The following is a 57,671-nucleotide window of genomic DNA, read 5'->3' on the forward strand; positions in this document are numbered from 1 at the left end:
AATCCTACACGACCCACCATTTTCGCTCTTGCTGTTCAAGAGTCGAATCTTAGGGAGCGATAACACGATTATCGCAACCGGTTAAAGAAAGCGCCTCAGGGCGCTTTTTTTATGCCTGCGATTTGTGTTGCAGGCCGCCATCCGCGTGCAAAAAGCTGTGATGCTGGCAGGCCATACGCCGTTAAGCGCACGGCCCACCGTATTTCTCTGTCAGTGTAGCTTGAGTCGCGGCTCTGTGCTGCGGCCGATCAGGTCGCTGAGCATCAGCAGGGCGGTGCGCGTTACGCCGTACAGCGCCATCTGGTGCATCCGATACAGCGAGATGTAGAACATGCGCGCCAGCCAGCCTTCCAGCATGACGCTGCCGGTCAAATTGCCCATCAGATTGCCGACAGCCGAAAAACTCGCCAGCGAAATCAGCGAGCCGTAATCGCGATAGCGATATTCCGGCAATGCCTGGCCTGCATCCTCGATGCGCAGCTTTAAACTCTTGGCTAATAATGAAGCCTGTTGGTGTGCAGCCTGGGCGCGGGGCGGCACATTAGCGCCGACAGTGCCAGGCTCGGTGCCGGGTTGCGGGCACGCGGCGCAGTCGCCAAAGGCAAAAATATTTTCATCGCGCGTGGTTTGCAGGGTAGGGCGCACAACCAGCTGATTGATCCGGTTGGTTTCCAGGCCGGCAATGTCTTTGAGAAAGTCAGGAGCACGAATACCGGCCGCCCAGACTTTAAGCGAGGCGATAATGGTGTTGCCGTCCTTGGTTTTCAGCGCATCGCCGGTGACTTCGCTGACAGCGGAATTGGTCAGTACGGTCACGCCGAGCTTTTCCAGCGTTTCATGCACCGGCTGGCCAATGCGTTCGGGCAGTGCCGGTAATACGCGCGGGCCTGCTTCAATCAAGGTAATGCGCATGTTTTCCGGGCGAATCCGGTCAAGGCCGTAGGCCGATAGCTCATGCGCCGCGTGGTGCAGCTCGGCAGCCAGCTCAACGCCGGTTGCGCCTGCGCCAACAATCGCCACGCAAATCTGTTCAGTGGTTACGTCCTGATTGGCGTGCGCGCGCAGGTAATGGCTGAGCAACTGGCGGTGAAAGCGTTCGGCTTGCTCACGGGTATCCAGAAACAGGCAGTTTTCAGCCGCGCCGGGGGTGCCAAAATCGTTGGTGGTGCTGCCGACGGAAATTACCAGGCTGTCGTAACTGAGTTCGCGCTGCGGCACCAGAACCGCACCGTTTTCATCCAGCGTGGCCGTCAGCGTGATGGTCTTGCTTTCGCGGTCCAGCGCGCTCATCCGGCCGAGCTGGAACTGGAAGTGGTTCCATTTGGCTTGCGCGACATAATTCAGTTCATCTTCCGATGAGTTGAGTGAGCCTGCTGCCACTTCATGCAGAAGCGGTTTCCAGATATGCGTGAGGTTGCTGTCGACGAGGGTGATCTGCGCCTTGCCGCGTTTGCCCAGTTTTCTACCCAGGCGGGTAGCAAGCTCCAGGCCGCCGGCGCCGCCGCCAACGATCACTATTCGATGGGTCATTTAGAGTTCTCATAATGTTTTGAATAAAACAGGCAGAGATCGCGTGGGCGAGCGCAAGGCAGCTCATAGCACCAGTTGACCTAAAAGACGGCTGAGAATGCCGAGGGCGATGGTGATCGAGACAAGAATCAGTACCAGCCGCCAGCCGCGAAACGGCTTGCGTTCAACTTGGTGCTGCGGCGCGCTGAGGTATTGATCAACACGCTTTTGGTCTTCGGGGCTCAATCTACTCGACATGTGCACCTCTTGGCAGTGGGCGAATGAGCACGGAGTGCATCTACGCCCTTCTCTTATAGGGGTATTCTAGCTGTGTGCTTCATAGCGGCTCAACGACCAGTTTGGCATCCAGGCGAATAACCCCGCCTTGCAGCACGCGAGCGGTAATGCCGCCATGCCCGCGCATGGCTTGAAAAGTCCCGAGCCCGAGGTTCTGCTCAAGGCGTGCGCAGGGCTGGCACCAACCGGTGGTTTCGAAAATGGCCGAGCCAATACGAAAGCGCCGGCCTTTGAGGCTGAACAGATTGATACCGCTAATGGCTATGTTGCGGCGCAAATCGTGCGGGCGAATCGGGTTGTCTGGCGCGCGATCAAGCAGGGCGCTCACCACAGGCAGATGTTCCCACTGAATAAAAGTCACCTGGCGTGCGTTGCGGGCGCTGGCCCGGCTGTGGTCGCCGGTAAGGCCGGCATCAAGCCTGGCTTCTACTGCGTCCAGCTCAATCATCGGTGCGCGCGAGGCCGGGCGCACGCCAATCCAGCGCACACGGCCTTGTTGCGGCACTGCCGCGAGTAATTCTTGTAAAGGGCTCATTGCACTCCAGCGTAGCGCAGAACAAAGGGGTCTAGTGTTTTAGAAGGCGGCATTCTCAGCATGTGCTCACAGGCCGACGCCTGCATCAAACAATACTGTGCGACCACAGTTGCTGCGCAGAAAGTCTGGGGCATCGGAGTGGGCAAATAACACCCGGGCAAACGTTGGGCCTACCAAAGACAGCGAACGCCAGCCTTGGCGCAGGTATTCGGTGGGCGGTGGGAAATGACTGTTGAAATCCGGCACTGCGCGTTTAAGGCTGACGAATGCCAGCAAGTCCAGCTCGCCCGGGTCCAGCCCGCGCTCTTTGTAGTTGTGCGATTTCTTGCGCAGCGTGGGCGCAAGCCTGGCAACAAGCTCGGCGGCCGGTATGCGCCGGGGTTTGGCCTCACGCCGGACCAGTTGGCTCAGCGAGAATGCCGTGCGTCGACGCTCCAGCTCCGCGCGCCATTCGTCATTCAGGCGGCGGCCTTCATCCAGAACAAAAAACACCTCGAAATTGGCATCGCGAAATAAGGCGTCGGGCGGTTCGTGATCGGGCGGGCTGAATTCATCTTGCCGGTAGCGAATGTTCAAGGCCTGTAATAACCGCTGGCACACCCAGACTTCACGTTCCCATTTGCGTGAGTTGGATAAAAAGTCGCTGGCTTGCTCGGCTTGTTGCGTGAGCAGGCGTAAGTACTCTGCATCGTCCATGACAGCAGCTTAAGTTCTTGCACAGGGCTCGTCGAGTGGCTGTATCGGCAAACAGTAGCAACTGTCGGGATTTTACCGCCGGGAGTAGACTGCCAATAGAGTTGGGTTGGGTGGAGTGGGTAATGATTGCTGCAGAGCTGCTTTCAACGACGAGCCAGGTAGCCGGCTGGGTGATTTATGCGCCCGCGTTGCTGTGGGCAATCTGGCGAGCGCCCTGGTTGCAGCTGATCAGTGACACGCGCCGTCAGCACTTATTGTTCGGTACCGCGTTTGCGGTTTTTTTACTGTGGCTGGTGCGCAGAGATTTCGAGTCAGGCCTGTCGTATCACTTTTTAGGCATGACGGTTGTGACCTTGCTGCTGGATTGGCCGCTGGCAATGCTGGTTGGCTTTGCGGCGCAATTGGGCATGCTGGCATTGGGGCGGCAGGACTTAACGGCGCTGGGCATGAATGGCCTGTTGTTGGTGCTGGTGCCCGTGCTCGTTACCGAACTCTGCGCGTTGCGTGTAGAACGGGCACAGCCAAAAAATTTGTTCGTTTATATCTTCTTCTGCGGTTTCTTTCCCGCGGCATTGGGTACGCTGCTGAGCATTCTGCTCGGGCTTGGCGTGCTGTGGGTGGATGGTCTGTTTCCGATGCCGCCTTGGCTTGAAGACTTTATCGGCTACCTGTGGCTGGTGATATTCCCCGAGGCCTTTATTAACGGCATGTTGGTGACGGGGCTGGTGGTGTTCTACCCCGATTGGCTCGAAACCTTCAACCGAAGCCGGTATCTCTCGGCCCCCTGGAACGAACCTTGATTTGGGAGCGCTGAAAGCTACTGCGCTCCCGTCGCCCAAATACGCCGATCCACACGCAAACAAAAAGCCAAAGCGCGCACGACCAAGACACCGAAATAACGGATCAGCCTACGGTTGATCCATCCTCCACGGAGGATTTCGATAAAACCAGAAGACGGAGGATGGATAGCCCCGCAAGGAGGCAATCCGTCATGGCGACCGCGTCGCCCAAATACCTCGATCCACACGCAAACCAAAATCCAAACCGCGCACGACCAAGATATCGCAATGACGGATCAGCCTGCGGTTGATCCATCCCCCACGGAAGATTTCGACAAAACCGAAAGATGGAGGATGGATAGCCCCGCAAGGAGGCAATCCGTCAAGGCGACACCGTCGCCCAAAGTCGCCGATCCACACGCAAACCAAAAGCCAAACCGCGCACGACCAAGACACCGCAATGACGGATCAGCCTACGGTTGATCCATCCTCCACGGGAGATTTCGACAACACCGAAAGATGGAGGATGGATAGCCCCGCAAGAAGGCAATCCGTCATGGCGACCCCCTCGCCCAAATACCTCGATCCACACGCAAACCAAAAGCCAAGCCGCGCACGACCAAGACACCGCAATGACGGATTAACCTGCGGTTGATCCATCCTCCACGGGGGATTTCGACAAAACCAGAAGACGGAGGATGGATAGCCCGCAAGGAGGCAATCCGTCATGGCGACCGCGTCGCCCAAATACGCCAATCCACACGCAAACCAAAAGCCAAACCGCGCACGACCAAGACATCGCAATGACGGATCAGCCTACGGTTGATCCATCCTCCACGGAGGATTACGACAAAACCGAAAGATGGAGGATGGATAGCCCCGCAAGGAGGCAATCCGTCATGGCGACCGCGTCGCCCAATGTCGCCTACCTACACGCGAATCAAACGCCAAACCGCGCACGAACAAGACATCGCAATGACGGATTAACCTTCGGTTGATCCATCCTCCACGGGAGATTTCTACAAAAGAGCTTGGGGTGCTTTTTGGGGGCTTGGCTTAGTGCTGGCGGGATGTTGGGGTCAGGTTTTCGGAGAACAGGTCGTCTTCCAGCTCGTTGCCGGGGATGGCGTGTTGCTCAGAAGCCCAGGCGCCGAGGTCGATCAGCTTGCAGCGCTCTGAACAGAACGGCCGGCTTGGGCTTTGTGGGCCCCATTCAACGGGGGCTTCGCAGGTTGGGCATGCGACGAGAGTTGGGCTGCTCATGGCTGGCCTCCTTTAAGGGTCAAATAAAAATTATGCAGGCGCGCGACTTCATCACGCAGCCACACCAAATCGCTGTCATTCACCAGTACGTCATCGGCGTATTTGAGACGTGCTTCGCGGCTGGCCTGCGCATCGAGAATGGCCTGCACTTGTGCGGCCGAGCTTTGATCGCGCTGCATGGTGCGCTCAATCTGCAGGGTCTCGCTGGCATCAACAACCAGAATGCGCTGGGTTAGTTTGCTTTGGCCGGACTCAACCAAAAGCGGCGAGACGAGAATCGCGTAGGGCGACTCGGCTTTGGCCAAATACTCGACAATCTCCTGGCCGATCAGCGGGTGCAGCAAGGCTTCGAGCCAGCGCCGTTGCTGAGCGTCCTTGAAGATCAGTTCGCGCAATGCGGCGCGGTTGAGTTGGCCATCTGCCTGTAAAACGCCAGCGCCAAAATGCTCGACAATCTTTGCCAGCGCCGGACGTCCCGGCTCAACCACCCAGCGCGCCGCGTGGTCGGCATCAATCAAATGCACGCCGTGCTCAATGAAGCACTGCGCCACTGCGCTCTTGCCGCTACCAATGCCGCCCGTAAGGCCAAGTATCCAGGGTTTCATGCGCTCGCAGCTCAAACAGATAACCAGCCCCGATTGTAAAGCAGCCCTCGGTTATTGGCGAACCCACAGGTCAGTGGCAGGCCAGGCCAAAATGGCGAAGCGTAACGTTGCTTGCGGGTTACTGAGTCGATAGATAGGGAAATTGAGAGGTGCTGAAATTGCCAGAGGGGCTTCGCCTGCTCGCCATGCATTGGGTGTTAGCGAGCGGTGAAGCAGGGTGGATGACGCTTGGTTCATCCACCCTCAGGTCATGCGCGAGCCTTGATGTATTGCCCTGCTTTATGCGCCGAAGCCGGCGAAGTGCAGGTAAGTCGAGGTGATTTGATCGCCCCAGATCAGCGCGATCCAGCCGGCGATTGCCAAGTAGGGCCCGAACGGAATCGGTGTGCTGGTTTCGCTATTTTGCAGGCGCAGCATGATCAAGCCCAGCACCGCGCCTACCAATGACGAGAGCAATATTGTCAGCGGCAATATCTGCCAACCGCCCCACGCGCCCAGCATGGCCAGTAACTTGAAGTCGCCGTAACCCATGCCTTCCTTTCCCGTGATCAGCTTGAACAGCCAATACACCGACCATAGGCTCAAATACCCCGCGACCGCGCCCCAAAGTGCAGAGTCCAGGCTGGTGAACAGGCCGAAGCTATTCACAATCAAACCGAGCCACAGCAGCGGTAAAACCAGTGCATCCGGTAGAAGCTGATGGTCTGCATCAATCAGGCTCATTGCCAGCAAGCCCCAGCTCAACACGAGCATGGCGGCTGCTTGCCAGCCAAAACCAAAATGCCAGGCAATGAATGCTGAAATCAGCCCACAAGCCAGCTCCACCAGCGGGTAGCGCTTGCTGATGGGGGCTTTGCAGCTTGAGCATTTGCCGCGCAGAAACAGATAACTCACGATGGGAATATTTTCCCAAGGACGAATTTCATGCGCGCAAGAGGTGCAGGTCGAGTTCGGCAGAATTAGGTTGAAGGTTTTGCCTTTCGGCTGTTCGGGTAGCTCCAGTGCCTCACGCGCCTGCATCTGCCAGTCGCGCTGCATCATGATCGGCAGGCGGTAAACCACCACATTGATGAAGCTGCCCACCAACAAGCCAAGCAGCAAAATACACAAAGAAAAGGCCAGCAAGTTGCTGGCCATAAAATCGATTATTGGCATGAGTTAGACGACTTGACCCAGTTGGAAGATCGGCAGGTACATGGCGATAACCAAGCCGCCAATCAGAACACCCAGAACCGACATAATCAGCGGCTCCATCAGTGAGGTAAGGCCATCTACGGCGTTATCTACTTCTTCTTCGTAGTAGCCTGCTACCTTGTCCAACATATCGTCTAGTGCACCAGACTCCTCGCCGATAGCCGTCATTTGCACTGCCATGGTCGGGAAAACCCCTGTGGAGCGCATGGAGAAGTTGAGTTGCATGCCTGATGACACATCAGCTTTTACTTTCTGAGTGGCTGTTTTGAAAACAATGTTGCCTGTCGCGCCGGCTACAGAATCCAACGCATCAACCAATGGCACGCCCGCAGCGAATGTAGTAGCAAGTGTACGAGCAAAACGTGCAACAGCGGACTTATAAATAATATCGCCGACGATGGGCGTCTTTAGGGCAGTTCTATCAACCCAGTCCCGGAATTTTTCCGAGCGTTTGTGCGCGTTTTGAATTATGAATATAACTACAAATAAGACTGCCAGAAATGCAAGCCACCATTTTCGCATCACCTCTGAAAGCGTCACTACCATAACGGTGAACGCGGGCAGCTCAGCGCCAAAGCTCGAGAATACCGATTCAAACTGAGGTACCACTTTAATCAGCAAAATGGCTGACACAATCAAAGCAACCACGATCACCGCAATTGGATAATTCATGGCTTTTTTGATTTTGGCTTTCAGGGCTTCGGTTTTCTCTTTGTAGGTGGCAACTCGGTCAAGCAGTGTTTCCAATGAGCCAGATTGTTCACCTGAGTCAACCAGGTTGCAGTACAGCTCGTCAAAGTGCTCGGGCCTTTTGCGCAACGATGCCGCAAAACTGTTGCCTGCCGCGACGTCCTGTTTTACCTCGTCGACCAGCTTGCGCATATTGGGGTTGTCTAACCCTTCGGCAATGATGTCGAAAGATTGCAGCAGCGGCACGCCGGCTTTCATCATGGTCGCCATTTGCCGGGTGAACAGGGCAATGTCCATCGGTTTGATTTTTTTGCCTGCGCTAAAAATCGAAACCGATTTTTTGCGCACCTTGGTCGGGTTGATGCCTTGCTTGCGCAGTTGCGCCTTGACCAGTGCCGGGTTGGTGCCCTTGAGCTCGCCCTTGATCGTGCTGCCTTTTTTATCTTTACCTTCCCAGGTGAATACACTGGTTTTAAGCGCTTTTTCCGCCATGGTTAATCCTTGGTCACCCGGTTGACTTCCTCGAGGCTGGTGACGCCTTGCATGGCTTTCACCAATGCCGAGGTGCGTAGGTCATTGAAACCGTCTTTGCGCATCTGCGCTGAAATCTCGATGGAGTTGCCTTCCTCCATGATAATCCGCTGCAGGGCCGGCGTGTTTTTAACCACTTCATATATTCCGACACGGCCTTTGTAACCGCCGTTGCAATTCTCGCAGCCTACCGGGCTGTAAATCTTGAAGCTGCCAATCTTGTCGGCCGGGAAGCCCTCTTCCAGCAAAGCCTCGCGCGGAACGTCTACCGTCTTCTTGCAGGTTGTGCAGAGCTTACGGGCCAGACGCTGGGCAATAATCAGGTTCACCGAGGTGGCAATGTTGAATGAGGCCACGCCCATATTGCGCATGCGGGTCAGGGTTTCAGCAGCGCTGTTGGTGTGCAGGGTCGACATCACCATGTGGCCGGTTTGTGCAGCCTTGATCGCAATGGATGCTGTGTCCAGGTCGCGAATCTCACCGACCATGATGATGTCAGGGTCTTGGCGCAAGAAGGCGCGCAGCGCCTGGGTAAAGTCCATGCCCTGTTTCGGGTTGACGTTGACCTGATTGATGCCTTCGAGGTTGATCTCGACCGGATCTTCTGCCGTGGAGATATTCACATCCGGGGTATTGAGGATATTCAGGCCGGTATACAGCGAAACCGTTTTGCCAGAACCGGTAGGGCCGGTGACCAGAATCATCCCTTGCGGCTGTTTAAGGGCTTCGAGGTACAGCGCTTTCTGATCTTCTTCGTACCCCAGTGCATCAATGCCCATCTGCGCGCTCGTTGGGTCGAGAATACGCATCACGATCTTTTCACCCCACAGCGTCGGCAGGGTGTTCACCCGGAAGTCGATGGATTTGCTTTTCGATATGCGCATTTTAATGCGCCCGTCTTGCGGCTTACGCCGCTCGGAAATATCCAAAGCGGCCATTACCTTGAGGCGTGCAGAAATGCGTGGGGCGAGCTGAATCGGTGGGCGGGCGACTTCATGCAAAATACCGTCGGTACGCAGGCGCACGCGGTAAATTTTCTCGTAGGGTTCAAAGTGCAAGTCGGATGAGCCGCCGCGAATCGCGTCGAGCAGCATCTTATTCACAAAGCGCACGACGGGGGCGTCATCATCCTGCGCGGAACCGTCAACAACCTGATTTTCATCATCTACAGCTGTGGTATCGACATCATCAAAGTCAATATCAGCCATGTCATCGAGGCCGCCGGTGGCGGACTCGAAGAATTTGTCTAGGGCGTGGCCGAGCTTGTCATCCTCAACCAGAATCGCTTCGGTATTGAGTCCAGTGCTGAATTGTACGTCGGTCACCGCTTGGTGGTTGGAAGGGTCAGATACGGCGATGAACAGCTTGTTACCGCGTCGCCATAAAGGCAGCGCGCGGTGCTGGCGCGCGAGCTTTTCGCTGATCAAATCTTTGGGTAGCGCTTCTTTGTCGATGCTGTTGAGGTCGACAAAGGCAACGCCGAACTGCTCCATAGCCAGTTCGGCCATGTCCTTGCTTTTTACCAGTTTGCTTTGAACGACATAGGTGACCAGAGAAAGCTTGTTGCGCTGGGCCTGTTGCTGAGCATTGAGGGCGGCTTTTTCATCAAGCAACTCGGCAATGACCATTTGCTTGGCCAGTCCGGTAAGGGATACGCGATCGTTCATTACAGGCTCCATAACTATGCCTGCGTTATAGCGCAGTTCGCTGTGTGTGCCAAACAGTCAAGGCGTAAGTGACGAATTACGTCACTAAGTGCCCAGCAAAATTGTGAAGTTTACATTTCAAATGTCCACTTGGCCGTAATCAGTGCTTTCAACAGTTGGCACGCAAAGTGCTAAGTATCAATTAGGTCGTTGGGCCTATCCATTATCAGGAGATAATTAATGAAAGCTCAAAAAGGTTTTACTCTGATTGAACTGATGATCGTTGTTGCGATCATCGGTATCCTGGCTGCAGTTGCTCTGCCTGCATATCAAGACTACACCGTGCGCGCCCGCGTTACAGAGGGTTTAAGCCTGGCTTCGTCTGCTAAGACTACGGTCTCTGAGAACGCTGCAAACGGCAACGCTTTTGCTCTTGGCTATACCGCTCCAGCCGCAACTGATAACGTCGCGTCTGTTACGATCGCTGCTGCTACTGGTGAGATTACAATTTCATATACTGCAAAGGCAGGCAACGGTACATTGGTGTTGTCGCCTCGTGACGGTGGTCCAGCGGGTGCCGCACTGGCTGCTGGCACTGTTCCGGCTAACGGTAGCATCACTTGGAACTGCGTTGCTGCAGGTTCTGGTAAAGCTGCCACCGTCGCAGGTACACTTGCTGCGAAGTATGCACCGTCAGAATGCCGCTAATTTTCTGGGCTAAACGATAAGGCTTCATGGTTATCTGAAGGCAGTATCATTAGTTTAGTGCGTAGTAACTTGTTTCATCGTTCTATTTAAACATCCCCACGTTAGAAGGTGGGGATGTTTAATAATGGTTAATTAAGTTCTTAACTTATAAAGCAATTTCAGAGGAGTGAGCCCCCTCATAAACTCAACCGCATCGACAAATCCACCGCCTTAACATCCTTAGTCAGCGTACCAATCGAAACATAATCAACCCCTGTCTCGGCGATAGCACGCAATGTGCTTTCATTTACTCCGCCAGACGCTTCCAGTTTTGCCTTGCCCTGATTGATCTTCACCGCTTCGCGCATATCGATGAGTGACAATTCGTCGAGCATTACGATGTCGGCGCCGGCGGCGAGGGCTTCGCGCAGTTCGTTCAGGCTTTCTACTTCCACCTCGACCGGTTTGCCCGGGGCGATCTGGTGCGCGGCTTTTACGGCGGCGTCGATGCTGCCGCAGGCGGCAATGTGGTTCTCTTTGATCAAGAAAGCGTCGAACAGGCCGATACGGTGGTTATGGCAGCCGCCACAGGTGACGGCGTACTTCTGCGCCAGGCGCAGGCCGGGCAGGGTTTTTCGGGTGTCGAGAATCTTGATCCCAGTGCCTTGCACAATGTCGGCGAAGTGTTGGCAGTGGGTCGCGACTGCTGACAGGGTTTGCAGGAAGTTCAACGCGCTGCGCTCGCCGGTGAGCAATGCGCGCGCAGGGCCTTCCAGGTGGAACAAGGCTTGATTGGGGCTGACGCGATCACCGTCTGCGACTTGCCAGTGCACGGCCACGCGGTCGTCGAGTTGACGAAAAACCGCATCGACCCAGGCAGTGCCGCAGATGATGGCGGCGTCACGGCTGATAACGGTGGCGTGGGCCAAGCGTTCTGCCGGGATAAGTTGGGCGGTGATATCGCCGCTGCCGACGTCCTCAGACAGTGCGCGACGTACGTTGGCCTCGATTTCGGAGGTGAGGTCAGCAAGTTTGAGGTTGGGCATGGTCGGCTCCTGAGTCTGAGTGCGGCGATTATAGGGGTTGGTGCTTTGCCATGCAGCAGTTGTGCGCTTGCAAGTGTGTTTGTGTGGCAAAAGGCCACCTTATGAGCAGCTTTTCCCATGTGTGATCTGAGTCATATCTGTGATCAAGTGGCATATGGCTAATCGGTAAATGATCGTTATAGTGTATAAATACTGATCGAAAATTGACGTCACGCTTTTGGCTTTTCGCCGGATCAGCGTGTAGATGAGGTTGCAAGGACAGCAGCTTTTAGGACTGTTGGGCTTGCAGGAGACCCGCAATGACGAGCGATGCCAACGTGGTTACGCTGAAAAAACAGCAACCCGAGCCATCCAAAGATGCACAACAAACACGCCTTCCTAACGCCCTTATTGAGGTGCGGGAGCAAGCTGTGCTGCATGTGCGTCAGGCATTGCAGGAACTGTTCGACAATGCCGACGACTCGCTGTTCGCCATTGCCGACCGCGCCTCAAGCGACACCGAGCAGCAAGCTTTTTTCGAGGCCATGCGCGACTTACGCTTAAAGCGCAAAAACATTGAGCGCGCGCTGCTGCAATCCATGCACGACTCCTTTGCTGGCCTCAATCAGCTCTCGCCAGCAAAGATGCCCGAGATTGATTCGGTCAACTACGACAGCCTTTCGCTGGTTCAAAACGACGAGCTTGAGCAGTCGGTTGCGATAGATGTGATGGTCGCCAAAGTGACCAATCGCGGCGGCCCTGCTCTGAGTCATCTGACCACGCGCATTAATGCGATGGTCAGTAAAAAAATTGATAACCGCACCAACCCGATGGGCCCTTACGCGCTGTGTGAAGGCTTTGTTGCGGCTAGCGCGATCCTTGGTGTCGAGATTCGCGTCAAACTGATTATCCTCAAGTTGTTCGAGCGCTATGTACTGGCGGATATCGACCAGCTCTATGCCGAGGCCAATCGCCAATTGATCGCCGCTGGCGTGCTGCCCGAACTCAAATCTGTGCAGCCGCAACGCAAGCCGGTGCGCGCCTCATCTGCATCAAGTACTTCTGCCTTGTCCGGTGACGGTGAACAAGCCGAGGGGGCAAGCTCCGGTTTTGCTGGCGAAAATGTGCAGGAAGTGTTCAGCGTATTGCAGGGGCTTCTGTCGCAGGTTCGGGCTGTGCAGCCGGTCGCCCGAGCGGCCCAAACAGATGCGCAGCCGATCAGCTCCAATGATTTATTGCGCCTGCTCTCTTATATGCAGCAGCGTCAGCCCGACTCGGCTGAGCAGAGTGTCGACCTTCGCGGGCAACTCGATACCTTGCTCAGCCGCGCCAGCCAGAAGAGCGGCAAGAACCGCGTGGTGGGTGAGGTTGATGAGGATGTAATCAACCTGGTGTCGATGCTCTTCGAATTTATTCTCGATGACCGTACCTTGCCGGGCTCGCTTAAGGCGTTGATCGCGCGTCTACAAATTCCGATGCTCAAGGTCGCGGTGCTGGACAAGACGTTCTTCAGCCGTGGGAGTCATCCGGCGCGGCGCTTGCTCAATGAAATTGCATCGGCGGCGCTGGGTTGGGTGGAGCATGACAACGCCCGCCGCGACAGCCTGTACAAGAAAATCGAACAGGTTGTGCAGCGACTGCTGAACGAATTTGTCGATGATCCGCAGATTTTTGCCGAGTTGCTCGAAGATTTCATCGCCTTCAGTGACCATGAGCGCCGCCGCAGCGAGCGGCTTGAACAGCGCATGCGTGACGCCGAAGAGGGCGCTGCGCGCGTTGAGGTTGCCCGCGGTCAGGTTGAAGAAGTGCTGAACCAGCGGCTGCTGGGCAAAACGCTGCCACAGGTTGTCGTGCGTTTGTTGCAGGAAGCCTGGAGCAAGCAATTGCAACTGATTTGCCTGCGCAGTGGCACCGAGTCTGCTGAATGGCAAGGCGCGCTGACGCTGATGGATGATTTGATCTGGAGCGTGCAACCGCACACCGAACCGGGCACGCAAGCGCGGTTGATTAAAATGATTCCGACGCTGGTGAAAGCCATTCGTGAAGGTTTGGCCGACTCGGGGGTCGATCCGTTCTCCAGTGGCGAGTTACTGATTCAGCTTGAAGCCCTGCATATCCAAAGCATTCGCCGGGCAGAGAAAGCCGTAGAGCGGGCCGCGCCAGCACAGGTGATTGCGTTTGAGCGGGCCACCACCGATACCGGTATTGCGTTGCTCGAAGTGCCGCCACCTGATGAGCCCGAGCCGGTTCAAACTGAGGCTGAGCAAGCTCAAGCCGAACCAGCGCCAGTGCTTGAAGCCGCGCCGCAAGTGGAGCCAGAGCCTGCGCCGATTCTTGAAGCGGTCGAGATGGTTGAGGTCGTCGAAGAAATCGTTTTGTCGGCGCCCGATGAGCCGATCAGCGAAGTGCCACCGCCCAGCTTGCCGGACGACGATGAAAGCCTTCAGTGGGTGGATTCCTTGCGTGTCGGCAGTTGGTTCGAGCTGGTTGAAGACGACGAGCACAAGGTTCGCTGCAAACTGGCCGCGATGATCAAACCGACCGGCAAGTACATCTTCGTCAACCGCACCGGCATGAAAGTGCTGGAAAAGACCCGTATGGGGCTGGCGGTAGAATATCGCCGTCAGTCGATTCGCATGCTCGATGACGCCCTGTTATTCGACCGCGCGCTGGAATCGGTAATCGGCAACCTGCGCCGCCTGAAAGACGTCTCCTAAAGCAATCAAACGCAGCCATATGCAGCTACACGCGAAAAATGCGGAGGATGGATAGCGGCGCTCCCGCCGCAATCCGTCATTGCGATCTCCGCGAGGTTATTTATCCGTCGTGACGATTTCCACGAAGACTATTTATCCGTCATTGCGATCACGCATACGATTACTCATCCATCATCACGATTCCCGCCAATAATCTACGATCGATCATCTCAATCCCCGACATCCACCACACACTAACGTCAACCCATACTGATCACTTACAGTCGCCTGTTTGGCTTTTGCTTTGCGCTGCGCTGCTCTAGAGTAGGCCCATCACGCAGATTGCCCAATGTCAGTAAAACTGGCGCGGGTGCCATGGTCTGCTCAGGAGCCCACTATGCAGCTTGACCCCAGCAGTGGCTGGTGCGCCGGCATTGCGCATTGCCCTTCGGACAACTTCAACGAGCGCCCGCTTGGTGAAGTCTCTTTATTGATTATCCATAACATCAGCCTGCCGCCGGGCCAGTTTGGTACGGGCAAAGTGCAGGAGTTTTTTCAGAATCGACTGCAGGCGGACGAGCATCCGTACTTCGCGGACATCGCCAGCATGACGGTATCTGCGCACTTTTTGATCGAGCGCGATGGCGCCGTCACCCAATTTGTCTCCTGCAACTCACGCGCCTGGCATGCCGGCGTTTCGTGTTTTATCGATCGCGAAAATTGTAATGATTTCTCGCTGGGCATCGAGCTCGAAGGCACCGATGATCTGCCCTTCACAGATGCGCAGTACCACAGCCTGATCGCGCTGACGCGCCAGTTGCAGCGTGAGTATCCGGCGATTACCCCAGAGCGTATTTGCGGCCACAGTGACATTGCGCCGGGCCGCAAGACTGATCCGGGGCCGGCGTTTGACTGGTCGCGCTTGCGTGCAGCACTGGCGATGAGTGAGGAGGATTCATGAGTTTTTTGGTGTTGTTGTTGGCTGTCTGGGTCGAGAAGTTTTCGGCGTGGCGCAGTGCCGTGCAACAGGACGGTTTGTGGCTGGGCTGGCTGCGCAAGGTGCAACAAAAGCCTGACTCTGCGACTAACGCATGGCTGGCGATTGCTCTGCTGGTGGTGCTGCCGGTGGCCGTGCTTGGCGTTGCAATGAGCTATTTGCAGGCCGTGTTTTACGGCTGGTTATTGCTGCCGCTGCACCTGTTGGTGCTCATTTACAGCCTGGGGCGTGGGGATTTGCAGGCGGCGCTCGGGCCGTTCCGGGATAACTGGCGGCGTGGGGACAGCGAGGCGGCTTATCTGGTTGCGCAGCGTGATCTGGGGATTGATGCCAGTGCGCAAGACAGCTTGCTTAACAGCGTGCAGAACTATCTGATCTGGCAGGGTTTTCAGAGTTTCTTTGCGGTGATCTTCTGGTATGCGCTGCTCGGGCCGATGGCCGCATTGGCGTATCGTCTGATTGCGCTGTTGGCTGAACATGCCGAGCAGCCGCTTTTGCAGGCGCGCGCCGAACAGTTGCGCCATGCTGTGGACTGGTTGCCAGCGCGGGCCTTGGCCCTGAGTTTAGGGCTGGTTGGCAATTTTGTAGGCGTGAGCCGGGCGCTGCTGCATGAGCTGTTGAGCTGGGATATTCATGCCTCAATATTGCTCGGCCATGTAGCCCGTTCTGCCTGTGCCACGCCTGCGCCAGTGCTGGGCGAAGAGGGCGTTGAAACGCTCTACGAGCTTTGGCAATTACTGGTTCGCGCTGCCGTACTCTGGTACGCGGTGTTTGCGATTTTCACGCTATTTTTCTGATGTGTTCAGCGGCGGCCAGCACTGAAGCCGGTCGCCGCGCTCTACCGCGCTACTTTCAGCACCTGCATGCTGCCCGCCCAAGTACGCGTTGCCTGCCTTAAGTTACCAGCCCTCCTGCCGATAAACGTTATACCGAACCCTGCTTCGCCGTCTGTTGGGCAGGCCTGTTCAGGCTAAACACAATAATTAGAAAGTGGAGAGCGCTTGTGAAGACCGTGTTGTATCCGGCCATCGCCCTGATGAACCGCCTGAGCTTCGGTATGAAGTTTGGTTTAATCAGCATTCTGTTTTTTCTGCCCATGCTGGTGACCAATTACTACCTGATGCGGGATGTGTATAACCAGTATCAGGCGACCCGCATTGCCCGTAGCAGCATCGAGGTGCTCAACACTGCGTTGCAGTTGCGACAAAATCTCGAAAGTTACAGCGATCTGTTGCGGGTTGATGCCGAGCTGCGTTCCCGTGCTACCAACAATGAACTGGCGCAGCGCATCAGCAGCACACGCCAGACGATTGATGAGCAGCTTGTCAGCCTGCAACCTTTCGTCACTGAGCCCGAGCAACAGCAAGAGTTTGTTGCCCAGCGCGATGCTCTGCAGGCCAGCCTGCAAGCGGTGGACGCCGAGCCGTCGCTGCGCAGCAAAGTCGATCTGAGCCAGGCTGTGTTGGCCAAGACCGGCGTTCTCATCAAACTGATGACCAGTCAGGCGGGCTTGAGTCAGGATCGTGAACGCGCCGTGCTTCAACTTACCGAACTGCTGACCACCAGTATGCCGGCTGTTACGGCCGAGCTGGCGCAGGGCCGTTCATTGGGTTCTTCTGCGTTGATTCTCGGCTTGCTTAACTCGGTCGACACCACTTCGTTCTCGAATTTGCTCGAGTCGATGGAGACGCTGGAAGGCGCTTATTCTGTCGATATCCAGCAAGCGCTGAGTATCAATCCGCAAGTGCGCAGCGCACTTGAGGCGCAAGCCGAATTAAGCCAAAAGTCGATCAGCGAAGGTGTCGCCCTGTTTGAAGACAGCGTGATTATTGCCGAATCGCTGGATACACCGTGGATGAGCTTTTATGACCAGACCAGCGAGCTGATCCAGCGCACTTACGCACTCAATGATGAGGTGCTGAAGTTCCTCGACCAGCGCCTGCAAGAGCGCCTGCAAGCCAGCCTTAACCGCATGCTGTTGATGGCCGTTGCTCTTGGTGTGGTGCTGGTGCTGATTGTTTACCTCTACAGCGCGTTTTATGTCTCGATTCGCGGCAGCCTGAAAGCGCTGGGGCGGACGATGGATCAGGTCGCAGCCGGCGACATGACAGTCAGTTTTAAATCCTGGAGCAACGATGAAATTGCCGAGTTGGGCCAGGTATTCAATGGCGCAGTGGCGAAGATTCGCGAGCTGATCAAGCGCGTCGGTGAAACCGTGGTTGAGGTCGAGCGTCAGGCTGATCGGGTCGAAAGCGTGTCGGCGCAGAGCAATCAGGCCGTTGCCGGGCAGCGTAGCCAGATTGAACAGGTCGCCACCGCCATGAACCAGATGTCTGCGACCGCGCAAGAAGTGGCGCGCAGCGCAGCGGCCGCAGTGGGCAGCGCTCAGGGTGTGAATATGGAGACCGAGAGCGGCCGTGAACTGGTCGGCTCGCAGGTCAGCAGTATCCAGCGATTGGCAGCAGAAATTGACCAGTCGGTAAGCGTGATTAATCAGTTGGCCAGCGACAGCGCTTCGATCAGCCAGGTGCTGGATGTGATCAAGGGCATTGCCGAGCAGACCAACTTGCTGGCGCTTAACGCTGCGATTGAAGCGGCGCGGGCGGGCGAGCAGGGTCGTGGCTTTGCTGTGGTTGCCGATGAGGTGCGCAGCCTGGCCAAGCGTACGCAGCAGTCCACGGCTGAAATCGAAAACATGATCGACCGACTGCAAAGCGGTGTTGCCGCAGCGGTCAAGACCATGGGCGTGAGTCACCAGATGGCTGACGGCACTGTCGGTGAGTCCGGTCAGGTGCAGCAGGCGCTGGAAAATATTCTGGCGGCGGTTGGCATGATCGTCGATCAGAACCAGCAAATTGCCGCCGCCGCCGAGCAGCAAACAGCGGTGGCGCATGATATCGACCAGAACATTGTCGAGATCAACAGCGCCGGGGAAACCACCGCGCAAGGGGCCGCGCACACCGAGCAGGCCAGCCGCGAACTCAGCAGTCAGGTCTCGCAACTCAAGCAGCTGATCGGTGCCTTCCGGGTTTAAAGCGCACTGCAGATGAGGCTATTGGCGAATCTTGAGGGTTCGCGCAATGGCCTCAATGCCAGGCGAATAGTGATTATGCTCTATCGCCTGCAGCGCCCAATACAGCACTTTTTCGGCAATCTGCTGGTGCTGCTGAGCAATGGTGTTCACCCGCCACGGCAAGAAGTCGAGCAATTGGGTATCCCCAAACGTCGCCAGTTGCAGGTCTTGGCTCTGGCTAGGCGCCACGCTTTGCAGCGCATCCAGCACGCCTTCGAGCAGAACATAGGCGGTGGTGACGATAGCATCTGGCAGCCCTTGCTCGCTGTTTATCAGTCTGAGCATTTGCGCCTCGCCGCATGGGCGGCTGAATTGCTCGCCGTTGACCACGCTGACTAACGCATCTGAGCCGGCCACCGCTTGGCGGAAACCCAGCTCCCGCGCCTGACTGATGGCCAGCTCTGCGCGCCCCCCAATCAGGGCGATATGCCGTGGCTTGCGTGCCAGCAAGGTGTGCGTGAGTTGCGCGCCGGCGTGCTGATCATCACTGACCACCGAGCGAATTGTTGCGGCATCCAGTGCGCGGTCTACCGCGATCACTGGCATGCCGGATTCAATCAGCTGCGCGAAAATCGGCTCATCCTGCGCCAGGCAACTGGCAACAATCAGTGCGTCGCAGCGCCGTGAGCGGAACAGTTCGATCAATTGGCGTTCGCTTTGCGCGTTGTCGTCGGAGCTGGCAATCAGTAACTGGTAGCCCGCGGCTCTGGCGCCTTGTTCGAGCAGCTTGGCGATGCGCGCGTAACTGGGGTTTTCCAAATCGGGGAGGATAAAACCGAGGCACTTGCTTTGGCCGCTGCGCAGCCCGGCGGCTTGCGGGTCGGGGCGGTAGTCGTATTGGGCAACGACCGCGAGAACCCGCTCAACGGTCGCCGCGGCAATCCGCCGTTTAGCGGCCTGACCGTTGATGACGTAGCTTGCAGTGGTGACGGAAACCTCGGCCAGGCGAGCGATATCGGCAAGTTTCAAGGGGCTGTTCCTGAACGTTGATGACAGGATTATGACTCAGGTGCTTTCAAGAATTGAGCATTTTCGGGTAATGTTCCACAATTAGCTGAAACGATTCAGCAAAATTTCAGGCTGACTATCCTTGCTACATGCATCGAGCGACGCAGCCTACACGCTGGTAGCGCTCGCGTGCCCGTTCCCCGAGGAGCCCTGTAATGCTTGAATTGAATACCGCACAGATCCAGATGGGCCGCAGCGCCGCGAATAAACGGGAAGCGCTGGCCCTGTTGGCGCAGACGTTGAGCGATGACGGGCTGGTTCGTCCCGGCTATTTGAACGGCATGCAGGCGCGCGAAGCGCAGGGCTCGACTTATCTTGGTCAGGGCATCGCCATTCCACACGGCACACCCGATACCCGTGATCAGGTGCTTGAGACCGGCGTGCGCCTTATGCACTTTCCGCAGGGCGTGGATTGGGGTGATGGTCAGCAGGTGTACTTGGCAATTGCTATCGCGGCGCGCTCCGATGAGCATTTACGGTTGCTGCAATTACTCACACGGGCGCTGGGTGATGGCGATCTGAGCCAGGCCCTGCATCAAGCCACCGAAGCTGAAACCATCGTCGCCTTGTTGCAAGGTGCGCCGCAGGAGTTGGCGCTGGACAGCCAGTTGATCCGGCTCAATGTACCCGCCGAAGACTTCGACGAACTGGTTTGGCAGGGCGCCCGGCTGCTGAAAAAGTCCGGCTGCGTCGATTCTGCATTTATCCCGCGCTTGATGGAAACCGAGCCGTTGCCGCTGGGCGATGGCTTGTGGTGGCTGAACAATGAACAGGCTGTGCAATTGCCGGGTTTGTCGTTTGTCACGCCGGATCAACGCCTTGAGCGCGACGGCAAACCGGTTAAGGGGTTGTTTTGTCTGGCCAGTTTGGGCGAGGCGCATCGCCAGCTGCTGGAGCGTTTGTGTGATCTGCTGATTGAGGGGCGCGGAGATACCCTGAGTGGGGCTGAGTCGAGGCGCACAGTGCTGGAGGCGCTGGGCGGCGAAGTGCCGCCGGACTGGCAGCGTTTGTCCATCACCCTGGCCAACTCGCACGGCTTACATGCGCGGCCGGCCAAGGTGCTGAGCGAGATTGCCCAGCAGTTCGACGGTGACATTCGCGTGCGTCTGGCTGAAGAGCCGGGTCTGGGTGTTTCCGCCAAAAGTTTGAGCAAGTTGCTGGCATTGGGCGCGCGCCGTGGGCAGGTGTTGGAGTTCAGCGCCGAGCCGGGCATCGCCGCCGATGCGCTGGCAGCGCTGCAAACTGCTGTCGAGCAAGGGCTGGGCGAGACAGTGGAGCCGCTGCCGGTATTCACCGAGCCGGCGGTGCAGGCAACCGTTGAGCAGGCGCTGGCATCCGAGCGTGCTTATGTGGTTGAAGCGCCCGCTGCCGGTTCGCGTTTGCGCGCCGTGGCCGCATCGCCGGGTATTGCGATTGGGCCCGCGCTGGTGCGTGTGCCGCAGACTCTGGATTATCCGGCGCAAGGGCAGGGCGAGGCGCATGAGCGTGAGCGCCTGCAGGCGGCGCTAAAGGCGGTGAGCGCCGACATTCAAACGGTGGTGGATTCCTGTGAGGAAGCCAGCGTGCGCGACATCCTCAGCATGCATCAGGCCATGCTGAGTGACCCGGCGCTGCATGATGATATTCAAGCGCGCCTCGCCGACGGCGCCAGTGCCGAAGCCGCTTGGAGTGCCGAAATCGACGCGGCGGCCAAGCAGCAGGAGGCGCTGCATGACATGCTGCTCGCCGAGCGCGCGGCCGATTTGCGCGATATTGGCCGGCGCGTGTTGGCCAGCTTGTGCGGGGTCAAACCGCTGGCCGAGCCGGACGAGCCTTATGTGTTGGTGATGGAAGAAGTGGCGCCCTCGGATGTCGCCAATCTCAATCGCCAGCGCGTCGCCGGCATTCTCACCGCGCGTGGCGGCGCTACCGCGCACAGTGCAATTATCGCCCGCGCTCTGGGCATTCCCGCCGTGGTGGGCGCCGGTGAGCAGGTGCTGGCATTGGCGCAGCGCACTCCGTTACTGCTCGACGGCGACCACGGTTCAGTGCGCGTCTCGCCAGACGAGCAGACTTTGCAGCAGGCGCTGCGCGAGCGCGAAATCAGCCAGCAACGCCAGCAGCAGGCGCACGCCGAACGCTACAAACCCGCCGTCACCCGTGACGGCCATGCGCTGGAAGTGGCTGCGAATATTGGCGCCAGCAGCGAAACCGATATGGCCGTTGAGTTGGGCGCAGAAGGCATCGGCTTGCTGCGCACCGAACTGGTGTTCATGGATCACGCCAAGGCGCCAGACCAAGCCACGCAAGAGCGTGAGTACCGGCGGGTTCTGGACACGCTGAATGGTTTGCCGCTGGTGGTGCGTACGCTGGATGTGGGCGGGGACAAACCGCTGGCTTATTGGCCGATGCCGGCTGAAACCAATCCGTTCCTGGGTGTGCGCGGAATTCGTCTGAGTCTGCAGCGCCCGGACATTCTCGAAACTCAGCTGCGGGCGCTATTTGCCTCCGCAGACGACCGCCCGCTGCGGGTCATGTTTCCGATGGTGGGCAGCGTCGAAGAGTGGCGCGCCGCACGCGATATCGCCTTGCGGGTGCGTGCAGAAATTCCGGTCACGAACTTGCAGCTGGGCATCATGATCGAGGTGCCAAGTGCTGCCTTGCTCGCGCCGATTCTGGCCCGCGAGGTGGACTTTTTCAGCGTCGGCACCAATGACCTGACCCAATACACACTGGCCATCGACCGTGATCACCCGACATTGTCGGCGCAGGCGGATGGCTTGCATCCGGCGGTGCTGAGCCTGATCAGCCAGACGGTGGTTGCAGCGCACGCGCACGGCAAGTGGGTAGGCGTATGCGGCGAGCTGGCCAGTGACATGCTGGCGGTGCCGCTGCTGGTCGGCCTCGGCGTGGATGAATTGAGTGTTTCTGCGCGTTCGGTGGCGATGGTCAAGGCGCGGGTGCGTGAACTCGACTGGCGGCACAGCCAGCAATTGGCGCAACAGGCGCTGGTTCAGGACAGCGCCGCAAGCGTGCGCGCACTGGTCGAGGAGTCGAACTGATGGCGCGGATACTCACCATCACCCTCAATCCTGCGCTCGACGTGACTGTAAGCCTCGAAACTCTGGTGCCGGGCAGCGTTAATCGCAGCAAGGGATTGAACACCCACGCCGCCGGTAAAGGCCTGAATGTGGCTCAGGTGCTGGCCGATCTCGGTCACAGCGTTACGGTGAGTGGCTTTCTCGGTGAGGCCAATGCCCAGCCGTTCGAGGCATTGTTTGCTGCACGCGGTTTCACCGACGCCTTTATCCGCGTGCCCGGCGAGACGCGCAGCAACATCAAGCTGGCCGAGCAAAGTGGACGCGTCACCGATCTCAATGGCCCCGGCATTACCGTCGGGCCAGCGCAACAGCAGCAGTTACTGGCGTCGCTTGAGCAAATCGCTCGTGAGTATGACGCGGTAATCGTGGCAGGAAGCCTCGCCCCCGGCATCAGTGTCGAGTGGTTCGCTCAGTTGCTGCAAAGCCTTATCAATCAGGGACTGCGGGTAGCGCTCGATACCAGTGGCGCAGCCCTGCGTGAAGGCTTGAAGCAGCCGCTGTGGTTGGTAAAGCCTAACGAACACGAGCTGGCTGAGGCGTGCGCGGTTGACTCGCAGGCGCTGGCCGATTTGCAAGCGGCGGCCAGGGCTGTGCATGCACGTGGCGTCGAGAATGTGTTGCTGTCGCTTGGCGCGGATGGCGTGTGCTGGTTCGCCGACAACATTGCGTTGCATGCGCAGCCGCCAGCGGTTGCGGTATTGAGTACCGTGGGCGCGGGTGACTCGCTGCTCGGCGCAACGGTTCACGGGTTGTTGAGCGGTTGGCCGCCAGAGCGTTGCCTGGGCCTGGCCACTGCGGTGGCTGCGCAAGCCGTCACCCAGTTGGGCTTTGGTATTCAGGACCGCGAGCAACTGGCCCGAATCGAGGCGGGTGTGCGTGTCACGCCGCTGCCTAACGAATAACAAGAGGCTCTACCTTTTATGAATTTGCTGATTGTTACAGCCTGCCCGAATGGCATGGTCACCAGCGTTTTATGCTCGCGCCTGCTTGAAGCCGCTGCGCAGAAAATCGGCTGGACCACTCAGGTTGAAGTACACGACCCCAAAGCCATTGGTTCACCGCTGACCGAGCAGGCAATTGCCGAGGCGGATCTGGTGGTTGTGGTTAAAACCGGTGAGTTGCCGCTGCAGCGCTTTGTCGGTAAGCGGGTAGTGCAGTCGACGCCGTCTCACGCCCTTGAAGACCCGCAAAAATTCTTGCGTGACGCCGAAGCCAATGCCCAAATCCTTGAGGTCGTTGCAGAACCTCAGGCGGTCGTGAAGGTGGCTGACGGTGTGCGGATGGTGGCGGTCACAGCATGCCCGACCGGTGTTGCGCACACATTTATGGCCGCCGAGGCGCTGCAACAAGCGGCTGAGCAACTGGGCTACCAGCTCAAGGTGGAAACACGGGGCTCGGTCGGGGCGAAGAATCTGCTCAGCGAAGACGACATCGCTCAAGCTGATGCGGTGTTGCTGGCAACTGATATCGAGGTCGATACCGAGCGCTTTGCCGGTAAGAAAATCTTCCGTTGCGGCACCGGCGTTGCACTTAAACAACCGCGGCAGACCCTTGAGCGCGCGCTGGCCGAGGCGCTGCCGATGGCGGCAGCAGTCAGTTCTGAACAAGCTGGCGGCAATCACGCATCAGGCGCTGCCAGCAAAGCCGGGCCGTACAAACACTTGCTCACAGGCGTGTCGTACATGCTGCCGATGGTCGTGGCGGGTGGCCTGCTGATCGCGTTGTCATTCGTGTTCGGCATCGAGGCGTTCAAGGAAGAGGGCTCATTTGCCGCTGCACTCATGCAGATTGGCGGCGAGAGCGCCTTCAAACTGATGGTGCCGATGCTTGCCGGTTACATCGCCTATTCGATTGCCGACCGGCCGGGCCTTGCGCCGGGCATGATTGGCGGCATGCTGGCCAGCTCATTGGGCGCGGGTTTTCTGGGCGGTATCGCCGCAGGCTTCATTGCCGGTTATGCGGCGCGCGGCTTGAACCGTTGGCTGAAATTGCCGTCGAGCATCGAGTCGCTGAAACCGATTCTGCTGATCCCGCTGCTGGCGAGTTTATTCACCGGGCTGGTGATGATCTATGTCGTCGGCAAGCCGGTGGCAGGCATGCTCGCCGGCTTGACCACCTTTCTCGACAGCATGGGCAGCACCAACGCGATTCTGCTCGGGGTGTTGCTCGGCGGGATGATGTGTGTGGATCTCGGTGGGCCGATCAACAAAGCCGCTTACGCATTCTCGGTCGGGCTGCTGGCCTCGCAGAGTTATGCGCCAATGGCCGCAACCATGGCCGCCGGCATGGTGCCGCCAATAGGCATGGCTATCGCCAGCATGCTGGCGCGTAAACGCTTTGCTCAAACCGAGCGCGAGGCCGGAAAGGCGGCGGGCGTGTTGGGGCTGTGCTTTATCTCCGAAGGCGCGATTCCCTTCGCTGCGAAAGACCCGTTCCGGGTGATTCCCGCCAGTATCGCGGGCGGTGCATTAACCGGCGCACTGTCGATGTATTTCGGTTGCAAGCTGATGGCGCCACATGGCGGCTTGTTCGTGCTGCTGATCCCTAACGCGATCAATCATGCGGGGCTGTATCTGTTCGCCATCGCCGCAGGCAGCGTACTTACCGGTATCGTCTATGCGCTGCTTAAACGCCCGGAAACTCAGGAGCTGGCGGTCGCGCCTACGTCGTAGAACGCTCGTGGGACCAGCCGAATAACTGCTCGGCATTGGCGCTGCTGGCAGCTGCCAGTTGTTCGGCTGAAATACCCAGATGGCTGGCCAGTGCCTGGCAGATATCGGCTAAGTGCTCCGGGCTGTTGCGCTGATTGGGGTACATCGCGGGCGGCATATCAGGCGAGTCGGTTTCGAGCACGATCGACTCCAGCGGAAGTTTCGGCAATACCCGGTGCATGCGCAATGCCTGCGGCCAGGTTGGGGCGCCACCGAGGCCGAGCTTGAAGCCCAGCTTGATGTACTCACGGGCCTCTTCATAGCTGCCGGCAAACGCATGAATGATCCCGCCACGCTTCGGGGTGATGCGTTTGAGCGTGGCGATAGTCGCCGCGTGTGAGCGGCGCACGTGAATCAATGCGGGCAGATTAAACTCTACGGCAAGTTTCAGTTGCGCCTCGAACCAGTGTTGCTGTGCCTGCCGATCCAGATCCTCGACGAAGTAGTCGAGGCCAATTTCACCCACCGCGCACAAATGCGGATGCCCTTGCAGGCGTTGCAGCCAGGTGCGTAACTCGGTCAAGTGCTGCTCTTGATGCTCAGCCAGATAAATCGGGTGCAGACCGAAGGCGGCGAATAGCGAGCTGTCACTCTCGACCAACTGCCACACACGTTGCCAGTTGGCCTGATGCACACCCAGCACGACGATACGCTCGACGCCCAGTTCACGGCTGCGCGCCAATACATCGGCGCGATCAGCGTCGAAGTCGGGGAAGTCGATGTGCGTGTGGGTATCGATCAAGCGCATGCGCCGCTCACAATTGGCCAGAGTCGTTTTAGCCTAACAGGCGCGGCGCATGAGTGCTCAAGGTGCAGGTGTTTGCGGCGCAGATTGTTGTTCGGCTTCCTGGGCTTTTTTCAGGCGCTCGCTTTCGCGTTTCTGACGTTTGCGCGTAGTGGCTTCGCGGTCGACACTGAGCACTTGTTCGGCCAGAGCGCGGTACAGCGGTACCGGCGAAATACGTCCCGATATTGCACTGGCCAGCAGGCTCGCGGCCAGAATTGGCAAAGCCATGTCCTGGCTGTGCGACAGCTCGATGGTAATGACCGTGGCGGTCAGCGGTGTGCGCGTAACCCCGGCGAGGTAAGCGGCCATGCCTAGCAAACCCGCCGCTTGCAGGCTGATGCCCGGCAACAGATCGGTCAGCCACGGTGCGAAGCTGGCGCCTACGGCCAAAGATGGCGAGAACAAACCGCCGGGAATCCCGGCCAGATAAGACACCACGTTGGCGATGAATTTCCACAGCATGAAGCTTGGGTCGGTGACCGGCTGGCCTTCGAGGATGGCCTTGGTTTCGGCATAGCCGGTGCCGAAAATATGCTGCCCTGAAATCAGCCCCAGCAAGGCCATGATCAAGCCGCAAATACCGGCAAAAATAACCGGATGCTTGCTGCGCCAATCGGCCATCAATGCCAGCGGCCCGCGTTTAGCAGGCAACACCAGACGGCAGTAAGCGCCGCCAACCAAACCACCCAGCACGCCGCAGGCCAGCACGGCCAGCCAGTCGCGATTTAACGGCAGCTCGGCGCTGAGTTCACCGAAGTAGCTGTAATGGCCCATGAGCCCCAGCGTGACCATGCCGCCGATGAGTACGGCAGTCAGCACCAAACCGTTGAGACTTTGCTCGAAGCGGTGGCTGAGTTCTTCGATGGCAAACACGACACCCGCCAATGGCGTGTTGAATGCGGCGGCGATCCCCGCTGCGCCCCCGGCGATAATCAAGCCCGAACCGGCGCTGCGCGCATGCAAGCCCAGGCGTCTGCCGAAGGTGTACATCAAGGCTGCACCGACGTGCACAGTTGGCCCTTCACGGCCAATCGAGGCGCCAACCAGTAGGCCGAGCACTGATAGCACCATTTTTACCGCAGCAATTGGCAGCGACAGAACCTGATTGCGAAAGCGACTGGACGGACGCTCCAGCGTCGCGATGACCTGCGGAATACCACTGCCCTTGGCGTTGCTGAACCAGCCCTGTGTTGCCCACGCCAGCGCGGCAAAGCCCAGCGGCGTCACCAGCCAAGGCCAGTAACTACTGTTTTCGAGCATCAGCTCAAAGTATTTATGCGCCTCATCGGCGAGCCATGCGAACGCCAGCGCGACCAAGCCGACCAGCAATGCACCGACCCAAAAGGCTGCACGTTGGCGGAATACCCGCAGGAATCGACGGCGTGCGCGAAAGCGCTGTGAAGCGGTGGGTTTTGCTGCGAGTGTCTCTTTACTGCTGGGCATTAGCTGTCCGAACCACTTTTTGCGAAGGGCTGACGGGAGGGCAATATTGATTGGAATATGCTGTAACATCTTGCCATAAATTTCACCAAATTACTTTAAAGCAAATGCCGCAAGCCCGCGCCAGAGCTTGCCAACAGTCATAAGCAGGCGTGCGACCATCAATCCATGTCATCGCCGAGGGCGTATGCAAACAACCAGTGTTGTTTTGATCGTAGCTACATTATTGCTCGGCGTAGTTCTGTTTAACCCAAAGCTGACCCGATTGCCGATGTGGCGGGCGACGGTCACGCCACTGGCGTCGATCATTGGTTCGGGCTTTCTGGTGGCCGGGCCGATACTCGCGCATGCAGTCGGTATCTGGGCCTGGTTGGCGATGCTTGCGCTCTGCGGGATGGCCTACTGGTTCGGCGCAGCGATTCGCTACAACATCGTCTACCTTGAGCCGCGCCTTGCCGATCAGCCAGGCAACTTCCAGCTTGGCCTCGAGCGCTTGTCTGATTTGGCGCTGGCGTTGGCCTATTTCGTTTCGGTCGCCTATTACCTCAATTTGTTTGCCGCCTTCGGCCTGCGTTTGGGCGAGATATTGGATCCGTTCTGGATTCGCACCGTCAGCACCGTGGTAATTGCCCTGATCGGTGTGCTGGGCGCGTTTGGCGGGCTTAGTGGTTTGGAGCGCCTTGAGGTGTGGGTGGTGTCGCTGAAACTCACTCTGATCGGTGGTTTGCTGGTGCTGCTGGCGTACGTCAACTTTGAGGCGTGGCAGTCATCAGAGTTGGTCTGGGCGGTGAAGCGTCACGATCAGGGGTGGGAATCTTTCAGTGTGCTGCTGGGGCTGGTGATTCTGGTGCAGGGCTTCGAGACCTCGCGCTATCTGGGCTCCAAATACAGCGCCAAGGTTCGCGTGCGCAGCATGCATTGGGCGCAGTGGATTGCGACGGCGATCTACCTGTTATTCCTGCTGCTGATCACCAGCCAGTTCAGCGATGGCTTGCCTAAGCAGGGCAGTGAAACAGCGATTATCGACACCCTCAAACCGATTGGCGTTTTGGTTGCGCCGTTGTTGATATTGACGGCCTTGTCGTCGCAGTTGTCTGCCGCGGTCGCGGACATGAATGGTGCCGGCGGGTTGCTCAGCGAAGCCTCGAAAAAGCACGTGTCGGTGCGCGTCGGTAATGTGGTGACGGCCTTGGTAGCCATTGCCATTACCTGGTTTGCCAATATCTTCGAGATCATCACCTACGCCTCGAAAGTGTTCGTCGCCTTTTACGCCCTGCAATCTTTGCAGGCCGCATACACCGCCTGGCAAAACGGCCACAAAGGCCGTGCCGCGTTATTTGCCGTCGCCGTGTTGATCGGCGTGATCGTGATCATCTTCGCCAAGCCGGTCGAGGCGTAACGCACATTTTTATACCTACCGACGGCGGTTGGAATCCGCGTCGCGGCTTCCAACATGACGGTCGTGCGGGTTCACGCAGGGTTGGTGGTGTTTCCGGAATTGTCATGACGGATTGCGGTGCTGCGCACGCTATCCATCCTCCGATTTTTTTGGATTTGGTTTTTGTGGAGGTTGGAATCCGCGTCGCGGCTTCCGACATGACGGTCGTGCGGGTTTACGCGGGTTTGGTGGTGTTGCGGGAATTGTCATGACGGATTGCGATGCTTCGCACGCTATCCATCCTCCGATTTTTTGGATTTGGTTGTCGTGGAGGTTGGAATCCGCATCGCGGCTTCCGACATGGCGGTCGTGCGGGTTCACGCAGGTTTGGTGGCGTTTCGGGAATTGTTATGACGGATTGCGATGCTTCGCACGCTATCCATCCTCCGATTTTTGGGATTTGGTTTTTATGGAGGTTGGAATCCGCGTCGCGGCTTCCGACATGACGGTGGTGCGGGTTCACGCGGGGTTGGTGGCGTTTCGGGGATTGTCATGACGGATTGCGGTGCTTCGCACGCTATCCATCCAACGAGTGTTCGGTGTTGGTTTTTTGTGGAGGTTGGAATCCGCGTCGCGGCTTCCGACATGACGGTGGTGCGGGTTCACGCGGGTTTTGTGGTGTTGCGGGAATTGTTATGACGGATTGCGGTGCTGCGCACGCTATCCATCCTCCGCATGTCCGGGTGTTCGGGTGTGCCGTGGGCGGGTGGGTGTTCGGTGTTTGGCTGGGAATGCGGTGGTGCGGCGGGGTGGGGTGGCGGCTGGTGCCGCCACCCGGGGTGCATCGGGGATTAATGGTGTTCGCGGGTGGCGCGGAATTTGATGTCTGGCCAGCGTTCTTCCATGAGCGACAAGTTGACCCGTGTCGGCGCCAGGTAGGTCAGGTGGCCGCCGCCGTCGATGGCGAGGTTTTCCATGGCCTTGTTCTTGAAGTCTTCGAGCTTCTTCTTGTCGTCGCATTCGATCCAACGCGCCGACCAGACGGTGATTGGCTCGTAAGCGCATTCAACCTTGTATTCGCCCTTAAGGCGGCTGGCAACCACGTCGAACTGCAGCACACCTACGGCGCCGAGAATGATGTCGTTGCTGCGCTCCGGGAAGAACACCTGAGTTGCACCTTCTTCGGCCAACTCCTGCAATCCTTGGCGCAACTGCTTGGATTTGAGCGGATCTTTGAGGCGCACACGACGGAACATTTCCGGCGCGAAGTGCGGGATACCGGTAAAGCCGATGCTCTCGCCTTCGGTGAAGGTATCGCCGATCTGAATCGTGCCGTGGTTGTGCAAACCAATAATGTCGCCAGCGTAGGCTTCTTCAAGCTGCTCACGTTCGGAGGAGAAGAACGTCAACGCATCAGGCACGCGCACATCTTTACCAAGGCGCGCATGGCGCATCTTCATGCCTTTCTCATACTTGCCCGAGCAGATACGCATGAAGGCGATTCGGTCGCGGTGCTTGGGGTCCATGTTCGCCTGAATCTTGAACACGAAGCCGCTGAATTTCTCTTCGGTCGGCTCAATTACCCGCTCATGTGCAGCGCGTGGCAGCGGCCTTGGCGCCCAGTCCACAACTGCGTCGAGCACATGGTCGACACCAAAGTTACCCAGCGCGGTACCGAAGAACACGGGTGTTAACTGGCCAGACAAAAACTCTTGTTGGTCGAACTCGTGACAGGCGCCTTGCACCAACTCGAGTTGCTCGACAAAACGCTCGTACTCATCGCCGAGGTGGGCACGCGCTTCATCAGAATCCAGGTTCTTGATGATCTTGGTTTCGGTGCGCTCGTGGCCGTGACCGGCGGTGTAAACGATGATGTAGTCTTCGCTGAGGTGGTAAACACCTTTGAAGTCGCGGTAGCAACCAATCGGCCAGGTAATCGGCGCCGCCTTGATCTTCAGAACCGCTTCAATCTCGTCGAGCAATTCGATCGGGTCACGAATGTCGCGGTCGAGTTTGTTGACGAAGCTGACAATCGGCGTGTCGCGCAAACGGCACACATCCATCAGGGCAATCGTGCGCGGCTCAACCCCTTTACCGCCGTCGAGCACCATCAGCGCACTGTCCACCGCAGTAAGTGTGCGGTAGGTGTCTTCCGAGAAGTCTTCGTGGCCCGGGGTGTCGAGCAGGTTGATCATGTGTTCGCGATACGGGAACTGCATGACCGACGTGGTAATCGAGATACCACGCTGCTTTTCCATTTCCATCCAGTCGGATGTCGCATGGCGGTCGGATTTACGCGATTTAACGGTCCCCGCAACGGAGATGGCTTTACCCATCAACAGCAGTTTTTCGGTAATCGTGGTTTTACCGGCGTCGGGGTGAGAAATAATGGCGAACGTGCGACGTTTCGCGACTTCGGCGGCCTGAGTGGTCATGGGTACTTGCCTGACTGAATGCGGTTGCGGGCGGGCGGACTACGGCCGGCCCGTAAAACCGCCAATTATAACGTGAAAAGCAGCAGCTTTTGGGGAATCGCCGATCAGTAGCCTGACGGGGCAGAGAGCGGAGGTTTCGAGTAACGCGCAAACCGATGAAAACACCGTCATCCAGTTGTCATGGTGCAAAGCGATATTTCGTCGAAAAGCCTGATTCGTGCAGCATAAAACACGTTTTGTTTTGAATCTAAAACGTTCAACCAGCAATGCGTCAAATAGGGTCAAAAAAGGCCTTATTTATGATTGATCTGCGTGACGCATAGCCCTAAAGTTCCGCCCCGAACGTCCATGCTGGCAACGATCCATCCGGCTCAAGTACAGACGACGAGAGGTCATAGATTTTGCTCTAACCTAAAAAGAGGGCGAGCGGTGATTCTCGGCGAAATGCCTTGGGAAGTAGGCGACCAAAGTGGGGAGACTGATCAGACGTTCAAAATTGGTCCATAGGCTGCTGCGCTTGGCCATACTGCGTTGGAATCGACTTCGAAGTGCTCATTTACTTATGTAAATTCCGCGCTCTCAGCCGATTCCGCCTTGTCTGGCCCACGCTCGCTACGCCCATGAACCAATTTTTTGGTTTGTAGGCTGCTGCGCTTGGCCATACTGCGTTGGAATCGACTTCGAAGTGCTCATTTACTTATGTAAATTCCGCGCTCAAAGCCGATTCCGCCTTGTCTGGCCTACGCTCGCTACGCCCATGAACCAATTTGGGTTTGTGTGGGGCAGTGGCCATGAACCAATTTTTGGTTTGTAGGCTAGTGCGCTTGACCATACTGCGTTGGAATCGACTTCGAAGTGCTCATTTACTGTGTGTAAATTCCGCGCTCAAAGCCGATTCCGTCTTGTCTGGCCTGCGCTCGCTACGCCCATGAACCAATTTCTGGTTCTTGGGGTACTGCGTTTGACTTGTTGGGTTGGAATCGGTTTCGAGGTGCATATTTGCTGTGTGTAAATTCTGCTCTCTCAGTCGACTTCATCTTGTCTGGTCTGCGCTTGCTGCACCTATGAACCGATTTGGTTGTTTGGATACACAGAAGCACGTTGCGCATTTGACGTGCTGAATGTTTGTTCTGAACGACCGGCCCCGCCGATTTATTGAACCCTCAAAGGTTCGGTCAATCGAATTTAATGAGTCCCGGTTTAGCCAAGATGGAGTCCACGCATGTCGATCAACGTTGAAGATTACTACCCACGTGCCACCTTTCAGAAGATGAAAGAGTTTGCTGACCAGCACGAAACTCCGTTTGTGGTGATTGATACTCAAATCATCAGCAAGGCTTACGATGATCTGAAAGCGGGATTTGACTTCGCCAAGATTTACTACGCGGTCAAGGCGAACCCGGCGGTGGAAATTATCGAGCTGCTGAAAGACAAAGGCTCGAGCTTCGACATCGCCTCGATCTATGAGCTGGACAAGGTCATGGGCTGCGGCGTTAGCCCGGACCGTATCAGTTACGGCAACACCATCAAGAAAGCCAAGGACATCCGCTACTTCTACGAGAAGGGCGTGCGCATGTTCTCCACCGACTCCGAGGCGGATCTGCGCAACATCGCCAAGGCAGCGCCAGGTTCGAAAATTTATGTGCGCATTCTGACTGAAGGCTCGACCTCGGCAGACTGGCCGTTGTCGCGCAAATTCGGCTGCCAGACGGACATGGCGCTCGACCTGCTGATTCTGGCCAAGCAGCTCGGCCTTGATCCTTACGGCGTGTCGTTCCACGTGGGTTCGCAGCAGCGCGACATTGACGTCTGGGATGCGGCAATTGCCAAGGTCAAGGTGATCTTCGAGCGTCTCAAGGAAGAAGACGGCATCGTGCTGCGCATGATCAACATGGGCGGTGGCTTCCCGGCCAACTACATCCAGCGCACCAACAGCCTGGAAACCTACGCCGAAGAAATCATCCGCTTCCTCAAGGATGACTTCGGTGATGACCTGCCGGAAATCATTCTTGAACCGGGCCGTTCGTTGATCTCCAACGCCGGTATTCTGGTCAGCGAAGTGGTATTGGTTTCGCGTAAGTCGCGCACCGCCGTTGAGCGTTGGGTATTCACCGACGTCGGCAAGTTCTCGGGCCTGATTGAAACCATGGATGAGGCGATCAAATTCCCGATCTGGACCGAGAAAAAGGGCGAGATGGAAGAAGTGGTGATCGCCGGTCCAACCTGCGACAGCGCCGACATCATGTACGAGAACTACAAGTACGGCCTGCCGCTCAATTTGGCCAGCGGCGACCGCTTGTACTGGCTCTCGACCGGTGCCTACACCACCAGCTACAGCGCAGTTGAATTCAACGGCTTCCCGCCGCTGAAATCGTTCTACCTGTAAGCGTTCGCTGAACTGAGAAACCCGCCTGCTGGCGGGTTTTTCGTTTAAGCCGTGCGCAACTCAGCGGTGTCACTGTCTGGCAAAGCGCATTACTCAGATGATGCCGACGAAGGCTCAGTAACCGGCGCGCGTATTGACCTGATTATGCAGCGCCAGGTTGTTGTTCAGGCGGCTGACATTGGCGATCACCTGCTCGGCGATGCACTCATGGGTGGCTGACGATGCAATGTGCGGGGTGATGGTGAGGCCAGGTGTTTGCCATAACGGATCATCGGCGGCTAACGGTTCATGCTCGAATACATCGAGCAGGGCAGCGCTGAGTGTGTCGCTGGCTAATGCTTGCAGCAAATCATCCATCACCACATGACCGCCACGCCCGCAGTTGATCACCACCGCGCCGGGGTTGAGTTGGGCGAAGGTGCTGGCGTTGAGGATTCCCTGGGTTTCCTGAGTCAATGGCATCAGGCAGATGAGGCAATCCACGCCATTCAAAAAATCGCCGAACTGTTCAGGGCCAGCCCAAGTGCTGACGTTGGCGATGGTTTTTGGCGAGCGGGCCCAGCCGCGCACATTGAAGCTCAGGCTGGCGAGAAGTTCCGCTACATGAGCGCCCAGATCGCCCAGTCCCATGACGCCGATTGTCCATGAGGAGGCTGGGCGCTGCACCGGCTCGCGCCAGAGGCTCTGCGCTTGATTCGCGAGCATCTGATCGAAATGCCGATGATGATGGAGCACGCCCCACAGCACGTATTCCGCCATGCCGCGTCGAAGGTCGGGATCAACTACCCGGCACACTGGAACATCGGGGCAACTGCTGTCGGTACGCAAATGATCGACGCCCGCCGCAAGCGAGTGCACCAGACGCAGATTTTTCAGTGCGCCGAGGCTGCCCTGCGGCGGATTCCAGCACACGGCTACGTCGGCCAGATGGGCATCGGCTTCGCCCGGCAGATGGACGCTGATGTCTGGCGCTTTAAGCTGCATCACCTTGCGCAACTCGCTCAGGTCACTGTCCTGACTGAGTAAGACAATGCGCGTCATGAACAGTAATCCTCGCGTTGATCTTCGATCAAACGCAGTGCTGCCTCCCATGCCATTTGGATCATGCGCATGCCTTCATCGTCATCGGTGAACTGGCTGGCGGTGAGCTTGCACACCTGCTCTGACGGATAGCGCAACTTGCTGCCGCCGGCCAGTGCCTGAATCTGCGCTTGGCATGCGCGCTCCAGAAAGTGAATTTCATAAAATGCCTGCGCCACATTCTGGCCACCGGCGAGCAGGCCGTGGTTGCGCAGAATCATCGCGCGGTGCGTGCCGAGGTCATTAACCAGCCGCTCACGTTCGTCCAGACACAAGGCGACGCCTTCGTAATCGTGGTACGCCAACTTGCCGTAAAACTTCAACGCATGCTGCGAGATCGGCAGTAAACCGTGATCCTGCGCAGACACTGCAATACCCGCTGCCGTGTGCGTGTGAATCACGCAGTTCATGTCTTCACGGGCCATGTGAATGGCTGAGTGAATGACAAAACCCGCTTCGTTGACTTCGTGATCTTTATACACAGGATCGACGACTTTACCTGCATGATCGATCTTTACCAGATCGCTGGCGCGCATGTGCTGGAACATTACGCCGTAGCGGTTGATCAGAAAATGATGCTCAGGGCCGGGCACGCGCAAGCTGATGTGCGTGTCGATCAGATCGGTCATGCGAAAGTGCGCAACCATCCGGTACAGCGCTGCCAGCTCACAGCGTACTTGCCACTCTTGAGGGGAAATGTTGTCAGGGATATTCATTAGGACCTCCCGAAATTGAGGTGTGTGTTATGCCTGATCTGAAGACTTGAGCACCAGAGAGGTGGTCGCGAAAAGACGTGTAGATGTCGCTCTGAGCGAGAGCTTATTGGCTCGACAGAAGAGGACGTTGAGCCGCTGATTTCGCGCAAGACCTTGCCGGTTGCAACCGGCGATGTCAATTTTGCCGGGAAGTGCCGGTCATTACTGTGCGGTCTTGGCGTGGGGTGCGATTGAAGCGTTGGCGGTAGCAGCGGCCAAAGTAGGACGGTGAATCGAAGCCGCAGGCAATGCTGATTTGCAGGATGCTCAAATCGCTTTGCTGCAACAGATGGCGGGCCTTGTCGAGGCGCAAGCGTTGGCGAAAAGCCGCTGGCGATTCATGCAGGTAAGTGCGAAACAGGCGCTCGAGTTGGCGGCGAGTTATGGCCACCCCTTTGGCCAATTCATCCACATCGATATTTTTTTCAATGTTCAGTTCGATGCGTTCAATCACCGCTTGCAGCTTTGGGTTGTCCAGGGTGTAACGCTGCACAACATCTTCACGCTGGGTGTCACTGCGCGGGCGAATTCGGGCGTGAATGAATTGCTCGGACACCCGCTCTGCCAGCTCGCGCCCGTGGCCCTGAGCGATCAGCTCGAGTATCAAGTCCATGGAGGCGGTGCCGCCTGCGGAGGTGATCCGGCGCCGGTCTATTTCGAATAGCGCATGGCGCACGTCGAGATCAGGGTAACTCTCGACCAGTGAATCGATTGCTTCCCAATGTACCGTCATGCGATAGCCGCGCATCAGCCCGGCTTTTGCCAGCACAAAAGCGCCGGTGTCGATTCCACCCAAGGTTACGCCTGCGCGGTCCTGACGTTTCAACCATTGCATCAGTGCGGGTTGGATGTGGGCGAGGGGTTCGTAGGTGGCAACCACGAACAGGACTTCGTCTTCATGCAGGTCCAGCAGTGGCGCATCCACGGCAATCGACATGCCGTTGCTGGCAACGACGGGAAGGCCGTCTTGGCTGAGCGTGCGCCAACGGTATAAATCTCCGCCCATTCTGTTGGCCGAGCGCAGCGGTTCTGCGGCCGCCGAAAAATCCATCATGGAAAAGCCGGGCAATAGCAGAAAGTTGAAAAGTTGGCTCATCCGCATACTCCGTTGGTGGTGGCTGACAGCCTGCAAAAGGGTTGCCATGTTGGTGTGGCGATGTCGCATTAGTCAGATTCGATGTCGCGAAGCTGCGGTTTTCGTTTCGTGTACGCCCCTAGTCTTGCCTCTGCCACCGACAGAGTGGACTGGCTTGCGCACCTTTTGAGCGCGCCAGATACAACGTGCAGACAGATATACCTCCCTAATGCAGCACCTTTTGCGTTTTGACTGTCTCCGATCAGCCTTGCCGGAGTATTAACTTGATAACTACAAAACCTTTCAAATCCCTGATGGGGTGCGCTGCTTTGATTTTGGCAGCTGGTAACGTTCAAGCGGCTGAGCCCGCGCAGTGCAAAAACATCAGCATCGGGCTGATGAGCTGGACCGACGTCATCGCCACCACGGCCGTAACCCGAACCGTACTTGAGCGTTTAGGTTACACGAGCAAAGAGACCATCGCCGCTCAGCAGATGATTTATTCGGGCATGCGTAACAAGCAAGTCGATGCGTTTATGGGCCATTGGAGCCCGTCTTCGAATGCAATCGTCGGCCCGTTCGTGGACAAAGGCGATGTGCAGATCATGCCCACGCCGAACATGGACGACGGCCAGATGACCCTCGCGGTGCCAACCTGGCTGGCTGACAAAGGTTTGAAGACCTTTGCCGACATCGCCCGCTTCGAGGATGAGCTTGATGGTCGCATTTACGGCATTGATCCGGGAACCAATATCAATAAGCGCCTGCAGCAAGCCATTAGCGACAATCGTTTCGGCCTGAAAAATTTCAAGCTGATCGAATCCGGTGAAGCCGGCATGCTGGCCGCGGTCAAACGCGCCAATCAGCGTAAAGACGCCATCGTGTTCATTGGCTGGAAACCGCATCCGATGAACATCGACATGGACCTCACCTACCTCACTGGCAGTGATGGCCTTATGGGCCCGGAAGAGGGCAAGGCCACCGTTTGGACGGTGACTCGCTCCGGCTATGCCGACGAGTGCCCGAATGCCTACAAACTGCTGAGCAACATTCATTTCACCGCTGAGCAGGAAGCCGAAATGATGGTGAAGCTGCTCAAGCGCGGCCAGCCAATGGATGTCGCAAAGACGTTCATCGATGAACACCCGGAACTGGTTAAAAGCTGGCTCGCCGGTGTGACCTCGTTTGCTGGCGATGAAAGCCTTTCGTTGGTGATGAACGAAGCTCCCTGAGCCGTTTATCACCCGTTTTCAGACAATTTTCGGAGACCCCAAATGAATCGTGATGTGATCGTAACCTGTGCAATTACCGGTGCCGGCGACACTGTTGGCAAGCACCCCGCTATTCCGGTGACGCCCAAGCAGATCGCGGACTCGGCAATTGAGGCAGCCAACGCTGGCGCGACCATCGTCCATTGCCATGTGCGCGACCCTGAAACCGGCAATCCGAGCCGTGATCCGGCGTTGTACCGCGAGCTGATGGAGCACATCCGCAGCAGCAATGTCGATGTCATCGTCAACCTGACCGCCGGCATGGGCGGTGATCTGGAAATCGGGCCGGGTGAAGAGCCTTTCAAGTTCGGTTCAAGTACTGATCTGGTCGGTCCGCTAGAGCGCCTGGTGCATGTTGAAGAATTACGCCCGGACATCTGCACGCTGGACTGCGGCACACTCAACTTTGGCGACGGCGACACTATTTATGTGGCCACGCCGGCTCAGCTGCGCGCGGGTGCCAAGCGCATTACCGAGCTTGGCGTTAAGGTCGAGCTGGAGATTTTCGACACCGGCAACCTGCAGTTTGCCAACCAGATGCTCAAAGAAGGCTTGATCAAAGATCCGATGTACCAGCTTTGCCTGGGCATTCCGTGGGGCGCGCCAGCGGACACCTCGACCATGAAAGCCATGGTCGACAACCTGCCGGGCGGCCATCAATGGTCGGCATTCGGCATTGGTCGCATGCAGATGCCAATGGCGGCGCAGGCGATGTTGCTGGGCGGCCACGTACGTGTGGGTCTGGAAGACAATATCTGGCTCGACAAAGGCGTTTACGCCAGCAATGGCAAGCTGGTTGAGCGCGTTATTGAACTCATGCAGCGCATGGGCGCGAGCCCGCAGACTCCAGCCCAGGCTCGTAAAACCCTGAACCTGGTCTGATCTGACCGACTGATACAGAACGTAATGACCTCAGGACTTCCCGGTTTGCCGGGAAGTGCCTGCGCGCACCCGGAGAATGAGATGCTAAGTGAAATCAAGACCATTGCCCTGGTCGGCGGTGGCGTTATCGGCAGTGGTTGGGCAGCCCGTGCACTGGCTTACGGCCTGGATGTAGTGGCGTGGGACCCGGGCCCTGGCGCTGAGCAGAATATGCGCGAGCGGATTGCCAGTGCATGGCCCGCGCTTGAACGTGCCGGGCTCGCCGAAGGTGCATCCCTTGAGCGTTTTCGCATGGTGGACACGGTGGAAGAGTGCGTTGCCAACGCTGATCTGATCCAAGAAAGTGCGCCGGAAAACCTACAGTTGAAAATCGATCTGCATGCGCGCATCAGTGCAGCGGCGCGGCCGGATGTAATCATCGGTTCTTCGACCTCGGGCCTGCTGCCAACCGACTTCTACCGTGACGCCGTGAACCCGGAACGTTGCCTGGTCGTGCATCCATTCAACCCGGTTTACCTGTTGCCACTCGTTGAGTTGGTCGGCGGTGAAAAAACCTCCGCGGCGGTATTGGAAAAAGCCCGCTGCATCTTCAGCGAACTGGGCATGCGGGCGTTGCATGTGCGCCATGAAGTGCCCGGATTCATCGCCGACCGCTTGCAGGAATCGATGTGGCGCGAAGCGTTGCACATGATCAATGACGGCGTGGCCACGCCCGCCGAAATCGATGACGCCGTGCGTTATGGCTGCGGGTTGCGCTGGGCATTCATGGGCTCATTCATGACCTTCTCGCTGGCAGGCGGCAAGTCCGGCATGCGGCACTTCATGCAGCAGTTCGGCCCCGCCCTCAAGCTGCCGTGGACCTATCTTGAGGCGCCAGAGTTGAGCGAGACCCTGCTTGATCGTGTGGTTTCAGGTGCCGAAGAGCAGCTGGCAGGGCGTGATATCGCGGCGCTGGAGCGCTATCGCGATGACTGCCTGCAATCCATTCAAGACACCATTGCCGCTGTTAAAGCGCGCCATGGCATCGAAGACTGAGGAGCCAATATGAGCAATCTACCCACGGTGTTCTGGTCGGGCCCGGTGCAAAGCGAATGGACCGATTACAACGGCCACCTGCGTGATGCGTTCTACCTGCTGATCATCAGCTTTGCCGGTGATGAGCTGATGGCGCAGATCGGCCTCGGGCCAGAAGGGCGCGAACAGCTCGGCCATTCGATGTTCACCCTTGAAAGCCATGTGCAGTACCTGCGTGAGGTCAAGGTTGATCAGGTTGTTGAGGTGCGCGGGCAAATCATCGCGCATGACGCCAAGCGCCTGCACCTGAGTTTTTCGCTGCATTTGCAGGGCGAACAGCCGCCGTTGGCGACTGCAGAACAGCTTTGGCTAAACGTCGACATGAGTGGGCCAAAAGCCACGCCACTGGCACCGACGGTAGCGTCTGCCGTGGCTCTTATGGCCAAGGCTGATCAAGCCTTGGAAACGCAAGGAAGCATAGGCCGACGCATCGGCCTGCCGGCACCGAAGCCATCCGCCTAACGCCATACGCCGCCGGTTTGGTAATCGGCATCGATACTAGGGAGTGTCATCATGAGCGCAATCGAACAAGCCGAACTTGAAAATTTCTCCGCCGACTGGCGCGACTTTCCCGTGCTTAACCGGGCACTGACATCACGCTTGCAGAGCGATGGCATTGCGGTTGAGTGGGATGATAAGCGCGTCAGCCATTACCACTTTTTGTGGTTGCGCGATAACTGCCCGTGCCCGCAGTGCATTCATCCGGGCACGCGTGAACAGATATTTGAAATCATTGATGTGCCGGAAGACTTGCGCGCCGAGACGGCCGAGTTGAACGGCGACGAGCTGCTGGTGCGCTGGCAGGATGGCCACGAAAGTGCCTATGGCACAGGTTGGCTGCGTGCCCACAGTTATGACTCGGACAGCCGCCAGGAGCGCCAGCAAACGCTGCGCACTGCAAACGTGTGGAAGACGGATCTGGCGATTCCGACCTTTGATTACAAAGCGGTGATGAGCGAAGACAAGGCACTGTTGCAATGGCTGTTGGCCGTACGCGACACGGGCTTGACGCTGATGACGGGCATGCCCACCACCGAAGACATCATGGAGCAGGTCGCGCACCGCATTTCGTTCATCCGCGAAAGTAACTTCGGCACCTTGTTCGAAGTGCGCACCAAGGTTGAGGCAGTCAACAGCAATGCCTACACCTCGCTGCAACTGCCGGCGCATACCGATCTGCCGACCCGTGAGTTGCAGCCGGGTTTGCAGTTTTTGCATTGTCTGGTCAACGATGCAACCGGTGGCGAAAGCACCTTTGTCGATGGTTTTGCGATTGCCAAAGCTGTTCGCGAACAGTCCCCGGAAGACTTCAAACTGCTCACAGAAGTGCCGGTGTCGTTCCGCAACAAGGCGCCGCAAAGTGACTACCGCAGCTATGCGCCGATTATTGGCCTGGATGCGCGTGGTGAGATCAGCGAGATTCGTCTGGCCAACTGGCTGCGGGCTCCGTTCGATGTGGCCGGTGCAGACATGCCAGCCTTTTACCGTGCTTACCGGCGCTTCTTCGCGCTGACCCGCGACCCTGCATTTATTGTCAGCCATCGTCTGGCTGCCGGTGAAATGTGGTGCTTCGATAACCGCCGCACCATGCACGCACGCAATGCGTTTGACCAGACCAGCGGCATGCGTCACTTGCGTGGCTGCTACATGGATCGTGATGAGTTGTTGTCACGCATTCTGGTCCTGCAGCGCACTTGCTGAACCTGAACCTGAACCATGCCATTCGCCACTATCGGCAGGAGCTCACCATGAGCAATGTTTCGTTTTCCCACGATGAAGCAGCTGCAACCGTTACGTTCAGTTCGCAAGTCGGTGTATTTGATATTCCGGTTCTGTGGTTGCGTGAGCGCAGCCGCGAGCCGCAGCAACTCGATGAGATGACTCAGCAGCGGCTGTTTAATTCTCATGGCATTGATCCGCTGATCAATCTTACTCATCTCGAACCTGTCGCCGAAGAGCAGGCGTGGCTCGCGTTCACCGACGGACACCGCGCGCTGTATGATTTTCGTGGTTTGGTCGATGAAATTGTCGGTCACTCGATTTTCCCGCAGGCGCAGGCTTGGGGCAGCGATCTGGATCGCAGCGCGGTGCGCGCCAATTGGCAGACGCTGGACCAGCCGCAAGCTTTCCTTGATGCCCTGACGGTCTACCTGAAATACGGGTTCGTGATTGTTCACGATGTGCCCACCGAGCCTGAAAGCATTCTTGATGTGGCGCGCAAGTTTGGTTACGTCAAAGAAACCAACTTTGGCCGCTATTTCGAGGTGTACTCGCGACCAGACGGCAATGATCTGGCGTATCGCTCGGTGCATTTAGGCCCTCATACCGACAACCCATACCGTAATCCGGTGCCTGGCATTCAGCTTTTACATTGCCTGGTCAACCAGACATCCGGCGGCTTGTCGACGCTGGTCGACAGCGTCAATGTGGTCAGCCAACTCGCTGCAGAGGACCCCCAAGGCTATGCGTTGTTGTGCAATACAGCGGTGAATTTCCGCTTTGTCGACAAAGGCACGGAGCTTTGCAGCAAGCGCCCGATTATCAGTACCGATGAACGCGGTAATACCTTAGGCGTGCATTACAGCCCACGTCTGGATGGTTTGCCGTTGTTACCTGTGGCTGAGTTGCGCGCCTATCACCGGGCACGCCAGCGCCTTGGCGAACTGTTTGTCGACAGCCGTAACGAAATCCAGTTTCGCCTCGAGCCCGGCGAGTTGATGCTGTTTGATAACAGCCGCGTGCTGCACGGCCGGACCAGCTACGACTCGAGCGAGGGGCATCGCCACTTGCAGGGCTGTTACATCGATTTGGATGGCCCCAAGGAACGCTTCGCCAGCACCTACAAGCTACTCTCCAGCACAGCAGGACAAGAATAATGGAACGCGTTAATTTCATTGAAATGAAGGCGGGTACTGCCGAGGAGTATCACCTCCTTGAGCGGCTCGAAACTGACTACAACAAAGGCCTAGTAGACCGGATTCTGCTGGCGTTGGAGCAAACGGCTGAGACGCTCAGCGGTTATCAGGTCAACCGCCTTGAGCACTCGTTGCAAAGCGCCGCCCGAGCTGAAGCTGATGGCGCGGACGAAGACATGATTGTCGGCGCGCTGCTTCACGACCTTGGCGACAGCCTCGCGCCCTACAATCACTCGCAGTATGCCGCGTCGATTATTCGCCCATACGTGCGCAGTGAGGTCACGTGGATTGTTCACCATCACGGCCTGTTTCAAAACTACTACTACGCGCACCACTACGGCGGTGACCGTTATGAGCGGGATCGCTACAAGGATCATCCGTTCTATCAGAGCTGCGTGGACTTTTGCGAAAAGTGGGATCAGAAGTCGTTTGATCCAAACTATCCAACACCACCTCTGAGCCACTTCGAGCCGATGTTACGGCGGGTGTTTGCCAGAACCCCGTTTGACCCGGCGGTAATCGGTGACGAGGTCGAGGTCAGCTACGCCGTTCGGTAACGGTTAATCCGTCACGCCGGCCTTCACCGCACCACTGATTGGCGACGCGCTATTGGCTGCAACGGCCTGGGCTAATAGCGCGTCAGCCAGTCAATAAACAGCGCGAACAACTCCGCCTGCGAGTTGACGGCAAGCTTGGTGTAGAGATTTTTGCGGTGCATGCGCACGGTTTGCGGTGAAATTTCCAGCACCTTGGCGCTGGATTTTACCGAGTGCCCCCGCAGCAACAGGTGGGCGATTTCGCGCTCACGATCGGTCAGGCCATCGCCTCCGAAACTCATGAATGCGGCGCGAATATGCCGGCTCAAATTACTTGGTGCATGCTCGTCAGGCAGGCATTGGGCAAGGCCTCCTGAGCGGTCAAACTGCAAACACAATTCGCGCACAAGCGGTTCTGCAGACCTGAGTAAATTGAGTTGCGACTTACTGAAGCGCGACCCGCTGCAGCCCTGATAAACACATAACGACAGTTTGCGCTGATCATCCAGGTCGATGATGTAGTGGCTGTCTTCTACTGCCCCGCATTTGAGGTAGTAGTTCTTGTAATACTCACTGCTGAAGAAGTTATCCGGCGCAATCTCGGCAAGCGGATAAAAGCCCTGGGCTAAGCCGTTTTCAATCGCCAGACAAAAAGGGTCGAGCAAGTAGCCGCGTGCGTAGTAACGGCTGGTGAGGTCTTCAAGGTAAATCTCTGGAATGCCGCGTTGATAGATTGGTTGCGGCGGCTGGCCTTTGCATTCAAGGCCCAAAAGTACGCATTCGACGGGCAATAAACTGCTGAGTGCAGCGTCCAGGTAGGCGGGGAAATTGGCCTGCGCAACGTTGGCCACGGCTTGGGCCACGCTGACGTTCCAGGCCTGAAAACCAAGGCTGGGTGTGAGGGAAGGGTGACGCGAGGCTTTAGTGTTCATGCGGGCAGTCTACTGACTGCCCTGATAACCTGCAAAATACTGCAACAAAACAACCTGCCGTATCGCGGCAACAGGCCTGGCAGTGGTTGCTGGCAGGCCTTTGCGTGTGACGGTTTAGTTGCCAGCGTAACTGCCGTCTTTGAGCAGCTCTTCGGCCGTTTGCTCAATGGCTTCGCGCAGGGTTTCGACAATCTCGTCAACCTGAGCGTGGGTAATGGTCAGCGGCGGCGACATCACGTTGAGGTGCACGATCGGGCGCACTAACAAGCCGCGAGCCTGGCACTTCAAATGGATTTTTTCGCCAATGTTGAGCGCTTCAGGGAACAGTTCCTTGGTGCGCTTATCCGCCACGAATTCGACGCAGGCCATGAGTTTTTTGCAGCGAACGTCACCCACCAGCGGCAGGCTTGCCAGAGTCTGCAGGCGCTCTTCCAGGTAACTGCCCACGTCCTGTACGTGATCCAGCAGTTTTTCGCGCTGGATAATCTCAATGTTCTTCAACGCGCTGATGCAACTGACCGGGTGTCCGCTGTAAGTAAAGCCGTGGGCGAAGCAGCGCTCCTGACCCGCTTGGGCGATTTCGTTCCAGATTTTATCTGAGAAGATCAGCGCGCCCAGCGGCAGGTAGCCACTGGTCAGGCCTTTGGCGGTGGTGATGATATCTGGCTGCATGCCAAACACTTCATCCGAGGCGAAAAATGCGCCCAGACGGCCGAAGGAGGTGACTACTTCATCGGCTACATAGAGCACGTCGTAGCGCTTGCACACTTCCCACATCCGCTGGTGATAGCCGGTAGGCGGGATGATTACACCGCCAGAACCCATAATTGGCTCGGCGAAGAAGGCCGCGACGTTATCAGCGCCAATGCTGAGAATTTTCTCTTCGAATTCATTAACCAGAAACTCGAGGAAGTCGGCCTCGGTCATGCCTTCGGGGGCGCGGTAAGGATTCGGGCAAGAGATGTGGTGAATCTTGTCCTGTAAAAAGTCGAACTCGGCTGGGTGATCCGCCGCTTTGCCGCCCAGCGACATGGTCAGAAAGGTTGAACCATGGTACGCATTAACGCGGCTGATGATGTGCTTCTTGTCATGCTTGCCGCGGCAGTTCTGGTAGAACTGAATTAACCGGTAAGCCGTGTCGACCGCGGTTGAGCCGCCGGTGGTCAGAAACACATGGTTGAGATCGCCGGGCGCCAGCTCTGCAAGTTTTTCGCTCAGCTCAATCGCGGTGACATTGGCCATGTCGCAGAACGGGTTGGAGTACGCCAGCTTGCGCACCTGATCGGCAATGGCATCGGCCATTTCTTCGCGGCCCAAACCAATGTTGGTGCACCACATTCCGCCCACTGCGTCGAGGTAGCGATTACCTTTGGTGTCGTAAATGTAGGCGCCATCACCGGCGGCGATGTTCAGCGCGCCATTTTCGCGATGGTCGTCAAACACATGGTAGCCGTGCATGTAGTGCGCTTTGTCGGCAGCAACCAGCGCTTCGTCGTCAAATTGCTCAAAGAAGGCAGGTGTTGGAGTTGTCATGTCTTTACCTCAGCTCAGCGTGCGGTTAGCTGGAGCTTCTTGCGCAGAAGCTCCGTGGCGATTAGTAACCGGTTTTGATGGTGTTCCACGTACGGGAAATTCGACGTATTTCTGCGGGCGATTTAGGTCGCTGAGTGAATAGTCTGGCTCGCGTTTCGTCGTCTGGATAAATGGCCGGATTATCCCGGACTTCGGCTTTAAGCATCGGCGTTGCGGCCTTGTTGCTATTGGCGTAATGGATGTAATTGCTGACTTGTGCAATGACTTCTGGCTGCAACAAGAACTCGAGGAATTTATGCGCGTTGCCGGGATTAGGCGCGTCGACCGGGATGTAGAAATCATCAAACCAGATCAGTGAACCTTCTTTGGGAATGAAGTAATCCAACTTCACATCGGAGCCGGCTTCGTCTGCGCGGGCTTGGGCTGTGGCGTAATCGCCGGACCATGTCATTGCCATGCACTGGTTGCCATTGGCTAAACCTGTGAGGTAGCTGACTGAGTCAAATTTACGGATATAAGGGCGTACTGCTGAGATTACTTCTTCGGCGGCTTTGAGGTCTTCTTTGCTGGCACTGTTGGGGTCGCGGTTGAGGTACTTCAACGCCAGCGGTAATACATCGGTCGGGGAGTCGGTGATGGTCACGCCGCAGTCTGCAAATTTCGACACCACTTTGGGGTCGAAGATCATGGCCAGTGAGCCAATGGGGGCGTCCGGCATGCGTTCTTTGATTTCTTTGACGTTGTAGGTAACGCCATTGCTGCCCCAGGTATAAGGCGCTGAGTAGGCGACGCCCGGATCGTAGCTTTGCAGATTTTTGAGGACTAGCGGGTCAAGGTTATCCCAGCTTTTGAGCTGGTTTTTGTCGAGCTTCTGGAAGGCTCCAGCCTCAATCAGCGGCGGGGTTAAAGCGGCGTTTAGCAGTACCAGGTCGTAGCCGGAGCGTCCGGTTAACAGCTTGCCTTGTACCGACTCGTAGGAGTCGAACGTGTCATAAACGACCTTGATTCCCGTTTGTTTCTCGAAGTCGCTGATGGTGTTTTCGCCAATATAATCTGACCAGTTATACAGGTGCAGGGTGTTTGGCTTGGTCTCACTTGCAGCGTTGGTTAGTGGGCTGAAAGCCAGGCCCATACTGAAAATTGCAACGAAGGTTTTATTCAAACTAAATCCCACCTTTTTCTTTTTTCGAATTGGTTGGTGGGGTCATATTGACCATGACCCGGCCGCTTGCCCATTCCCCTTAAGGGTAGGTCTGCTGTGGCGGGCTGCTGAGCGGGCCTGAAAAGCGCTGCCAGTGCCGTCTGCGTCAGCACGTTGTGGCCTGACGAGGCTATGCCCCGGGCTAAATCATTTAAGTAGGCTTGGCTGTTGCTGTAGAGTTACTGCCCCACAAAGCTGCAGTGGCAACAAACTGGCTTCACGCTGGCGCGCAGCAATTTCAATATTTGCCCGCCGCTGGCGCACGCCCAGCTTTGCCGCTGCAATTCGCAGCCGTGGCGCATTTCAGACAGGACGGTCGCTTTGCGCGCCACTCGGCAAGCTGATGGAACAGCGATACCTTTTATAATCATCGCACCATGAGGCGACGAGGGCGAGATGATGATGGCGACACCCCGTGTCCTGATTGTTGATGACGATCCGGTCATCCGCGAGATGTTAAAGGCTTATCTGGAGCGTGATGGCTATGAGGTGCTTTGCGCCGAAACAGCGGAAGAAGCAGAGACAATCCTTGAGCAGCAGATGATTGATTTACTGATGCTGGATATCCGCCTGCCGGGCAAAGATGGCCTTACCCTGACTCGCGAACTGCGCGCACGCAGTGAAGTCGGCATCATTCTGATCACCGGCAGCGATGATGCGGTGGACCGTATTGTCGGCCTTGAAATGGGCGCCGATGATTACGTGGTCAAGCCCTTTAACCCCCGTGAACTGGTCCCGCGGGCAAAGAATCTGGTGCGTCGCGTTCGCCATGCACAATCGCTCGAGTCAGGGGCGGCTGGCAGCGAAGAGGGCCGGCAAATCAAATACTTCGGTGACTGGGCGCTGGACATCGACCGCCGCCGCCTGATCGACGCCGAAGGCCATGAAAACCTGCTCACGCACGGCGAGTTTCAATTGCTCAGTGCGTTGCTGCGCAATGCCGGGCAGACCTTGAGTCGCGATCAGTTGATGGATCAGGTGCGCAATCGCGAATGGGTGCCCAATGACCGCTCCATCGACGTGCTGGTGGGTCGGCTGCGGCGCAAGTTGCGTGACGATCCGGCGGACCCTCAGTTAATTATCACCATTCACGGCGCGGGCTATCTGTTTAGCTCAGACGTTAGCAGCCGCCAATGAGCCGGCTTTTTATCAGCCTCTTCATGCTCATCGCATTGACGCCTGCGCTGGCGGCAAACGCGGCTGACCCGGCCCCGGCCGCCGACTCGCCAATGGCGACCATTCGTTACTGTGATTACCCGGTTTATCCACCCATTTCCTGGCGCGATAACTCAGGTGAAGTCCGTGGCCTGGCCCCGCATGCTGTGCATGAAGTCTTCGCCCGCCTGGATATGCCGGTTGAAGTAGTTGTATTGGGCAGCTGGAAGCGCTGCTTGACTGACGTCGCTCAAGGGCGAGTCGATATGGTCATCGCTTATCGCACCGAGGGGCGATCAAAAGACCTGTTATTCAGTCAGGTCGCATTACTGCGCGAAGAGGTGGCGCTGTTCTACAACAGTGATAAACCCCTGACAGTGAACAAACTTGAAGATCTCAAGGGTTATCGCGGCGGATTGCTGTTCGGTGAAAGCTATGGGCAGGCCTTCGACAAGTTTGTGGCCGAGAACGGCAACATCGAGTGGGTCACCAGCAACCGGCAGAACTTCGGCAAACTCGTGCGCGGCCGAATCGACTTCATTGCCCAGGAACGCAGAACGGGGCAATTGTTCGTCGAGCACCTGGCTGGCGCCGAAAACATTCAGGTGTTGCCGGTGCCAGTTGCTGTGGATCACTTGTACTTTGCCGTCTCCAAACGTTCGCCGTTAGCGGCGCACATGGCCGAGATTGACCAAGAATTGCAGCGGATTGTGGATGCCGGAGAGGTCGAGCAATGGCTGCAAGACAGTGAAAAGGATTACCGGGCTATGCAGGCAGCACCATGATTGCGCTTGAAGTTACCCCGTCTGGTGGCGTGTCGCAGCGATTGCTGCGGTTCATCTTGCTGTTCAGCCTGTGCTTCACCTTGTTGGCCAGTGCCGTACAGATGTACTTCGAATACCAGCGTGAAATGAGCAATATCGACTCACGTCTGGAATTGATCCGCAATGGTTATCAAGCCAGCATCGAGCGCAGCGTGTGGGACCTCAATCGTAACCAGCTTGAGGTGCAGTTGCAGGGTTTGGTTGATTTTCCGGATATCACCTGGGTACGTCTTTCCAGCAACGACTTCAACATAACGCACGGCAGCAAGCTGGAGCTGGAGTCGGTTCAGGTCGAGCAGTTTCCTCTTAGCTTTCAGGTCGAGAACCAGGCGCCGCGCGCACTCGGAACACTTGAAGTCGGCATTGATATCGCAGCGGTACACCGGCGACTGGTCGCCAGCGGGCTGACCAACCTGCTGTGGATGGGACTGTTCATTTGTGGGCTGGCAATCACCTTGTCGTGGTTGTTCTACCGATTGGTGACCCGGCACTTGCTGGCGATGGCCGAGTTCTCGCGCAAACTCGCCAAGGGCCAATGGCAGCAGCCGCTGCAACTCGATAAGACGCTGAATTCAGTTGAGGACGAAATTGATGCGGTCGCCCGCGCCCTCGATGAAATGCGTCAGGCGATTGTTGAGGATCGCCGCCGTAGCGAGGCAGACCGAATTACCTTGCAAGGCAAGAAGGATGAACTGCTGCGCATGGTCGAGCGGCGTACTGCCAGTTTGCACCGGGCCAAGGAAGAGGCTGAGGCTGCCAACTTGGCCAAGTCACGGTTTCTCGCGACCATGAGCCATGAGTTACGCACGCCGTTAAATGGCATTCTGGGTATGGCCGAGTTGCTACACGAGGCCACTGTTGGCGAGTTGCCGCAGCGCAGGCTGGGCGCCTTGCAGAAAGCGGGTGAAGGATTGCTGGCGTTGCTCAACGACTTGCTCGACTTTGCCACGCTCGACAGTGGCGAGGCTCGGGCTTCGTCGGTTGAATTTGGTCTGCGCGAATTGTGCGAGCAAGTCTTCACCTTGCTTGAGCCCAACGCACACGCCAATCACAACCGTCTGGAGCTAACCATCGACCCGCGCCTGCATAGCAATTGCGTGGGCCCTGAGCAGTTTATTCGCCAGGTGCTGACGAACTTACTGGCCAATGCGATCAAGTACACCGAGCACGGACGTGTGCATTTGCACGTTGAGTTGCTGGGCTGGGAAGATGGCAATCAGCGGCTGGGCTTTGCTGTGGAAGATAATGGGATCGGCATTCCCGAAGCGATTCAAACCCACATCTTCGAGCGTTTTGTTCAGGCTGATGAGCGCGTCGGTGGCGCTGGTCTGGGGTTGGCGATCTGCAAACATCTGGTCGAGTTGATGGGCGGTGAAATCACCTTGCAGAGTCGTGAAGGCGAGGGCAGTCGTTTTTACTTTGAGCTGTGCCTGCCGATTACCCGCCAGACCTTGAGTGAACCGGCCAATTCGCAGCCTGTACAGTCACTGGCGTCGCTGCATGTGCTGGTGGTCGAAGATGTCGAAATCAACCGTGAGGTGGCGCAAGGGCTGCTGGAGCGCGAGGGGCATCGGGTGACGATGGTGGATGATGTTGTTCCGGCGCTTGAAGCATGCCAGCGCCATCTCTTCGATTTGATTCTGCTCGACGAACATCTTCCCGGCGGCAGTGGCATTGGTGTTTGTCAGCAGGTGCGCCAAGACCCGCAAGGGCTCAATCAGAACACGCATATCTATGCATTTACCGCGAGCCTGCAACCGGCCATGGTCCAGCGTTATCTGGATGCAGGCATGCGCGGTGTTATCGCCAAGCCGGTACAGCTGCCAGGTTTACGCCAGGCGCTGGCCGACGTCGCGCAATGCAAGCCTGCCGGGCCCGATCAGGCCGCGCTGGATTCCCATGTGCTGGAAACCCATCAGCAGTTGCTCGGCAATAAAAAACTGGAGCACTTGTTGGCACTCCTGCAAACCAGCTTGCAGCAGGCCGATGGCCTTCTGGATGCACTGGCAGTGCTCGATTATCCCGAGATTGTTGCGCATTCACACCGTCTGGCCAGCTCCAGCCAGTCGCTGGGTGCACGGCATTTGGCTGATACGCTGCACACGATTGAGTCGGCCGCAGAGCGCGAGGATGGGCCAGCATGCACAGCAGCGCGCGAGCCATTGAAGCGCTTGCTGCAAAATACGGCGGCGGCGGTTATCGCTGCACGCAACAAGCTGCTGGACTTGTAACAAAGCTGTTACGACTTCTTACATGTCCTTTCATTGCGGTCAATCAGCGCTTACATCTCCCGTGAATACTTGAAGTGGAGGTCAGGCAACAGACCTGACGAGTATTAGGGATAAAAAAATGAAGCTGCGTAACTTTTCTGCGATCGACGCTGTGTTGGTCGCTGGCGTCTTACTGGCGCTGATCGCGGGCTCTCTTAGCCTTTTCGATGATCCCATGTCGGGTCCATTGCAACTCGCGCTGATTATGGTGGGCTGCTTTGCGGCGCTCATCGGCATGAAAAACGGCATCAGCTGGGAGCAGTTGGAACGCGAGGTGATCGCCACCAACTCGAAAACCATTGCACCCATTTTCATCTTTCTTTCTATCGGTGTCCTGATCGGCTCGTTCATCATTGCCGGTACAGTTCCAACACTGCTCTATGCGGGAGTGAGTCTGCTATCTCCCGGCTTTTTTTATCCATTGGCCTGCATTATCAGCGCGATCGTATCGATCTGCATCGGCTCATCCTGGACCACTGCTGCGACTATCGGTGTCGGCCTCATGGGTACCGCGCACGGCTTTGGTCTGTCGCCTGAAATTACCGCAGGTGCTGTGGTTGCCGGGGCCTACTTTGGTGACAAGATGTCGCCGCTTTCGGAAACCACCAATCTGGCGCCGGCAGTGGCCGGAGCGGATCTGTTCGACCATATCCGCCACATGGCCTGGGTGTCGGTGCCGAGCTTGATCATCGCCTTGGTGTTGTTCTCTATTCTGGCGTTGAAGGCCGATGTACACGGTGATTCGGTTGCCAATGTCGAGGCGCTCAAGGCGCAGCTGGCCAGTTCGTTCAATATCGCCTGGTACAACCTGATTCCGCTGGTGGCATTGCTGACTTTGTCGGTGCGTAAAGTTGCGGCATTCCCGGCGATCATGCTGTGCAGTGTGCTGGCTTGCGTATTCGCTGTGTTGTTTCAGATGCCGGTCATTGAACGCTTTATGGGTGAAACTGAGCTGGCGCATCCGCTCATGGTGGTTAAAGCGTTGTGGACCGTAATGGCCACCGGGTTTGTCTCACAAACCGGTAACGAGGTCGTTGACAGCCTGCTCAGCCGTGGTGGCATGGCCGGCATGGTGTTTATGGCGTTTCTGGTGTTTTGCTCGATGATGATGACTGCGGTGCTTGAGCGCATCGGCTTCATCCGCTTCCTGTTGAGCCTGATCGTGCGCAGCGTGCATTCGGTCGGTGCGCTGATCGGTGCCACGCTGGCAACCAGCCTTGGGGTCAATGTGCTGACCGGCGATCAGTACCTGTCGCTGGTGCTGCCGGGTCAAATGTGGAAAGAAGAGTACAAGCGCCGTGGGCTGGCAGCCGTGAACCTGTCGCGCACCATCGAAGATGCCGGCACGGTAACGTCTTCGCTGATTCCGTGGAATGCTTGCGCGGTATACATGGCCGCCACCTTGGGCGTCGCCACACTGTCTTACGCGCCGTTTGCGTTCTTCAACTGGATCAACCCGATCATTGCGCTGATCTACGGCATCTTCTGCATCAAGATCATGCCGTTGCATGCGCCGGAAAATGATCGCTCGGATGCGCAGGCGTTGAACAACCCCGCGCTCAGCCCAGGCTAACCACGCGCACATTGCAATGGCCCGGTCATGTTGAGTGTCGGGCCATTGTTGGTTGTGCAGCTTAAACGTCGGGTGCGCTTTTCGGTTTAACAGCGGCGCTCGTTTGGCTACGGCTATGCGTAGCAAAGAGGATTTTTTGATGCAAACTCAAGACACATTAACCGGGGGGCAGGCGCTGGTGCGCCTGCTGGCCAACTATCAGGTCGATACCGTATTTGGTATCCCTGGCGTGCATACACTCGAGCTATACCGAGGCTTGCCCGGCAGCGGCATACGTCACGTACTCACTCGCCACGAGCAGGGTGCGGGATTCATGGCCGATGGTTACGCCCGTGTAACCGGCAAGCCAGGGGTCTGCTTTGTGATTACCGGCCCCGGCGTTACCAACGCCTCGACGCCAATCGGTCAGGCCTATGCGGACTCGATTCCAATGCTGGTGATTTCCAGCGTCAACCATACGGCCAGCTTGGGCAAAGGTTGGGGTTGCCTGCACGAGACTCAGGATCAACGTGCGCTGACGGCCCCTATCACGGCGTTTTCGGCCGTGGCGCTAACGCCGGAAGACCTCCCCGAACTGATCGCCCGTGCTTACGCGGTATTCGACAGCGAGCGGCCCCGGCCTGTGCATATTTCGGTGCCGCTGGATGTGCTGGCAGCGCCGATTGCCCGTGACTGGACCGCTGAGGTGGTGCGGCGTCCGACGCGCGGCGTGCCGGCGACTGAGGTGCTGGCAGCCGCAGCGGCCAAATTATCGGCTGCTAAACGGCCGATGATTATTGCCGGTGGCGGCGCCTTGAATGCGGGGGCCGAGGTACAGCAACTGAGCCAGCGTTTAGCCGCGCCAGTGTTTACCAGCGTTGCCGGCAAGGGACTGTTGGCCGTGGATGAGCCGCTTAATGCCGGTTCGACCTTGTGCACTGAAGCAGGCTGGCAGCTGATTGAGCAAGCAGATGTGGTGCTAGCTGTCGGCACTGAAATGGCCGATACCGATTTCTGGCGCGAACGTTTACCGCTGACTGGCGAGATCATTCGCGTGGACATCGACCCGCGCAAGTTCAACGATTTCTATCCCTGTGCGCTGGCATTGCAAGGGGATTCGCAGCACACATTGCGCGCACTGGTTGAGCAACTGCCTGCCGCAAACGCTGCCTCTGGCGAGGCGCAGGATGCCGTGGCCACAGTACAGGCGGCGGTCAAAGCCTCGCATGGCCCCTTGCAGAAAATTCATCAGGCTATTCTCGATCGGGTGCAGGCCGCTTTGCCTGCTAATGCGTTTATCAGCACCGACATGACTCAATTGGCCTACACCGGTAACTATGCGTTTGCCAGCTCGCAGCCACGCAGCTGGTTGCATCCAACCGGTTACGGCACGCTTGGTTATGGCTTGCCTGCCGGAATCGGTGCCAAGTTTGGCGCCCCGCAGCGGCCCGGGTTGGTCTTGGTCGGCGATGGCGGATTTCTCTACACCGCACAAGAGTTGGCCACGGCGGTTGAGGAACTCGACAGCCCGCTAGTGGTGCTGCTGTGGAACAACGATGCGCTGGGGCAGATTCGTGACGATATGCTCGGGCTGGATATCGAGCCGATAGGCGTGTTGCCGCGTAATCCGGATTTCGCAGCGCTGGCGCGTGCCTTCGGTTGTGAAGTGCGCGAGCCACAAAGCCTGGCGCAGTTGGAAGCTGATTTACACAGTGGTTTTGCCCATGCTGGCGTGACCCTGATTGAACTCAAACACACGTGCGCGCAGTAAGCGCAGGCGGGAGAGCATGATGCGATTTTCTGATGTGACTCGACGTATTGCCGGTGAAGGCGCTGCAGCATGGGACATTCACTACCGCGCGCTGGCGCGCCAGGAACAGGGTGAGGATGTATTGCTGTTGTCTGTGGGTGACCCGGACTTCGACACCCCGCAACCGATTGTTCAGGCAGCCATCGACAGCCTCAACAATGGCCACACGCACTACACCGAAGTGCGCGGCAACCAGTTGCTGCGTGAGCGCATTGCCGCGCGGCATAACCAGCGCAGCGGAGCGGATGTCGAGGCTGAGCAAGTGGTGGTGTTGGCGGGCGGCCAGTGCGCACTTTTCAGTGTGGCGCAGTGTGTGCTCAATCCCGGTGATGAGGTGATTGTCGCCGAGCCGATGTACGTCACCTACGAGGCCGTATTCGGTGCTTGTGGTGCCAAGGTTGTTCCGGTGCCGGTGCGTGCCGAAAATGGCTTTCGCCTGCAGGCCGAAGATGTTGCGGCGCTGATCACGCCACGCACCCGCGCGATTGCTGTCAACAGCCCGCATAACCCGTCCGGCGCCAGCTTGCCCAAGGCCACGTGGGAAGCACTGGCGCAACTGTGTATTGGCAATGACTTGTGGCTGATCTCTGATGAGGTCTACAGCGAATTACTCTACGAAGGCGAGCACATCAGCCCGGCCAGTTTGCCGGGCATGGCTGAACGCACGGCTACGATCAACAGCCTGTCCAAGTCTCACGCCATGACTGGCTGGCGAGTCGGTTGGGTCGTCGCGCCGCGAGAGTTGGCCGATCATCTGACCAATCTGGCCTTGTGCATGCTTTACGGTTTGCCGGATTTCGTCCAGCACGCTGCGTGCGTTGCCCTTGACGCGCAACTGCCGGAGCTGGTCGCCATGCGCGAGGCTTATCGTCAGCGCCGCGATCTGGTGTGTGAGTGTTTGGCCGATTGCCCGGGCATTCGCGCATTGAAGCCCGATGGCGGAATGTTTGTGATGGTTGATATTCGTGAGACGGGTCTGTCCGCTCAACAATTTTCCAATCAACTGCTGGATGAATGCGGCGTGTCGGTGCTGGCGGGCGAGGCATTCGGGCCTAGCGCCGCCGGCCATATCCGCCTCGGTCTGGTGCTGGGCGAAGCGCCTCTGCGTGATGCATGCCAGCGCATCGCCCGCTTTGCCGCTTCACTGTGTGAGAAAAACCTTGAGGCGCAGGTGTAAGGCACGGGCATAAGTTGATGGGCAGGCGGCGTGCGGCCTGCCCATTACGCTAGACGTGAGCAGAGACAGTCGGCAGATCGAGCGACGTCCGCGCACAGTATGTTGTCGCAGTTGAAATGCTTGATTGCGCTGCATGCTGCCTGATCAGGCTTGGATCTTCGGGCTCTGCACAGGTGTCAGACGCTGGACTCTAATTCCGCTGTCCGCTGTGCATAACGCTGGCTGATGTCGTATAACTCGGGGTGGTTGAGCCCCTGCAGCGTGCGGCTGGCACTGCGTAAAAAATTCAAGTTTCCCGTCGCCAGTGCAGTGTTGAACCAGCTGATTGCGCCCGTCAGGTCGCCTTGTTCCAGCAGCCTTCCGGCGTAGCTGAATTGTCCTCGGAAATCGCCACCTTCTGCCGAGCGGCGGAACCATTCAAGGGCTGTTTGCGGGTCGGCGAGAACAACCGTGCCTTCCTCATAAAAGCGACCGAGCAGGTTCATTGATTTGGCATGGCCTAGCTCTGCGGCTTGCTGATAGAGGCAGAATGCTTGTGCTAAATCGATCACGCCGGCGCGACCTGTAGCAAGCAAATTAGCCTGGTTGTACATGGCCCAATCCAGCCCCTTGGTCGCCGCTGTCTGGTAGCAGCTCAGCGCAGCAGTCAAGTCCGTCGCGCCGCCCCAGCCATGTTCATGGCAACGGCCGAGCATGTTGATGGCCATAGAGTGACCGCGCGCAGCGGCAATCGAAAACCAGCGCCGGGCCAATGCCGGATCGCGTTGAATCCCATGCCCATCGAGCAATATCTGGCCGAGTAGCGCTTGTGCTTCCAGCTCGCCTTGAGCGGCGCAGGCGAGCAGCCACTGCGCAGTTTGCCGTGGGTTGTCGGCTACTGCTGCGTCAGAGGTGTTGGATGCTTCTGGCTCGCGGCGGCGCAGCACATAGTCCACAGCGTTTAAACCTCGACCCAGCGGCGCAACAGGTTGTGATAACTGCCGGTGAGTTGGGTCAGTGCCGGGTGATCGGGCACATCCTGGGTGAGCTGCTGAATAGCGTTATCCATCTCGAACAGCAAGGCGCGCTGGCTGTCTTCGCGGACCAGACTCTGGGTCCAGAAGAACGAAGCAAATCGAGCGCCACGGGTGACCGGCGCCACCTTGTGCAGGCTGCTTGCCGGGTAGAGCACCAGATCACCAGCTGGCAATTTCACTTGCTGCACGCCGTAGGTGTCTTGAATGGTCAGTTCGCCGCCGTCGTATTCATCCGGGTCGCTGAAGAAAAGCGTTGATGACAGATCCGTACGCACGCGTTCAGCAGAGCCCTTGACCTGCCGCACGGCGTTGTCGATGTGGTAGCCGAAATCGTCCCCGGAGCGGTAACAGTTGAACAAGGGCGGGAAGACCTTGTTGGGCAAGGCGGCAGACATGAACAGCGGGTTTTGCCATAACCGCTCAAGCATGGCCTGGCTGATTTCCTTGGCCAGCGGGCTGCCTTCGGGCAACTGGATGTTGTTCTTGGCTTGCGCCGACTGGTAACCCGCCGTGACTTTGCCATCCACCCACTGCGCCGCCTCAAGTGCCTCGCGAATACGCAGGACTTCGTCGCGGGTGAAGACTGCAGGTATATGGACAAGCATGGAAAGCTCCAGATGGCTGAATGACAGCGCGTGCCAAGAGGGGATACGGGTATTTGATAGGACGTGATACTAATTCAAATTCTTATCAAATGCGAATCATTAGTAATTGTAATTCGTTGTGATTGCGATTTAAGATTGGCGCTGAAATTCACAGGGGAGGTTGGTTCATGCGTGGTGGAGTTGAAGGTAATCTGTTCAAAACGCGGCTTTTAGTCTCGGCGGTAGGCGCCGCCACCGCGATGTCTGCCGGTTGGGCACAGGCAGAAGAGCAGAAAACATCCGATGAGGTGTTATCGCTGGGGTCAGACACTGTTACTGGCCAACAACAAGGCGAATACAAAGCTGAGTCGGCTTCGTCTAAATACACCGCGCCACTGCGCGAAACCCCAAAAAGCGTTACGGTCATTTCTGATCAGGTGATTAAGGATACCGGCTCGCTGAGCCTTGCTGATGCATTGCGCACCACGTCCGGCATCACCTTCGGTGCGGGCGAGGGTGGCAACCCTGCCGGTGACCGCCCGATCATTCGTGGCTTCAACGCCGAGAGCGATACCTTTATC

47 protein-coding genes, 1 tRNA gene and 1 pseudogene (2 of these 49 running past the window's edge) are annotated in these 57,671 nt (G+C 57.4%); 27 read left to right on the plus strand and 22 right to left on the minus strand.

All coding sequences use genetic code 11. The features are described 5' to 3' along the window. A tRNA-Lys gene (locus BM395_RS05525) sits at window positions 1–19 on the plus strand; it begins 57 nt to the left of the window's first position. A gap of 191 nt (window positions 20–210) precedes the next feature. Here the strand turns inward: BM395_RS05525 and BM395_RS05530 are convergent. The 4 genes from BM395_RS05530 to BM395_RS05545 all read right to left on the minus strand — a co-directional run bounded on the left by BM395_RS05530 (window position 211) and on the right by BM395_RS05545 (window position 3,037). Further along, window positions 211–1,530, minus strand: coding sequence for an NAD(P)/FAD-dependent oxidoreductase (locus BM395_RS05530; RefSeq protein ID WP_090509559.1), 1,320 nt, complete (start codon window positions 1,528–1,530; stop codon window positions 211–213). A gap of 63 nt (window positions 1,531–1,593) precedes the next feature. After that, window positions 1,594–1,767: a DUF3094 family protein gene (locus BM395_RS05535; protein ID WP_069898097.1), complete on the minus strand. Its 174-nt coding sequence runs from the start codon at window positions 1,765–1,767 to the stop codon at window positions 1,594–1,596. A 79-nt stretch (window positions 1,768–1,846) separates the two neighbouring features. Beyond that, entirely contained in the window at window positions 1,847–2,341 is a 495-nt protein-coding gene (locus BM395_RS05540) for an MOSC domain-containing protein (RefSeq protein WP_069898096.1), read from the minus strand. A 66-nt stretch (window positions 2,342–2,407) separates the two neighbouring features. Then, complete coding sequence (locus tag BM395_RS05545; RefSeq protein WP_069898095.1) at window positions 2,408–3,037, minus strand: DUF1780 domain-containing protein; 630 nt, start codon at window positions 3,035–3,037, stop codon at window positions 2,408–2,410. Between the two features lie 122 nt (window positions 3,038–3,159). Between BM395_RS05545 and BM395_RS05550 the strand changes: the two genes are divergently transcribed. After that, complete coding sequence (locus tag BM395_RS05550; protein ID WP_090509562.1) at window positions 3,160–3,837, plus strand: energy-coupling factor ABC transporter permease; 678 nt, start codon at window positions 3,160–3,162, stop codon at window positions 3,835–3,837. Window positions 3,838–4,872: 1,035 nt separating this feature from the next. Here the strand turns inward: BM395_RS05550 and yacG are convergent. The 5 genes from yacG to pilB form a co-directional block, all read right to left on the minus strand. Next, the gene (gene yacG / locus BM395_RS05555; protein WP_090509565.1) at window positions 4,873–5,079 is read right to left on the minus strand and encodes a DNA gyrase inhibitor YacG; all 207 of its coding nucleotides are present in this window, start codon (window positions 5,077–5,079) and stop codon (window positions 4,873–4,875) included. Continuing rightward, window positions 5,076–5,684 carry a dephospho-CoA kinase gene (gene coaE / locus BM395_RS05560; protein WP_090509568.1) on the minus strand — a complete coding sequence of 203 codons (609 nt, stop codon included), beginning with the start codon at window positions 5,682–5,684 and terminating at the stop codon, window positions 5,076–5,078. The genes yacG and coaE overlap by 4 nt, the downstream gene beginning before the upstream one ends. Before the next feature lie 279 nt (window positions 5,685–5,963). Next, window positions 5,964–6,839 (minus strand): prepilin peptidase, encoded by an 876-nt coding sequence (locus tag BM395_RS05565; RefSeq protein WP_141124077.1) that lies wholly within the window; start codon window positions 6,837–6,839, stop codon window positions 5,964–5,966. Window positions 6,840–6,842: 3 nt separating this feature from the next. Next, entirely contained in the window at window positions 6,843–8,060 is a 1,218-nt protein-coding gene (locus tag BM395_RS05570) for a type II secretion system F family protein (protein WP_090509571.1), read from the minus strand. A 2-nt stretch (window positions 8,061–8,062) separates the two neighbouring features. Then, a complete protein-coding gene (pilB, locus tag BM395_RS05575; protein ID WP_090509573.1) occupies window positions 8,063–9,766 on the minus strand; it encodes a type IV-A pilus assembly ATPase PilB in 1,704 nt (567 codons plus the stop codon). Between the two features lie 219 nt (window positions 9,767–9,985). Between pilB and BM395_RS05580 the strand changes: the two genes are divergently transcribed. Then, complete coding sequence (locus BM395_RS05580; protein ID WP_090509576.1) at window positions 9,986–10,453, plus strand: pilin; 468 nt, start codon at window positions 9,986–9,988, stop codon at window positions 10,451–10,453. A gap of 176 nt (window positions 10,454–10,629) precedes the next feature. On the opposite strand, the gene nadC is transcribed toward BM395_RS05580, so the two are convergent. After that, a complete protein-coding gene (gene nadC, locus BM395_RS05585) occupies window positions 10,630–11,478 on the minus strand; it encodes a carboxylating nicotinate-nucleotide diphosphorylase (RefSeq protein WP_090509579.1) in 849 nt (282 codons plus the stop codon). A gap of 299 nt (window positions 11,479–11,777) precedes the next feature. Between nadC and BM395_RS05590 the strand changes: the two genes are divergently transcribed. The 5 genes and pseudogenes from BM395_RS05590 to BM395_RS23825 all read left to right on the plus strand — a co-directional run bounded on the left by BM395_RS05590 (window position 11,778) and on the right by BM395_RS23825 (window position 18,184). Further along, window positions 11,778–14,174, plus strand: coding sequence for a DUF1631 domain-containing protein (locus BM395_RS05590; protein WP_090509583.1), 2,397 nt, complete (start codon window positions 11,778–11,780; stop codon window positions 14,172–14,174). Window positions 14,175–14,550: 376 nt separating this feature from the next. Next, the gene (gene ampD, locus BM395_RS05595; RefSeq protein WP_090509586.1) at window positions 14,551–15,114 is read left to right on the plus strand and encodes a 1,6-anhydro-N-acetylmuramyl-L-alanine amidase AmpD; all 564 of its coding nucleotides are present in this window, start codon (window positions 14,551–14,553) and stop codon (window positions 15,112–15,114) included. Continuing rightward, on the plus strand, window positions 15,111–15,947 hold the full coding sequence (gene ampE / locus BM395_RS05600) for a regulatory signaling modulator protein AmpE (RefSeq protein WP_090509590.1): 837 nt from the start codon (window positions 15,111–15,113) through the stop codon (window positions 15,945–15,947). Before ampD ends, ampE begins: the two co-directional genes overlap by 4 nt. A gap of 1,184 nt (window positions 15,948–17,131) precedes the next feature. Next, window positions 17,132–17,329: pseudogene (locus BM395_RS23820) on the plus strand (HAMP domain-containing protein); the annotation flags it as partial. Window positions 17,330–17,470: 141 nt separating this feature from the next. After that, window positions 17,471–18,184, plus strand: a complete 714-nt coding sequence (locus BM395_RS23825) for a methyl-accepting chemotaxis protein (protein WP_371850759.1) — start codon at window positions 17,471–17,473, stop codon at window positions 18,182–18,184. Between the two features lie 18 nt (window positions 18,185–18,202). On the opposite strand, the gene cra is transcribed toward BM395_RS23825, so the two are convergent. Next, window positions 18,203–19,192 carry a catabolite repressor/activator gene (cra, locus tag BM395_RS05610; protein ID WP_090509594.1) on the minus strand — a complete coding sequence of 330 codons (990 nt, stop codon included), beginning with the start codon at window positions 19,190–19,192 and terminating at the stop codon, window positions 18,203–18,205. Between the two features lie 194 nt (window positions 19,193–19,386). On the opposite strand from cra, the gene ptsP reads away from it, so the two are divergent. From ptsP to BM395_RS05625, 3 genes are read left to right on the plus strand one after another with little or no spacing between them, the layout of a single operon-like run. Beyond that, window positions 19,387–22,272, plus strand: coding sequence for a phosphoenolpyruvate--protein phosphotransferase (gene ptsP, locus BM395_RS05615; protein WP_090509597.1), 2,886 nt, complete (start codon window positions 19,387–19,389; stop codon window positions 22,270–22,272). Next, window positions 22,272–23,213 (plus strand): 1-phosphofructokinase, encoded by a 942-nt coding sequence (pfkB, locus tag BM395_RS05620; protein ID WP_090509600.1) that lies wholly within the window; start codon window positions 22,272–22,274, stop codon window positions 23,211–23,213. The genes ptsP and pfkB overlap by 1 nt, the downstream gene beginning before the upstream one ends. A gap of 18 nt (window positions 23,214–23,231) precedes the next feature. Beyond that, complete coding sequence (locus BM395_RS05625) at window positions 23,232–24,983, plus strand: PTS fructose-like transporter subunit IIB (protein WP_090509603.1); 1,752 nt, start codon at window positions 23,232–23,234, stop codon at window positions 24,981–24,983. On the opposite strand, the gene BM395_RS05630 is transcribed toward BM395_RS05625, so the two are convergent. Next, window positions 24,973–25,770 (minus strand): TatD family hydrolase, encoded by a 798-nt coding sequence (locus tag BM395_RS05630; protein WP_090509606.1) that lies wholly within the window; start codon window positions 25,768–25,770, stop codon window positions 24,973–24,975. The genes BM395_RS05625 and BM395_RS05630 overlap by 11 nt on opposite strands. Window positions 25,771–25,827: 57 nt before the next feature. Beyond that, window positions 25,828–27,252: a chloride channel protein gene (locus BM395_RS05635; RefSeq protein WP_090509608.1), complete on the minus strand. Its 1,425-nt coding sequence runs from the start codon at window positions 27,250–27,252 to the stop codon at window positions 25,828–25,830. A gap of 184 nt (window positions 27,253–27,436) precedes the next feature. Between BM395_RS05635 and BM395_RS05640 the strand changes: the two genes are divergently transcribed. Further along, window positions 27,437–28,648: a hypothetical protein gene (locus BM395_RS05640; RefSeq protein WP_090509611.1), complete on the plus strand. Its 1,212-nt coding sequence runs from the start codon at window positions 27,437–27,439 to the stop codon at window positions 28,646–28,648. A gap of 830 nt (window positions 28,649–29,478) precedes the next feature. Here BM395_RS05640 and BM395_RS05645 read toward each other — a convergent pair. Further along, window positions 29,479–31,062, minus strand: a complete 1,584-nt coding sequence (locus tag BM395_RS05645; RefSeq protein WP_069898075.1) for a peptide chain release factor 3 — start codon at window positions 31,060–31,062, stop codon at window positions 29,479–29,481. 1,222 nt (window positions 31,063–32,284) lie between these two features. Here BM395_RS05645 and BM395_RS05650 point away from each other — a divergent pair. Beyond that, window positions 32,285–33,448, plus strand: a complete 1,164-nt coding sequence (locus BM395_RS05650) for a type III PLP-dependent enzyme (RefSeq protein ID WP_069898074.1) — start codon at window positions 32,285–32,287, stop codon at window positions 33,446–33,448. A gap of 114 nt (window positions 33,449–33,562) precedes the next feature. Here BM395_RS05650 and BM395_RS05655 read toward each other — a convergent pair whose 3' ends face one another. From BM395_RS05655 to BM395_RS05665, 3 genes are all read right to left on the minus strand, one after another. Continuing rightward, window positions 33,563–34,489: a 2-hydroxyacid dehydrogenase gene (locus tag BM395_RS05655; RefSeq protein ID WP_090509614.1), complete on the minus strand. Its 927-nt coding sequence runs from the start codon at window positions 34,487–34,489 to the stop codon at window positions 33,563–33,565. Continuing rightward, complete coding sequence (locus BM395_RS05660; RefSeq protein ID WP_069898072.1) at window positions 34,486–35,244, minus strand: class II aldolase/adducin family protein; 759 nt, start codon at window positions 35,242–35,244, stop codon at window positions 34,486–34,488. Before BM395_RS05660 ends, BM395_RS05655 begins: the two co-directional genes overlap by 4 nt. 175 nt (window positions 35,245–35,419) lie before the next feature. After that, window positions 35,420–36,379, minus strand: coding sequence for a GlxA family transcriptional regulator (locus BM395_RS05665; protein WP_090509616.1), 960 nt, complete (start codon window positions 36,377–36,379; stop codon window positions 35,420–35,422). Window positions 36,380–36,672: 293 nt separating this feature from the next. Here BM395_RS05665 and BM395_RS05670 point away from each other — a divergent pair, with 293 nt between their 5' ends. The 7 genes from BM395_RS05670 to BM395_RS05700 all read left to right on the plus strand — a co-directional run bounded on the left by BM395_RS05670 (window position 36,673) and on the right by BM395_RS05700 (window position 43,057). Next, complete coding sequence (locus tag BM395_RS05670) at window positions 36,673–37,590, plus strand: glycine betaine ABC transporter substrate-binding protein (RefSeq protein ID WP_090509618.1); 918 nt, start codon at window positions 36,673–36,675, stop codon at window positions 37,588–37,590. A gap of 42 nt (window positions 37,591–37,632) precedes the next feature. Continuing rightward, window positions 37,633–38,511 carry a 3-dehydrocarnitine:acetyl-CoA trimethylamine transferase CdhC gene (gene cdhC / locus BM395_RS05675; RefSeq protein WP_069898069.1) on the plus strand — a complete coding sequence of 293 codons (879 nt, stop codon included), beginning with the start codon at window positions 37,633–37,635 and terminating at the stop codon, window positions 38,509–38,511. An 81-nt stretch (window positions 38,512–38,592) separates the two neighbouring features. Further along, complete coding sequence (locus tag BM395_RS05680; RefSeq protein WP_069898068.1) at window positions 38,593–39,546, plus strand: L-carnitine dehydrogenase; 954 nt, start codon at window positions 38,593–38,595, stop codon at window positions 39,544–39,546. 9 nt (window positions 39,547–39,555) lie between these two features. Beyond that, the gene (locus BM395_RS05685; protein ID WP_090509622.1) at window positions 39,556–40,047 is read left to right on the plus strand and encodes a thioesterase family protein; all 492 of its coding nucleotides are present in this window, start codon (window positions 39,556–39,558) and stop codon (window positions 40,045–40,047) included. A 51-nt stretch (window positions 40,048–40,098) separates the two neighbouring features. Continuing rightward, window positions 40,099–41,286, plus strand: a complete 1,188-nt coding sequence (locus BM395_RS05690; RefSeq protein ID WP_090509626.1) for a gamma-butyrobetaine dioxygenase — start codon at window positions 40,099–40,101, stop codon at window positions 41,284–41,286. A 47-nt stretch (window positions 41,287–41,333) separates the two neighbouring features. Beyond that, window positions 41,334–42,461, plus strand: a complete 1,128-nt coding sequence (locus BM395_RS05695) for a TauD/TfdA family dioxygenase (RefSeq protein WP_069898065.1) — start codon at window positions 41,334–41,336, stop codon at window positions 42,459–42,461. After that, window positions 42,461–43,057 carry an HD domain-containing protein gene (locus BM395_RS05700; protein WP_170860554.1) on the plus strand — a complete coding sequence of 199 codons (597 nt, stop codon included), beginning with the start codon at window positions 42,461–42,463 and terminating at the stop codon, window positions 43,055–43,057. Before BM395_RS05695 ends, BM395_RS05700 begins: the two co-directional genes overlap by 1 nt. A gap of 71 nt (window positions 43,058–43,128) precedes the next feature. Here BM395_RS05700 and BM395_RS05705 read toward each other — a convergent pair whose 3' ends face one another. The 3 genes from BM395_RS05705 to BM395_RS05715 all read right to left on the minus strand — a co-directional run bounded on the left by BM395_RS05705 (window position 43,129) and on the right by BM395_RS05715 (window position 46,633). Continuing rightward, window positions 43,129–43,968, minus strand: coding sequence for a helix-turn-helix transcriptional regulator (locus tag BM395_RS05705; RefSeq protein ID WP_090509635.1), 840 nt, complete (start codon window positions 43,966–43,968; stop codon window positions 43,129–43,131). A gap of 114 nt (window positions 43,969–44,082) precedes the next feature. Beyond that, a complete protein-coding gene (locus BM395_RS05710; RefSeq protein WP_090509638.1) occupies window positions 44,083–45,501 on the minus strand; it encodes an aminotransferase in 1,419 nt (472 codons plus the stop codon). A 61-nt stretch (window positions 45,502–45,562) separates the two neighbouring features. Then, a complete protein-coding gene (locus tag BM395_RS05715) occupies window positions 45,563–46,633 on the minus strand; it encodes a polyamine ABC transporter substrate-binding protein (RefSeq protein WP_090509803.1) in 1,071 nt (356 codons plus the stop codon). 468 nt (window positions 46,634–47,101) lie between these two features. On the opposite strand from BM395_RS05715, the gene BM395_RS05720 reads away from it, so the two are divergent. From BM395_RS05720 to BM395_RS05745, 6 genes are all read left to right on the plus strand, one after another. Next, entirely contained in the window at window positions 47,102–47,839 is a 738-nt protein-coding gene (locus tag BM395_RS05720; RefSeq protein ID WP_090509805.1) for a response regulator, read from the plus strand. Next, window positions 47,836–48,642 (plus strand): substrate-binding periplasmic protein, encoded by an 807-nt coding sequence (locus BM395_RS05725; RefSeq protein ID WP_090509641.1) that lies wholly within the window; start codon window positions 47,836–47,838, stop codon window positions 48,640–48,642. Before BM395_RS05720 ends, BM395_RS05725 begins: the two co-directional genes overlap by 4 nt. Further along, a complete protein-coding gene (locus tag BM395_RS05730) occupies window positions 48,639–50,912 on the plus strand; it encodes an ATP-binding protein (protein WP_090509644.1) in 2,274 nt (757 codons plus the stop codon). Before BM395_RS05725 ends, BM395_RS05730 begins: the two co-directional genes overlap by 4 nt. A 118-nt stretch (window positions 50,913–51,030) precedes the next feature. Next, complete coding sequence (gene nhaC, locus BM395_RS05735; protein WP_090509647.1) at window positions 51,031–52,524, plus strand: Na+/H+ antiporter NhaC; 1,494 nt, start codon at window positions 51,031–51,033, stop codon at window positions 52,522–52,524. Window positions 52,525–52,639: 115 nt separating this feature from the next. Then, the gene (locus BM395_RS05740; RefSeq protein ID WP_425287582.1) at window positions 52,640–54,274 is read left to right on the plus strand and encodes a 5-guanidino-2-oxopentanoate decarboxylase; all 1,635 of its coding nucleotides are present in this window, start codon (window positions 52,640–52,642) and stop codon (window positions 54,272–54,274) included. A 19-nt stretch (window positions 54,275–54,293) separates the two neighbouring features. After that, on the plus strand, window positions 54,294–55,490 hold the full coding sequence (locus BM395_RS05745) for a pyridoxal phosphate-dependent aminotransferase (protein WP_090509811.1): 1,197 nt from the start codon (window positions 54,294–54,296) through the stop codon (window positions 55,488–55,490). Between the two features lie 176 nt (window positions 55,491–55,666). Here the strand turns inward: BM395_RS05745 and BM395_RS05750 are convergent, their stop codons facing one another. Then, window positions 55,667–56,425 (minus strand): tetratricopeptide repeat protein, encoded by a 759-nt coding sequence (locus BM395_RS05750; RefSeq protein ID WP_090509650.1) that lies wholly within the window; start codon window positions 56,423–56,425, stop codon window positions 55,667–55,669. Between the two features lie 5 nt (window positions 56,426–56,430). Further along, a complete protein-coding gene (locus BM395_RS05755; RefSeq protein WP_090509652.1) occupies window positions 56,431–57,111 on the minus strand; it encodes a Fe2+-dependent dioxygenase in 681 nt (226 codons plus the stop codon). Between the two features lie 167 nt (window positions 57,112–57,278). Here BM395_RS05755 and BM395_RS05760 point away from each other — a divergent pair, with 167 nt between their 5' ends. Next, window positions 57,279–57,671 carry the start of a TonB-dependent receptor gene (locus BM395_RS05760; protein WP_069898053.1) on the plus strand. The gene runs 1,842 nt beyond the window's last position, so the window shows 393 of its 2,235 coding nt (coding positions 1–393); it begins with the start codon at window positions 57,279–57,281; its stop codon lies off the right edge, out of view.

Source organism: Pseudomonas marincola, assembly GCF_900116605.1.
Classification (GTDB): domain Bacteria; phylum Pseudomonadota; class Gammaproteobacteria; order Pseudomonadales; family Pseudomonadaceae; genus Aquipseudomonas; species Aquipseudomonas marincola.

Excerpts from the sequence above, each read along its gene's own strand:
- BM395_RS05530 (WP_090509559.1), bottom strand. The coding sequence starts at position 1,530 with ATGACCCATCGAATAGTGATCGTTGGCGGCGGCGCCGGCGGCCTGGAG.
- BM395_RS05535 (WP_069898097.1), bottom strand. The coding sequence starts at position 1,767 with ATGTCGAGTAGATTGAGCCCCGAAGACCAAAAGCGTGTTGATCAATAC.
- BM395_RS05540 (WP_069898096.1), bottom strand. The coding sequence starts at position 2,341 with ATGAGCCCTTTACAAGAATTACTCGCGGCAGTGCCGCAACAAGGCCGT.
- BM395_RS05545 (WP_069898095.1), bottom strand. The coding sequence starts at position 3,037 with ATGGACGATGCAGAGTACTTACGCCTGCTCACGCAACAAGCCGAGCAA.
- BM395_RS05550 (WP_090509562.1), top strand. The coding sequence starts at position 3,160 with ATGATTGCTGCAGAGCTGCTTTCAACGACGAGCCAGGTAGCCGGCTGG.
- yacG (WP_090509565.1), bottom strand. The coding sequence starts at position 5,079 with ATGAGCAGCCCAACTCTCGTCGCATGCCCAACCTGCGAAGCCCCCGTT.
- coaE (WP_090509568.1), bottom strand. The coding sequence starts at position 5,684 with ATGAAACCCTGGATACTTGGCCTTACGGGCGGCATTGGTAGCGGCAAG.
- BM395_RS05565 (WP_141124077.1), bottom strand. The coding sequence starts at position 6,839 with ATGCCAATAATCGATTTTATGGCCAGCAACTTGCTGGCCTTTTCTTTG.
- BM395_RS05570 (WP_090509571.1), bottom strand. The coding sequence starts at position 8,060 with ATGGCGGAAAAAGCGCTTAAAACCAGTGTATTCACCTGGGAAGGTAAA.
- pilB (WP_090509573.1), bottom strand. The coding sequence starts at position 9,766 with ATGAACGATCGCGTATCCCTTACCGGACTGGCCAAGCAAATGGTCATT.
- BM395_RS05580 (WP_090509576.1), top strand. The coding sequence starts at position 9,986 with ATGAAAGCTCAAAAAGGTTTTACTCTGATTGAACTGATGATCGTTGTT.
- nadC (WP_090509579.1), bottom strand. The coding sequence starts at position 11,478 with ATGCCCAACCTCAAACTTGCTGACCTCACCTCCGAAATCGAGGCCAAC.
- BM395_RS05590 (WP_090509583.1), top strand. The coding sequence starts at position 11,778 with ATGACGAGCGATGCCAACGTGGTTACGCTGAAAAAACAGCAACCCGAG.
- ampD (WP_090509586.1), top strand. The coding sequence starts at position 14,551 with ATGCAGCTTGACCCCAGCAGTGGCTGGTGCGCCGGCATTGCGCATTGC.
- ampE (WP_090509590.1), top strand. The coding sequence starts at position 15,111 with ATGAGTTTTTTGGTGTTGTTGTTGGCTGTCTGGGTCGAGAAGTTTTCG.
- BM395_RS23825 (WP_371850759.1), top strand. The coding sequence starts at position 17,471 with ATGAACCAGATGTCTGCGACCGCGCAAGAAGTGGCGCGCAGCGCAGCG.
- ptsP (WP_090509597.1), top strand. The coding sequence starts at position 19,387 with ATGCTTGAATTGAATACCGCACAGATCCAGATGGGCCGCAGCGCCGCG.
- pfkB (WP_090509600.1), top strand. The coding sequence starts at position 22,272 with ATGGCGCGGATACTCACCATCACCCTCAATCCTGCGCTCGACGTGACT.
- BM395_RS05625 (WP_090509603.1), top strand. The coding sequence starts at position 23,232 with ATGAATTTGCTGATTGTTACAGCCTGCCCGAATGGCATGGTCACCAGC.
- BM395_RS05630 (WP_090509606.1), bottom strand. The coding sequence starts at position 25,770 with ATGCGCTTGATCGATACCCACACGCACATCGACTTCCCCGACTTCGAC.
- BM395_RS05635 (WP_090509608.1), bottom strand. The coding sequence starts at position 27,252 with ATGCCCAGCAGTAAAGAGACACTCGCAGCAAAACCCACCGCTTCACAG.
- BM395_RS05640 (WP_090509611.1), top strand. The coding sequence starts at position 27,437 with ATGCAAACAACCAGTGTTGTTTTGATCGTAGCTACATTATTGCTCGGC.
- BM395_RS05645 (WP_069898075.1), bottom strand. The coding sequence starts at position 31,062 with ATGACCACTCAGGCCGCCGAAGTCGCGAAACGTCGCACGTTCGCCATT.
- BM395_RS05650 (WP_069898074.1), top strand. The coding sequence starts at position 32,285 with ATGTCGATCAACGTTGAAGATTACTACCCACGTGCCACCTTTCAGAAG.
- BM395_RS05655 (WP_090509614.1), bottom strand. The coding sequence starts at position 34,489 with ATGACGCGCATTGTCTTACTCAGTCAGGACAGTGACCTGAGCGAGTTG.
- BM395_RS05660 (WP_069898072.1), bottom strand. The coding sequence starts at position 35,244 with ATGAATATCCCTGACAACATTTCCCCTCAAGAGTGGCAAGTACGCTGT.
- BM395_RS05665 (WP_090509616.1), bottom strand. The coding sequence starts at position 36,379 with ATGAGCCAACTTTTCAACTTTCTGCTATTGCCCGGCTTTTCCATGATG.
- BM395_RS05670 (WP_090509618.1), top strand. The coding sequence starts at position 36,673 with ATGGGGTGCGCTGCTTTGATTTTGGCAGCTGGTAACGTTCAAGCGGCT.
- cdhC (WP_069898069.1), top strand. The coding sequence starts at position 37,633 with ATGAATCGTGATGTGATCGTAACCTGTGCAATTACCGGTGCCGGCGAC.
- BM395_RS05680 (WP_069898068.1), top strand. The coding sequence starts at position 38,593 with ATGCTAAGTGAAATCAAGACCATTGCCCTGGTCGGCGGTGGCGTTATC.
- BM395_RS05685 (WP_090509622.1), top strand. The coding sequence starts at position 39,556 with ATGAGCAATCTACCCACGGTGTTCTGGTCGGGCCCGGTGCAAAGCGAA.
- BM395_RS05690 (WP_090509626.1), top strand. The coding sequence starts at position 40,099 with ATGAGCGCAATCGAACAAGCCGAACTTGAAAATTTCTCCGCCGACTGG.
- BM395_RS05695 (WP_069898065.1), top strand. The coding sequence starts at position 41,334 with ATGAGCAATGTTTCGTTTTCCCACGATGAAGCAGCTGCAACCGTTACG.
- BM395_RS05700 (WP_170860554.1), top strand. The coding sequence starts at position 42,461 with ATGGAACGCGTTAATTTCATTGAAATGAAGGCGGGTACTGCCGAGGAG.
- BM395_RS05705 (WP_090509635.1), bottom strand. The coding sequence starts at position 43,968 with ATGAACACTAAAGCCTCGCGTCACCCTTCCCTCACACCCAGCCTTGGT.
- BM395_RS05710 (WP_090509638.1), bottom strand. The coding sequence starts at position 45,501 with ATGACAACTCCAACACCTGCCTTCTTTGAGCAATTTGACGACGAAGCG.
- BM395_RS05715 (WP_090509803.1), bottom strand. The coding sequence starts at position 46,633 with ATGGGCCTGGCTTTCAGCCCACTAACCAACGCTGCAAGTGAGACCAAG.
- BM395_RS05720 (WP_090509805.1), top strand. The coding sequence starts at position 47,102 with ATGATGGCGACACCCCGTGTCCTGATTGTTGATGACGATCCGGTCATC.
- BM395_RS05725 (WP_090509641.1), top strand. The coding sequence starts at position 47,836 with ATGAGCCGGCTTTTTATCAGCCTCTTCATGCTCATCGCATTGACGCCT.
- BM395_RS05730 (WP_090509644.1), top strand. The coding sequence starts at position 48,639 with ATGATTGCGCTTGAAGTTACCCCGTCTGGTGGCGTGTCGCAGCGATTG.
- nhaC (WP_090509647.1), top strand. The coding sequence starts at position 51,031 with ATGAAGCTGCGTAACTTTTCTGCGATCGACGCTGTGTTGGTCGCTGGC.
- BM395_RS05740 (WP_425287582.1), top strand. The coding sequence starts at position 52,640 with ATGCGTAGCAAAGAGGATTTTTTGATGCAAACTCAAGACACATTAACC.
- BM395_RS05745 (WP_090509811.1), top strand. The coding sequence starts at position 54,294 with ATGCGATTTTCTGATGTGACTCGACGTATTGCCGGTGAAGGCGCTGCA.
- BM395_RS05755 (WP_090509652.1), bottom strand. The coding sequence starts at position 57,111 with ATGCTTGTCCATATACCTGCAGTCTTCACCCGCGACGAAGTCCTGCGT.